This window comes from Gordonia sp. NPDC003585 (assembly GCF_040610755.1).
In the GTDB taxonomy this organism is placed as follows: domain Bacteria; phylum Actinomycetota; class Actinomycetes; order Mycobacteriales; family Mycobacteriaceae; genus Gordonia.
In genome coordinates, this window is sequence record NZ_JBEXMX010000015.1 from 1 (window position 1) to 57,671 (window position 57,671).

Below are 57,671 nucleotides of genomic sequence, written 5' to 3' on the forward strand. Positions count from 1 at the left end.
CATGCCGGTCCAGGTGGCATCTTCGGCGAGTGCACGCGCGTGGGCGGGGTCGATGACCCCGTACCCGGGCACGAACGGCACCATCTCCCCGGTCAGACCCGCCAAAGTGGGGGCGTCGGTGACCACCACCACCGCCGACCGGGTGGGTACGAGTGCGGTCGACGGCTTAGCGGGCGCAGCGTCCGGTTTCGGCGCGACCTCGGCGTCGACATCTGCGTCTGCGTCGTCAGCCGGGTCCGGGTCGGGTTCGGGGTCCGGCTTCTGGTTCGCGCGGGCACCGCAGGTGTCTGACCCGCACTGGCACTCCAACTCGGTACGGCCGCGAGTGATGGCGACCAGCGCATCCGCGCGTTGCTGACCGGGCAGGCGCGGATCGTCGGCGCACAGGTAGTGGTGGATCAGCCCGGTGATCCGGGATTGCAGATAGCGGGCGTCACCCAATCCCAACGTCGCTGAGATGGCGACTTGCCCGTACGGGGCCTTGGCGAAGCGCACGTCTTGGTAGCGCTCGGCGAACTCTTCCCGCACCTCGGCCGCCGCCACGGGGTCCAGCGCGATCACCAGTTCGTCGAGTTTGTCCGACAGCACCGCATTCGTCGACGCATCGGCGGCCAACATGAGGGCGGCCTCCTCGGCAGCCGTACGCTGCTCGGCATCCACGCCGCACACCGCGTGCGCCACCAGCGATGCCCGCGATTCGGACAGGTCCCCGGCGAGGAACGCGGCCCGTACTTGTGGGAGGTCTTGGAGCAGCCCGCCCAGAGTCATCCACCGTCCGGCGGTGGCCGGTGGGACGGCGAAATGCAGGGAGACTTCGCGCAGGGCGGCTTTGTCGGGCATGCGTTTGCGGTAGCGGTCGGAGTCGGCGGACTGGACGCGGTCGAACACTTTGCGGCCCAGATGGTAGGCGGCCAGGACTTTGCGGGCCATCACCTCGAACTCGATACGCGTGAACGCCGAAGCTGCTGTGGCCAGGTCGGTTTCACCCGCGTCGGCCAGTGTGGCCTCGCTGGTGTCCCGCCCCGGTTCGAACATGTGTCCACTATCGCAGAGGGGTACGACAAGAATGGATCCGTGACTTGGTGGTCTGGCTCGCGAACGGTGTGCAGCATCGAATCCATCCACAGGACTTCCTGGGGCCGATCACAGCATTGCGTTGAACACCTCATTGCGAGCGGCGGGGATTAGGGCGTTGGACAAGGACTCTCGTCGAATGGAGAGCGTCATTGCGGAACGAGCTCGGTCGAGGAGCGAGACCATACTTCGTTGAGTCTCGGGACTCGGCAACGGAACACGTATCGCCTCGAAGTTGGTGATCGACAATGTTCGATTGCGGCCGGCGGAACCGGGCGATGCTCGTCTTAGCAGGCCTAATCCCGTCTCCGACACGAGGTAGTAGGAAAGGTACCCAGTGAAGACTTGCGTGACATCTCGAGGTTCCCAGGTCATGAATCTGTGTGATCCAATGAGCCCTCGGTGGGTTGGCTGCGCTACGGCTACTGCGCCCTCCCAGCCGAATACGTTGCTGACCACCAGATCACCGGGCCGCACGTGAAAGACCCGTTTCGAACCAATACTTGCTCCAGACACAGGCGCTTTCACAAAGATGCCCTTGCCAAACGATCGAAGTCCGATCTCTTCATACTCCTCGTCGTCGGTGACGGCGACTTGGTCACGGCGCAATCGAACGATCTCGCCGAGGCGCCGTGTATCCGCGCCGATAGACACCTGGTCTACCAGTCGGTCGACCAGGTGGCGATAGAAAGTCTCAGTAGAGACGCTCGTCGACCTCGCCTGGGCTGTAGTCGCCTCCACTGCGTCGAGGTGATCGGCAATGCGCTGCTGCTCACGCTGGTCGGGAACTGGCACACGCAGGGCCAAGAGTCGGTCGGGCGACAACCTACGCCGGCGCGCGTTGGTTCCGGTGGCAGCTCCGCCGAAGCGTTCGCGGAATCCTTCCCATGACACAAGATGGTGCACGTATCGGGGTGCTGCGTCGTGCACGCGGAACGTCACAAACTCCGGCGATACGAAACGGCCACTGAGAGATTCGGGGACAATGGCGAATGCGCCTTCCCAGGCCATGAGCTTCGGGTAGACGAGCATGTTCTCCGTCACGCATCGAAACCGTGGATACTGCGTCGCGGCGCCGTGCAAATCGGCGGCGGCGAATGCGCCTCGACCAAAGCTGCGGACGCCCATCATCGGGTAGGTAGCGTCGGGTGACACGGTAACGAAGTCGTCGACGGGCTCGAGAACCTCGCGCAGGGGGCGGAGGGTCACGCGGAGAACTCCTTGATCTCCCGTTGCAATTGCTCGAGTACACCGAGCAATTCACGTTCGGTGTCGATTAGTTCGGCCACCAGCTCGGAGGGAGACCGGTGTGTCAGATCGTCCGGCCGATGCGGATTGCGGAGGTCGAGGTTGTACTTGCCGTCGACGATGTCGGTGAGCGGCACCTTCCAGGCCCGCTCATTCTCCACGCGACCCTCGCGATCGCTTCCACCCCACCACTTCTCACAGTCCGCGAACTCTTCGAACTGCAGTGGTTTGGTCTTGGTGTAGTTCTTGCGTCCCTCGGGTATCGGGTGCTCGTAGAACCAGACATGATCCTGTTGCTTGCCGTGCTCGAAGAACAACACGTTGCTCGGAATGATCGTGTACGGCGCGAAGACACCATTGGGCAGGCGAAGCACGGTGTGCAGATTGAACTTGCTCATCAGGTCGGCTTTGATCCGTGCCCCGACGCCTTGATCGAAGAGGACCGAGTTGGGAACAACGATGCCGCAGCGGCCTTTTCGCTTCTCTAGTCGCGCCTTGACCGCTTGTAGGCACAGCCACACCGTCTCCGCGGTCCTCTGATTGGCGGGGAAGTGGGATTGGATACCTTTCTCTTCCTCACCGCCGAACGGAGGGTTGGTCAGAATGACATCGACGCCATCGCGGCGCATGTCGGCGATGGGGTGCATCAACGAATTGGTCTGGACTGTGCGTGCACCGTCCATCTCGTGCAGCAGAAAGTTCATCTGCGCCAACAGATATGGCATCGACTTCTTTTCGAACCCTCTGATCGACGCCTGCACCTTTTCACGCTGGCGTGCGGTCCTCGCGTTCACGATCATGTGCTCGAATGCCTCGACGAGGAAGCCGCCGGTACCCATCGCCGGATCCATGACCTCTTCGCCAACCTGCGGATTGACCATGTCGGTGATGAATCGGACGAGCGGGCGTGGGGTGTAGAACTCGCCGGAATCGCCTGCGGCATCACGCATTTCCTTGAGCATCGATTCGTACAGGTGCGCCATGGTGTGGAGGTCGTCGGCGTTCGCGAAGTCGACCTCGTCGATCTGGTCGACGAGCTCGCGCAGCAGATGGCCGCTGAGCATCCTGTTGTCGATGTTGGCGAAGATGGACGCAAGCGTGTCACGGGTATCGCCGGCCGACTGTGACCCGCGTGTCTCGCGCAGATGGGGTAACAGATCGCCGTTGACGAATTCCAAGAGTGGGTCACCGGTGAGATCGCCGTTCGCCCACGCCGACCAGCGATATGTACCCGTGATCGCCGGCTTGTAGGAGCGGTCGAGTGCTCGACGTTCGTTCTCGACCTCGTCGAAGGCGCGCAGGAACAGCAACCACGCGAGTTGAGGGAGGCGATCCAGTTCACCATTGAGTCCGGCGTCCTTGCGCATGATGTTGCGGGACTCTTTGATGATGGACTGGAGCCGAGCACGGGTGGTTTGCGGTGCTGCCGCCCTCGTCCTGGTTGATGGCGCCTTGCTGCTCATTCGGTGTCTCCTTCGAAAATCGCTGACAGGTAGACCGTCCGTACCTGTGCGAAGCCGTAGCTGATGTCAGTGACGTGGCAGTGCACGTCTGTCATGTGGGTTGTGAACGGCCGCGCCCAATCATGTGGTGGCTGATCGAGATCCGCCGGTGGAGCAGAATCGTCGCGGCTGCGGTACACGACTGCCAGTCGATCGCGGAGCCTGGTGAGGTCTACCAGGAGCCCGGCCTCGACGAGTAGAACGAGGTCGACGAGGTCTTTCACACGGGATGACGGGCGGTCGTGGGCGTAGATCCGCGCGAGTGCATGGAACTTTTCGGCGGCGTGCTGGTAGACGTCGACAGCAGTGACCGACACCGCCTCGATTCCGGGGATCGGTACGGGTGGTGGAACACTCAGTTACTCCGTCGAACCAGCTACCTCATCGATCTGCCCTACCAGATCGACTTTCACGTGTTCGAAAGGTTCGCGGTCGAGATACGCGGTGATCGGAATACGCCACGCGCGTGCATCTTCGGTCTCGTCGCGGAGATGACGCGGGCGGCCGACATCGAATGTGAAGCCGTCGTCGTCGGTATCGACGTCGAGTGCTTCGTCGAGTGTGTCCTGCAGATCCAGGGGGTCATCGGTGATGGCCATGCGTCCAACCAGGTCCATGTCCTTGGTGGCGCGGGCGGTTTCGGGGAGTCGGACCTCCAAGCAGAATCCGCCCTTGAGGACAACACCCCGGATCGCAAGTCGAGCCAGGATTCGCTGGAACACGAGCCCACGTCGAATTCGATTGGCGTCGATGCCGCGCTCCTGTGCGGCAATTCGGATTCGATCGTTGACCGAACGTTGGCGGTTGCTGCGAGTGCTCATCGATCGATCCCGGCAGACAGTGCGCGCTCGAGTCGGAGTGCTGTGCGGTCGTCGCTGTCTGATGCACGACGGACCAGTCGTCGTCTGGTTATCAGCCCGCGATCGAGCGCGTCGGCCACCGCGTCCGTGACGATCTCCTGCGAGGTGTCGCTGCCGGCCACGTCGGCGAGTGTGCGGCCCACTGTTGTCAGCGACCACGATCCTCGGTGCTCGATGTCTGAGTCCGGCAATTCCTGAGCATGATGAATGATCACCGCGTCATCGGTCGCGCGAAATCCGTATGGGACGGTCAGATGCACGCGTGCAGGATTGGAGTCGGACAAGCCGTGGAGCGCGAGTGCCGAGTCATGGGAGATCACCGCCCGGTTGCCGCTCCACAGGACCCACCGCATGTACGTGTCCTCGGGTGCGGCGGGCCACCCGGGAAGCCGAAACAAACCCCTGTCGATTCGTAGCCAATTGCCGTGGTCGGCGTGATACTTCTGTGCCTGGTAGCTGTACCCGATCTCGCGCGCCTGTGCGGCGGTGAAGTATCCGTGCTGGGAGAACGCGACGGACTGCAGTTCGCGTCTGAGGTCCTGACTTGGCCCGGGCACGGGGAGAGCGTAGCACGTAGAACTCAATCATTACTTTAGTTTGACGTGAAGCATCCCCGTCAAGATACAAATTTGTCATAGATCCACGTTTGGACCTCGTCGATCAGGGATGCCAGGTCTTGCTCGTCCCCCAGGGCTCGCGCGATATCGGCGGGTCGTCCGATGTCGGAGATGGGGGGAACCTTCGAAACTTGCGGGGAGGTGATCTCGTCAACGCCGAACTCCGCATAGCTGTCGAGTGGCGCGTTCAGTACGGCTCGTGCGATGTCCGAGCGCGCGTCGAGGTCGCGGTGATGTGCCTCGCGCGCCCGGCGGGCGCGTTCGGCGAGGGTGCGGGTCGGGCGGTTCCACGCGATGCGTACCAATACGTCGAGTGGGTCGAGATCGGCGAAGCCGTCCGGGGCGATCTCGTCGAGCTTCACGCCGAGGTCGTCGAGTGTGGCGAGTACCTCCGCGCGCGAGATGGCCGTCGTCCACCGCTGCGCCAGTTCGTCTGGACTCGAGGCTATTTGGCGTATCTGAGTGGCGATGTACTCGCCGTAGTCGGTCAAGACCAAGTTGCCGGTTGACCGATCGGGGACGAGGACTGCCTCGGCGACCACGCGGAAATTCCCGACATCCACAACGAATCTGGTGCGTGGTTCGGCGTCCGAGTGGTCTCCGGTGGCATCCCCCTCGGGGTTGTGCGCGGTGAAATCCGGTTCAGTCTGTGCCACCGCCGGTTCGCCTGCTGGCTCTGTGTCGATGTCGTCGTCGGCTGGCTCCGATGGTGCAGTGCCGTTGTCGATGATCGTGCGGGTGGGAAAACCATCGAAATCTGGGTCGTCGAAATGATCTGTTGCGCAGACGAAGTCGATGATCTCGAAGGATGTCTTGCCGCGGTCGGGATACAGCCGAGTCCCGCGGCCGACGATCTGTTTGAACTCCACAGCTGACCCGACGGGACGAAAGATGACGACATACTTCAAGTCGGGGATGTCGACGCCGGTGGACAGCAGCCGGGATGTCGTGGCGACCAGGGGTGACGGTGGATCTCGTTCGGGATCAGCGAAATTGTCGAGGAGGCGCGCCTTCTCGGTCTCCGCGCCGACGATCCGTACCACCCACTCGCTGTCGTCGGCGCTGCGCTGCGGGTTGGCATTCAACATCGCTCGACGCATGTCATCCGCGTGCGTCTGGTCGACGCAGAAGATGATCATCTTGCCATCGGGGTCACGCTCAAGAATGCGCGAGAGATATTGCGCGGCAAGGTCGGTGCGCGCCAGCAATCGAACGACTCGTTCGAAATCGCGCGTGGAGTATTGGCCTTCAGGGATTTCGCGACCGTAGCGATCCAGCTGGCCCGGATCCGGCTCCCATCCGTCTGTGTCGGGGCTGAGTCGGACCAGCCGAACGCGGTACGGTGCGAGGAATCCGTCCTCGATACCTTGTCGGAGTGAGTAACTGAATACCGGATCACCGAAGTACGCGTAGGTGTCGACGGTGTCATCCTGCTTCGGCGTGGCAGTCAGGCCGACCTGAACTGCGTCGGAGAAGTGATCGAGAATCCTTCGCCACGAGGAGTTTTCGGAAGCGCTGCCACGGTGGCACTCGTCGACGATCACAACGTCGAAGAAGTCCGGGCGGTACCGGCGAAATAGCTCGTCGGAATCGCCGCGACCGCCTGATAGTGCTTGGTATGTGGCGAAGTAGATCTCGCGCGAGCGATCGTACCTACCGCCGACGCGGCACAGCGGATCGCTTCCGAAGGCGGCGGTGAAATCCTTGCGTTTCGGATCCTCGACGAGAATGTCACGATCGGCGAGATACAGCACCCGGTAGTTGCTCCGGCGATCGGTCTTTCGTGCATGAGTGCGCAACTTGTGGACGAGTTGCATGGCGGTGAACGTCTTACCAGTACCGGTGGCCATCAACAGCAAGACCCGTCGATCACCCCGAGCGATGGCGCGCAGGACGCGGTGGATTGCCACCACCTGATACCAACGTGGCGTGACGACGTCACCAGAAGCGGTTCGCTTGCCGCGATTGAACTCGGAGAAAATGAGTGCGCATCCATCTGCGTCAAGTCTATGTAGCTGCGCGTAACGGTCCGCAGCTTCTGGCGGTGTCACGAACGAGCTCACGTGTCGTTCTCTGCCCGAACGCATATCGCGTTCGATGATCGAGTCGCCGTTCGTCGCGTAGGCGAGTGGAACGTCGAGCTGCTGCGCATAGCGAACCGCTTGTTGTAGGCCGTCCGCCGCGTTCCGGTACTCGCGCTTGGCTTCAACGACAGCGACCGGGACGCCGGGTATCACCTCGAGTACGTAGTCGACCCGTCCGTCGCCAAGGTCTCGAGTTGCGCCGGCTGCGGTCAGGATTCGCTTGGCGGTGACGGGAAATTCCGGCCGGATCTGGTCGTCAGACCAGCCGGCCGCTATGAGTGCGGGCAGCACGTAGTCGCGACAGGTATCCCGCTCCAGCGGACCACGCACCACAGAGATGAACTCTACTCACACGGGTTGGTGGCGTATGGATGCATTGAGCTCACGCTCCCGGTGCGCGCACCACCATCGGGACGCCGGGGAAGTAGGCGGCCATCTCCGAGCGCGACTTGCGCAGGGCCGCGGTTCCGTAGCCGTGCTTGCGGTGCTCGGGGTGGATCCAGATGCGGACGTCGACCTCGCCGTCGGTGAGTTCACCGAAGACGAACCCGACCTTGTCGGCGCCCTCGACCGCGACGAGCCAGACGGCTTCCTCGTTGTCGACGCGGCCGGTGGCCTTGCTGATCTCGTCGTCAAGGTTGCCCGCAGGTGCGCCCGAACCGTCGCCCGCGACACCGAGTTCGTCGGTGCGCACCGCGAACAGGTCGGCGTCGCCGTCGGCGGAGAACGGTCGGAGGTCGAGGGTGTCGCCGCTGCTGGCGGGACGCTCGGCCAGCGTGAAGGTCAGTGCGTTGTTGAGATCGGAGAGTTCGGCCTGATTCTTGCGACGCTGATCCTTGGTCAGGCCGTCGAGCTTCATGTCGAGGATCGCCTGCGCACCCAACTGCGACTTGCCCAGCAGGCTCGCGATCGCGTCGACGGCCTCGTCGTGGTTCTCGGCGTCGACGATCGCGTCGAGAACCTCGTGCCGACGCTCGAGCGCGGTGAGCAGGGCGTCGGTGATGTCGCGGCGGGCGGTGGCCAGGTCAAGATCAGTCATGACAGTGATCCTAGGCCACAGCCGGTGCGCACGCCCGACTGCGTCACAACCTCTGCAACGCACACCGTGTGGCTGAATTGAAACAGGTTCTACTTTCATTGAATTTCGCATATGTGCATGTGAAACCGGATATCGAGCGGATGTGCTTCCCACAAGTTGCAACACGTCCTAGTGTGGACCCATGACCGACGTTCAGCAGACCTCCGACTTCGACCACCTCCGCGGCGGCACCCACATGGGCGACCTGATGGTCGCTGCGCTTCGCCGCCACGCCGACCGCAAGGTACTCGTCCTCGGCGACACCGAGATGACCGGCGGCGAGATGGCCGCCGCGGTCAGCCGCTACATCCAGGCGTTCGAGGCGCTCGGCGCGGGCACCGGCACCGCCGTCGGTCTCCTCGCCCTCAACCGGCCGGAGGTGCTGTTCGTCATCGGGGCCGGCCAGACGCAGGGCTGGCGACGAACCGCGCTGCATCCGCTCGGCTCGCTCGACGACCACGCCTACGTCCTCTCCGACGCCGGCGTCACCACTCTGGTCATCGACCCGGTGCCGACGTTCGTGGAGCGGGCCGTCGCCTTGCTCGAGCGCGTCGACGGCCTCAAGCAGATCCTGACCCTGGGTCCGGTGCCCGAGGCGCTCGCCGGCCAGTGCCGCGACGTGATCGCCGAGGCCGACACCTATCAGCCCAAGCCGCTGGTGTCCGCGCCGCTGCCGCCCGAACATGTCGTGTCGATCACCTACACCGGCGGAACCACCGGAAAACCCAAGGGCGTCATCGGAACTGCCCGCGCGATGGCCACCATGACGCAGATCCAACTGGCCGAATGGGAATGGCCCGAACACCCCCGATTCCTGCTGTGCACCCCGCTCTCACACGCGGGCGCAGCCTTCTTCATCCCCACCCTGATGAAGGGCGGGTCGATGGTGGTGCTGTCGAAGTTCGATCCCGCCGAGGTGCTGCGCACCATCGAAGAACAGAAGATCACCGCGACGATGCTGGTGCCGTCGATGCTGTACGCGCTGATGGATCATCCCGACTCGCGCACGCGGGATCTGTCGTCGCTGGAGACCGTGTATTATGGTGCGTCGCCGATCAATCCGGTCCGGTTGGCCGAGGCGATCGAGCGGTTCGGGCCGATCTTCGCCCAGTACTACGGGCAGTCCGAGGCGCCCATGGTGATCAGCTATCTGCCCAAGGACGCCCATCCCCGCAAGGGCCAGGATCAGCGCCGGCTCAGCAGTTGCGGTCGTCCGTCGGCCTTCCTGCGCACGGCCCTTCTGGGGCCCGACGACAAGCCGGTCGCGCAGGGTGAACCCGGCGAGATCTGCGTCGCGGGACCGCTGTTGGCCGGCGGATATCTCGGTCTGCCCGAACAGACCGCCGACACCTTCCGCGACGGCTGGCTGCGCACCGGCGACGTCGCTCGCGAAGACACGGACGGCTACTGGTACATCGTCGACCGCACCAAGGACATGATCGTCACCGGTGGCTTCAACGTGTTCCCGCGTGAGGTGGAAGACGTTGTCGCCGAACATCCTTCGGTGGGTCAGGTGGGAGTGATCGGGGTGCCCGACGAGAAGTGGGGCGAGGCCGTCACAGCGGTCGTCGTGCTGCGGGCCGACGCGGAGTCCGACGACGCGGCCAAGGCTCGCGTCACCGAGCAGATCCAGGCCGCGGTCAAGGAACGCAAGGGCGCGGTGCAGTCACCCAAGCAGGTCATCTTCGCCGACGCACTGCCGCTGACCGCACTGGGCAAGCCCGACAAGAAGGCGCTGCGCGCCCAGTACTGGGCCGGTAACGACCGCGGCGTCGGATGAGTTGAGTTCATGCCCACTATCGAACTAGAGTTCGATAGTGGGCATGAAGGCGATCGGTGGTGACAACGGCCAGCGGCACGGCCAGGTCTACTACCCGGTGGGCCACCGGGCCGTCCTCATCGACCTGGCCGCTCTGTTCCCGACGCCACCGCACTTCGTGGGGCGCTACCAGCCCGACGGCCTGCAGATCCGCGCCGTGCAGACCGCCGTTCTCACCGCTTGGATGCGGGATGAGTGGGGCTACTTCTTCGGCCGGGTCTCCTACACCGTCAAGGCCAAGGGGCGCGAGGAGAGGGTGACGCACTGGGTGCCGGCGTGGGCGCTGAAGCCGGCGGCCTGAGTCCCCTCCCGCCGGCCTCAGGCGACCGGGCAGCCGTAGCGGACGTCGAGTTCCTTGACGCCGTTGAGCCACCCCGAGCGCACGCGACGCATGTCGCCGATGCGCGAGATGTCGGGCAGTGTGTCGGCAATCGCGTCGAAGATCAGCCGCAACTCGAGGCGGGCGAGGTTGGCGCCGATGCAGAAGTGTGCGCCGTTTCCACCGAAAGCCAGGTGCGGGTTGGGATCTCGGGAGATGTTGAAGGTGAACGGATCGTCGAAGACGTCCTCGTCGTAGTTGGCGGAGCTGTAGAACAGGCCGACCCGTTGGCCTTCGGCGATCTCCACGCCACCGACTGTGGTGTCGGACAGGGCGGTTCGCTGGAAGGCGTGCACCGGGGTGGCCCACCGGAGGATCTCGTCGACGGTGGTCGCGGGCCGTTCGCGTTTGAACAGTTCCCATTGGTCGGGGTGATCGAAGAAGGCGTTCATCCCGTGGGTGGTGGCGTTGCGAGTGGTCTCGTTGCCCGCGGTGATGAGCAGGATGACGAAGAAGCCGAACTCCAACTCGTTCAAGGCTTCACCGTCGATGTCGGCCTGCACGAGGGTCGTGACGATGTCGTCGGTCGGGTTCTTGCGACGTTCTTCGGCCATGTTGTAGGCGTAGCCGAGCAACTCGGCGTTCGCGGTGGCCGGGTCGATGGACTGATCCGGATCGTCGCTGTTGATGATCGCGTCGACGAGCAGGTGAATCCGCGCGCGGTCGGGTTCGGGGACGCCGATCAAGTCCAGGATCGCCTGCAGGGGCAGGTGGATCGCGACGTCGTCGACGAAGTTGCCGTCGGCCTTCGCGGCGGCGTCGGTCACGATGCGCGCCGCCGACTCCTTCAGTCGTTCATGAAGGGCGCCAACTGCTTTGGGGGTGAAGATCCGCGACACGATCTTGCGCAGCCGAGTGTGCTCGGGCGGATCGTGATTGATCAGGAGCGCTTTGGTGAACTCGATCTGGTCCGAGGTGACGTACTCCGGTAGCCGGATGATCGCGCCGTTGGCGTTGGTCGACCACACCTGGCTGTTCTTCGAGATCTCGCGCACGTGAGCGTGTTTGGAGATGACCCAGTACCCACCGTCGTGGAAACCGCCGCCGGTTCCGGGCAACTGCTCGTTCCACCACACGGGTTCGGTGCGGCGCAGTTGGGCGAACTCGGCGATGGGCATCCCGTGCTCGATCAGGTCGGGGTCGGTGAAGTCGAATCCCTTGCGGAACGGACACACCTCGGTCGGTGCGGTCATATGGCTTCCTTCGAGGTCGGAACGCGCGCGTCGTCGTGCTGTGCGCGTTGTCACACCACCATACACCAAGCCTCAATGCGTATGGTCGATCGGACCGCGATGTCTACCGGAGAGTAGGTGTCGTGGTGACGTAGGGTCGTCTGGTGCGTACGCATGGATGGGGCGGCCGTGTTCCCGTCAACGACGAGGAGGCGGTGGCGCGGATCCTGGCCGCCACCCGCCTGACAATCGACCGGCGTGGGGCCGCGACGAGTCTGGCCGACGTTGCCCGTGAACTCGGTGTCACACGTCAGACCGTGTACCGCTACTTCGGCGGGACCGACGAACTTCTCGCGGCCACGGCGGTCGACGCCGTCGAGGGACTGCTCGAACGCATGACGGCCCGCCTGCGCGGGATCTCCGAGCCCGACACCGCGATCGTCGAGGGCATCGCCGGGGTGCTCGAGGAACTCGTCACCGACAACTATGTCGGCCTGCTCCTACGGGCCGACAGGTTGAGCATCCCCGTCGTGGGTGAGTTCACCTCCGACCTCGCTCGTCAGTTCGCGGGTTCGGTGGTGGGGCGGTTCGACGTCGACTGGGCGAGCGCGGGCTATGGCGCGGACGAGCTGGACATCATCACCGAGATCGTGCTGCGCACGCTGCAGTCGATGGTTCTCGATCCGGGAGCTCCGCCCCGATCCGGTCCGGAGTTGCGGACGTTCCTGGATTCCTGGGCGGGCGCCGCGGTCCGGGAGCTGTCCCGCAACCGGCGCTGAGAGCGGTCAGCGCGGTTCGCAGATCACCACCGGGATGATGCGTTTGGTGGGTGCCTGATCGGTCCACGCGGCGTACGTGTCGTAGTCGGCATAGACATTCACCAGTTCGGGCCACAACTCGGCACGTTCGGTGTCGGAGGCGACGCGGGCGCGCAGGTCGAACGTCTTCTTGCCCACTTGAATCGAAACATCGGGATTGTCACGCAGATTCAGATACCACGCCGGGTGGGTGGCGCTGCCGCCCTGCGAGGCGACAACCACGAACGCGTCGCCGCGTCGTAGGTAGATCAGCGGTGCGGTGCGCGGCTTGCCACTCTTGCGGCCGATGGTCGTCAGCAGGCAGACCGGTGCCGGTTTGTGCAGTCCGGCGCCCACCCGCCACGTGCCGCCGAGCCGTCCGCCGGTCGCCTTGTACATCGCCGTGTTGGCCCGCGAGCCCAGCTTGATCAGACGTGAGACAAACGGCGAGTCAAGCTGTTTGGGCCGGCTGTCGGGGTCGAAGGCCGACTTCGCCATGCTCAGATCCGCTCGAGGATGGTGCCGGTTGCCAGTGCGCCGCCCGCGCACATGGTGACCAGGGCGGTCTGCGAGTCGCTGCGTTCGAGCTCGTGCAGGGCCGTGGTGATGAGGCGAGATCCGGTGCTGCCCACCGGATGTCCGAGTGCGATGGCACCGCCGTTGACGTTGACCTTGTCCATGTCGGCGCCGTGGACGCGCGCCCAGCTGAGCACCACGGATGCGAACGCCTCGTTGATCTCGACGATGTCGATGTCGGACAACGACATTCCCGACTTCGCCAGTACCCGCTCGGTGGCCTGCACCGGGCCGTCGAGGTGATAATGCGGTTCGGCGCCGACCAGTGCCTGGGCCTTGATCCGGGCGCGCGGAGTGAGTCCCAGGGCCCGTGCCTTGGCCTCGTCCATGATGAGGACTGCGGCCGCGCCGTCGGAGATCTGCGACGACGTCCCGGCCGTGTGGATGCCGCCTTCGATCACCGGCTTCAGCGCCGCAAGGGATTCCGGCGTCGTGTCGCGGAGTCCCTGGTCGCGGTTGACGTCGATGATGTTGCCGGTGAGTTCGCCCTCGCGGGTGCGTTCGGGCGCCTTGAAGGTGAGCACTTCGCGGTCGAATCGTCCTTCGTCCCATGCGCGACGCGCGCGCTGCTGGCTCCGAACGCCGAGTTCGTCGACGTCGGCGCGGGTGATGCCGCGGCGCTGCGCGATCCGCTCGGCGGCGGTGAACTGGTCGGGCATGTCGACCTGCCAGGATTCGGCGTGATACGGCCCGGCCTGGGTTCCGACGTTGGCGCCGAGTGCGGCCTGCGACATCATCTCGATCCCGCAGGCAATGCCGACATCGATCGCGTCTGTCGCGATGAGTCCGGCGATCAGGTGATTGGCCTGCTGCGCCGATCCGCACTGGCAGTCGATGGTGGTGGCGCCCGTCGTGTCGGGAAGCCCGGCCGAGAGCCACCCCTTGCGGGTCACGTTCCCGGCCTGCGCGCCCGCCTGGGTCACACATCCGCCGATGACCTGTTCGACCAGTGCGGGGTCGATGCCGGCCTTCTCGATGAGCCCGCGTTGCGCGATTCCCAACAGCTCTTCGGCGTGTAGGCCGGACAACCAGCCCGCACGTTTGCCGATCGGCGTCCTGGCAGCTTCGACGATCACCGGTACACCCATGCCCAACACCCCTTTGGCTTATTCCACGTGGATACCTAGAAAGTAGAACATGTTCTCGTTCTCGTCCATGGGCCAGGGTCGGAGATGATGGGCGGACCTACTGGAAGCACGTGAGATCAGTTTCAGTTAGAGTGACGGGGACCATAGACCCAGGTCACATTGACAAAACTAGAACAAGTTCTCATTCGTGTTCGCGCGACGGGAATCTATGTGCTTCAATGAGATTTGTAACAGGTTCTAGTCTCAACGAGATCTCACAGCGAGGTGGTGTGACGTGACCCAGGCCCAGAGCGCCCCGATCGGTAGCGAATCGGTGACCGCGGGTGCGAGTGCTTCGGACAGTGTCGCGAAGTGCCCGTTCATGGAGCAGGAGGGGTGGGATTTCACGAATCCGGACCTGCTCGAAAAGGGTATTCCGGTGCAGGAGTTCGCGCAGCTGCGCAAGACCGCGCCGGTCTGGTGGAATGCGCAGGCGCAAGGCAAGGGCGGCGGCTTCCACGACGGTGGCTACTGGGTGATCTCCAAGCACCAGCACATCCGGGAGATCTCCAAGAACAACGCGGATTGGGCGACCGCCACCAACGGCGTCATCATGCGGTTCGACGACGAGATGACCCAGGATCAGCTCGACGTCACCAAGGCGCTGCTGATCAACCACGATCCGCCGGACCACACCCGTCTGCGCAAGCTGGTGTCCAAGGCGTTCACCCCTCGGGCAGTCCACTCGCTCGAAGAGAAGCTCGACGATGCTGCCCGCACCATCGTGAAGGCCGCCGCGGACAAGGGGACCGGTGACTTCGTCCACGACGTGGCCGTCGACCTGCCGCTCCTGGCCATCGCGGACCTGCTCGGTGTGCCCGAGGAGGATCGGACCAAGCTGTTCGACTGGTCGAACAACATGATGAACTACGACGACCCGGAGTTCGGCGTCGATCCGCAGATGGCGTCGGCCGAGATCTTGGGCTACGGCTACAACATGGCCGAGGAACGCCGGAAGAACCCGGTGGAGGATATCGTCAGTGTCCTCGTCAACGCCGACATCGACGGACAGTCGCTCGACGAGGCGGAGTTCGGCTTCTTCTTCATCCTGCTGACCGTGGCAGGCAACGAGACCACGCGAAATGCCATCAGCCACGGCATGAACGCCTTCCTCGACCACCCCGACCAGTGGGAACTGTTCAAGAAGGAACGCCCCGCGACCGCGGTGGACGAGATCGTCCGCTGGGCGACGCCGGTCAACTGCTTCCAGCGCACCGCCAAGAACGACACCCAGGTCGGCGGCGTCGACATCAAGGCCGGTGAACGCGTCGGAATGTTCTACGGCTCAGCCAATTACGACGAGGACGTGTTCGACGACCCGTTCAGCTTCAACGTCTTGCGCGACCCGAACCCGCACGTCGGATTCGGCGGCAACGGCGCACACTTCTGCGTCGGCGCCAACCTGGCCCGCATGGAGATCAACCTGATGTTCAACGCTCTCGCCGATCTGGTGCCCGACATCACCAAGCTCGAGGCGCCGCGTCGTCTGCGTCACGGCTGGATCAACGGCGTCAAGGAACTCCAGGTCGATTACGGGACCAAGTGAGGATGACGGCAACCAGTGATACTCCCGCATACCTGAACATCGATCGTCAGAACCACCCGGCCGTGGTGGCCGGACGACGCTCGCGCGAGTTTGTCGCCACCCGCGACAAGCAGGCGTGGGTGGAGAACTTCGCCGCCGAGGGGTCGGTGGAGGATCCGGTCGGACCGTCGATGTTCGATCCGGAGGGCAAGGGGTTTCACGGTCACGCCGAGATCGCCGACTTCTGGGACAAGTCGATAGCCACCACGGAGAGCATCGACTTCGTCTTCGACGAGGAGATCATCTGCGGCAACGAGGTCGCCTACATCGGGAAGATCGTCACGCACATCGCCGGCCACGTCTCGCAAGCCCGCGGAGTGTTCACCTACCGTGCTGATGACAACGGCAAACTCGTTGCGCTACGCGCATTTTGGGAGGTTGAGGCGACGATCAACTCGGTTCGCCGCGCCTGAGAGGTCCGGGCACGCTGCTACGGTGGAGTGATGCGTGCACTGGATCGGACTCGTGGCTATGTGAAGGCGTTCAGGTCGGCTCGCCGACACCGGGGTGACCTGGTGGGGTGGCTCGGACGCCGGCCGCAGCTGTTGGTCGGCACCGGTGTCTACGAGTCGGCGCTGTTGTTGAGCAACGCGCTGGACCCCAAGCTCAAGGAGCTCGCCGAGCTCAAGACGGCAGGCCTGGTGAGTTGCGAGTTCTGTCTCGACATCGGCTCTGCTCTCGCGCGCAGTTCAGGCGTCACCGAGCGTCAGATCCGGGACCTACCGGTCTTCCGCGACAGCGACGCCTACTCTGCCGTCGAGAAGCTGGTGCTCGCCTACGCCGAGGCCATGACGATCACACCCGCCGTCGGCGATGATCTCGCCGAGGTGCGTCGCGAACTGTCGCAACATCTTTCGGACAAACAGTTGGCGGAGCTGGCTGCCACGATCGCGTGGGAGAACCAGCGCGCGCGGCTCAACCAGGGGCTCGGCGTCCGTCCGACGGGTATGTCCGACGGGGCTGCGTGCGCACTTCCGGAGGCCCGAAAGAAGTAGGGGAAGAAGTTCTTCCCCTAGTCTTGGTGTCCTCCCCGCCAATTTCGCGCGGACGACTCCAACTCCCGCGGACGAATCTCGGGGAAGAAGGTCAAGCCGGTTGTGCACACCTGTGGATAAGCGTCGCTGGACGGCGCGATTGTGGCGCACGATCGGGCGATGACCAACCCCGAAGAGTTCGACTTCCGCACCACACCCACCGACAACCCACTCGTCTTCCGCCGCGACATCGTTCCCAAGGGGACATCCGACTGGGAGATCCGACAAGCTCTGCGCGACAAGACCATCGAGCGTGTCTGGTGGGGAACTTACGTCCGCGTCACCGAGTCCGACGACGAGGATACGATCACCCGTCGCGAGGAGCGGTACCTCGACATGATCCGCGCGGCACTCCGGACCGGCAGGCCGAACAGGTTTCTCAGCCACCAGTCCGCGGCCGCGATGCTCAAGATTCCGTTGCTCCAACCGGATTTGTCGACTGTACATTTCGTCTCTCGACGCTCAGGTCGCACGTCGCCGAACCTGGCAATTCACCAAACCGATGTTCCGGACGAGCATTTGGTCACGATCGACGGTACGACGATGACATCCATCGGTCGCACGGTGTGCGATGTCGCGATGACCGGCACTCCCCGTCAAGCCTTGTGCGCCTTGGACTCCGGCCTCTATCAGGCGAGCCGACGCAATGAGCACATCGATCTCGACGCGATCGCCTCGACGCTGCGTCGCCAACACGGGATCGCCACGCTGCGTGCGGCACTTCCCTTCGCATCGAAAGGGTCCGAGAGCATCGGTGAATCGTTGAGCAAGTGCGTCATCTGCGAGAACCCCAGCATCCCGGAGCCCGAGCTCCAGGTCGAGGTGACCGTTGCCGACGGGTCGGTGAAGCGCTGCGACTTCGGATGGCGCGACGCCGAGGGCCGCGTGCTCGTCGTCGGCGAGTTCGACGGGAAGTTCAAGTACCACCGCGAGTCGGCGGCAAGTGGGCACCGGCTGTCCGAGGAGGTCATCTACGCCGAAAAGCTCCGCGAGGACGCGATTCGGGACTGCGGCATCATCGTTGTCCGGTGGACCTGGGCCGACCTCAGGGACCCGGTCAAGTTCGCCAAGAAGATCATGCAAGCGCTGCAGCGCGCCGGCCTCGTCGCGTGAGCGGCGTCGCCCGGGATTCATCCCCGAGATTCGTCCGTGGGAGTTGGAGCCCTCCCCGCGGAAATAAGCAGGGAGGACACCAAGGGTAGGGGAGGAACTTCTTCCCCTACTTTCAGTGCAGCGGCTTGTCCGCACCCACGAGCCACATCGAGAAGTATTGAGACCCACCGCCGTACGCGTGCCCGAGGGCTTTCCTCGCGTCGGCGACCTGATGATCGCCCGCTTTGCCCATCACCTGGATCGCGGCCTCGGCGAAGCGGATCATGCCCGACGCGCCGATCGGATTCGACGACAGCACACCGCCGGACGGGTTGAAGGGGATCCGACCGCCGATCTCGGTTTCGCCGGCCTCGGTGAGCTTCCAGCCCTCGCCCTCGGGGGTGAAGCCCAGGTTCTCCAGCCACATCGGCTCGAACCACGAGAACGGCACGTACACTTCGGCGGCGTCGATCTCGTCGAGGGGGTTGCTGATGCCGCCGGCCTTCCAGAGTGCCGCTGCCGCATCGCGACCCGCCTGCGGGCTGACGACGTTGCGGTGGGCGTAGGACAGCGGTTCGGTGCGCATCGCGGTGGCGTGAACCCACGCGACCGGATCGCCCGCGGCGACGGCATCGTCGGCGGCCTGCTCGTCACCGATGACCACTGCGCACGCACCGTCCGACGACGGGCAGGTCTCGTCGTAGCGGATCGGATCCCACAGCATCTGTGAGCTCATCACCTTCTCGACGGTCTGATCCGGCTGATGCAGGTGGGCGAGGGGGTTCAACGCGCCGTTACGGCGATCCTTGGCGGCGACCATCGCGCCGACGTGCTCGGGCGCACCCGACTGGCGGATGTAGGAGCGCACGTGTGGGGCGAAGAAGCCGCCCGCACCGGCACCCACCGGCTTGGTGAAGGGAACGGGAATCGACAACGCCCACATGGCATTCGACTCGGACTGCTTCTCCCAGGCGACGGCCAGCACGCGGCGGTGTACGCCGGCGAACACCAGCGACGCGGCGACATTGGCCGTCGACCCGCCGACCGAGCCTGCCGTATGTACACGGATCAGCCGCTTGCCGACCGCGCCGATCGCCTCGGCCATGGCGAGTTCGGGCATCATGGCGCCCTCGAAAAGGTCGGGGGCCTTGCCGATCACGATGGCGTCGATGTCGTCGATGGAGACCTTGGCGTCGGCGAGCGCGGCGTCGATGGCCTCACGGCACATGCCGGCCATCGTGACGTCGTGGCGTTTGGCGACGTATTTGGTCTGCCCGGTCCCGAGTACCGCTGCGCGATTGTTGTGTGCCATCAGTTTTCGTCTCCTGCGGTCTCGGCAGCGAGGGTGACCACCATGTTCTGTTGCAGCAGCGGGCCGCTCGACGCGTGGGCGAGCGCGGTCTGCGCGTTGCCGGTGAGGATCTCGTGTGCCGCGTAGCCGACGCGCTGCAAGCCGGCCGAGAAGAGCGAGTTGCCGGCCAGCGATCCGCCGGATGGGTTGATACGCACGGTCTCCGGCAATTCGAGCGCGTTGCGCACGATCAGCTCCTGATGCGTGTAGGACGCATTGATCTCGGCCACGTCAACGGCTCGGCTCCGGCCGGCAAACGCCGTGTCGCCGGCCAGCTTGGTCGACGGCGACACGGTGAGGTCGCGTGCGCCGAAGTTGGGTGTGTCGATGCGATGGTCCCAACCGGTCACGAAGGCCGGGTTGGCGACGAGCTCGCGGGCCCGACGTTCGCTGGCGATGACGACCGCCGCCGCGGCGTCGGTGTATGGCGCGATGTCGTGGGCGCGCAACGGATTCGCTACGTAGTCGGACGCGAGAAGCTCGTCGACGGAGGCTCCGGTGGTGCGTGCCGCAACGGCGGCCATGTCGGCCTCGGTCCAGACGCCGGCATCGATCCCGGCGCGGGCCTGCAGGGCGCCGAGCGCGCGGGCATCGGGCCACAGTGGCGCGACGGTGTACGGGTCGGTCTGCAGTGCCAAGGTCTGATCCATGTTGCCCGCGGTCGCCTTGCCGAATCCGTAGGCGAGCGCGAGGTCGACCTCGCCGGTGGCGATCTTCACCCACGCCTCGTAGAGCGCCCAGGCGCCGTCCATCTCCACGTGGGACTCGTTGATCGGCGGCATGGCGCCGATCGAGTCGATCGCCGAGATGAACGAGAAGGCACGTCCGGCAAGGTAATCCGACGAGCCGCTGCACCAGAACTCGATGTCGGTGCGGGCGATGCCGAGTTCGGCGTAGAGCTTGTCGAAGCAGGGGATCAGCATTTCGACGCCGTTGGTGGTGCCATGGGTGCCGGCGACGTTGGGGCTGTGCGCGAAGCCGACGATCGCGATGCGGGGCAGGGTCATCAGAGGTGGTCCCTTATCAGAGGTGGTCACGGTAGGTTTCGTAGTCGGCGTCGTCCTCGCCGGTGGGTGCGAAGTGGCTGATGTTGCCGATCGAGTACTCCCACTCCTCTTCGGGCGCCCACACGGCCTTGACGCGCATGCCCATTCGGACGTCGGACGCCTCGCAGTCGAGGATGAGGTGCAGGAAGGGGATGTCGGAGCCGTCGAGCAAGACGTAGGCGGCGACGTAGGGCGGCTTGATCCGCTGGCCCTGGAACGGCACGTTGACGATGCAGAACGTGGTGACGATGCCGGTGTCGGCGAGTTCGACCCGTTCGACGCTGCGCGCGCCGTCGGCGGGACTGACCCCGCGCGGCGGGAAGTAGACGCGGCCCGCGTCGACGCCGGAACCGATCCGGCTGCCGATCAGCTTGCCCGCCTTGAGTCCTTCGAGGTAGACCGACTCTTCTTCGTTGGCGGAGTGGATGATCTCGGTGGTGATCGGCGTCGTGATGACCACGTTGGTGTCGCCCGAGTCCAACGCCCCGTCGCTGCGCTCGCCCGAGTCCAACGCCCCGTCGCTGCGCTCGCCCGAGTCCAACGCCCCGTCGCTGCGCTCGCCCGAGTCCCCTTCGGTGTTGGCCGGCGCCGTTTCGGTGGCATCGCCGGCAGCGAAGTGTGCGATGTCGTCGATGCGGCCGGTTCGGGCGGAACGCCACACCGCGTGTACCCGCATGCCGGTGGACATCTCGTCGGCGGAGTCGACGGCCACGGCGTGCAGCAGTCCGGTGTCGGCGCCGTCGAGCTTGATCAGGGCCCACGCGAAGGGACGATCGAGGGGCTGGGCGGCGGTGGGTTCCGATTGCCACGTCCACGTGGTCACCGTGCCGACGCTTGCCACATCGACGAGCTCCGACGTCCGCGATCCGGTGGTGGGGTCGAACTCGACGGGCGGTACCGACACGGTGCCGTCGCTGTTCGCCGACCCGACGATCCGCCCGTCCCGCAGGGCCAGCGCGAACTGGCTCAAGACCGGACCGAGGGAACGGGTGTACCCGAAGGAATTCGACAGCGGAGCCGTCAGGATCGGCGATTTCGGTTCTTCGACAACGGCCACAGGCGACGCATGGCCAGGCGAGGTGGTTGCGCTGATGCTCACACCAACGAGTAGAACACGTTCTAGTATTGGGCACAAGGTGCACGTCACGGACTCGCCCCGCGGTGTCGGCGAGCAGGATGAACTGGAGAACTGTGAAGCTCGGACTACAGCTCGGATACTGGGGCGCCGACCCCATTCCCAACGCCCCGGAGCTCATCGCGGCCGCCGAACAGAGCGGCTTCGAGGCCGTGTTCACGGCCGAATCGTGGGGCTCGGACGCCTACACCCCGTTGGCATGGTGGGGTGCCGCGACAACGCGGGTGCGCCTCGGCACGGCGGTGGCCCAGCTGTCCGCACGTCCGCCCACGTCCCTCGCGATGGCCGCGTTGACGCTCGACCATCTGTCCGGCGGCCGCCACATCATCGGGCTGGGCGTGTCGGGTCCGCAGGTGGTCGAAGGCTGGTACGGCCAGCCGTTCGGCAAGCCGTTGGCCCGGACTCGCGACTACGTCCAGGTGGTTCGCGACGTCCTCGCCCGCGAGCAGCGAGTGACCAATCCGGGCGACCACTATCCGTTGCCCTATCCGCCCGATGCGCCCGGATCGACCGGACTGGGCAAGCCGCTCAAGCCGATCACCCACCCGTTGCGCGCCGACATCCCGATCTGGCTGGGCGCCGAAGGGCCGAAGAACGTCGCGCAGACCGCGGAGATCGCCGACGGGTGGCTGGCCATCTTCTTCAGCCTCGGCCTCGCCGATCAATACAACGCCTGGCTCGACGAGGGTTTCGCGCGACCGGGGGCCCGACGCAGCCGGCAGGACTTCGAGGTGGCGGCCACCGCACAGGTCGTCGTCACCGACGACGTCGGATCGGTACTCGACGCCTACCGTCCGTCCACTGCGCTGTATGTGGGCGGAATGGGCGCGAAGGAGAAGAACTTTCACGCCGAACTGTATCGGCGGATGGGGTATGGCGATCAGGTCGACGAGATCGTCGAGCTGTTCCTGGCGGACCGCAAGGCGGAGGCCATCGCCGCGGTACCCGACGAGATGGTGCGCGAGACGATGATCGTGGGCACCGAAGACGAAGTGCGCCACCAGATCAAGCAGTGGGAGGCTGCGGGCGTCACGATGCTCATGGTCACCGCACGCGACCCCGCGATGATTCGGCAGTTGGCGACGTTGGTGTGAGTTTGAACCTGACACCTCCGTTCGCTCCCTGGGGTCCACCACTGCCGACTTCCGCTGCCTGAGGTGCCTCCGCACCTGGGCTACCCCCGCTGCCTGAGGTGCGACGAGCGCTAGCGAGGAGCCTCGAAGGCCCGGTGAGACAAGGAAATTCGGCGACCAAGAGGTGAGGTCACCAGGCCTTCGAGGCTCTCGGCTAGCGCCTCGAGCACCTCAGGCAGCGGAGGTGGGCAGCGGGGTAATCCAGGCAGCGGAGGTGGGCAGCGGGGTAATCCAGGCAGCGGAGGTGGGCAGCGGGGTAATCCAGGCCGCGGAGGTGGGCAGTGGAAGGCGGGTCGGGCAGCGGAAGGGCGCCTCGGGAGCGGTCGGCTATCCGGAATGGGTTGCGTGGCTGCGTGACTCGATCGACGAGGATGGGTACGCGCGTCGGCGGCGAAGGGTCACGTGAAAGTTTCTGGGCACCATGGTGAGTCGTTCGGTGACGTCGAGTTCGTAGTCGGCGTCGGGGGTGAGGTCGTACCGGTGTACGAGTCGGGCGAGGACGAGAACCGACTCGTGGAGCGCGAATTGCCGTCCGATGCAGGCGCGCATGCCGGTGCCGAAGGGTTTGTAGCTGTGCGCCGGCCGCTTCTTGATCTCTTCGGGAAGGAAGCGGTCGGGGTCGAAGCGTTCGGGTTCGTCCCACACCGCGGGATCGCGGTGTACCTGCCCGAGCATGATCAGTGCCCAGTCGTCGGTGCGCATGGGGTACCGTCCGCCGAGTACGGTGTCGGACAACGGGGTTCGGGAGAACGCCGGCACCGTCGGCCAGATGCGCAGCGACTCGTCGAGGCACCGCCGGATATGACGGAACTTCGACACCTGATCGAAGGTCGGTTCCGCGTCGGGGTCGTCGCCGAGGATCGCGTCGGCTTCCTCCTGTGCGCGGCGAAGGCAGTCCGGGTTGGTGGCCAGGAAGTAGAGGGTGAACGACAGTGCGCCCGAGGTCGTCTCGTGGCCGGCGACGAGAAAGGTCAGGATCTGGTAGCGAATGTTGATCGGGGACAGCCGTTCCCCGGTCTCCGGATGGGCGACGTTGAGCATGATGCCCAACAGATCGTGTTGGGATCGGTCATCGGCCCGGGCGGCGATCAGGTCGTCGAGCAGTTCGTCGGCCCATTCCTGGTCCTTGGCCATCTTGTGACTGAGGAACTTCCCGGCCAGTTTCCCGCCGGGTGCGGTGCGGATACCGCCTTTGCGTCGCGCGGTGGCCAGACCGCGGATCATTGCGCCGACGAACGGATGGGGAGTCGGGCTGGTGAACGACCCGAAATCACGGCTGAAGGCCGACCGGCTGAGGGTTTCCATGGTCAGCTTCGTCATGTCGCGCGTGACGTCGACACGCGAGGTCGGCAGTCCGTCCCAGTACTCGAACAGTTCGCGAGTCACCGCCAGCATGATCTCGTGATACGACCGCATCGACGCCTTGGTGAACGCGGGCATCAAGAGGTCGTGGGCCAGCTGCCAGTTCGGCTCGTCGTTGTACGCCGTGAACAGACCGTCTCCGCCGAACTCGCGTAGCGCGTCGATCGCGGGCGGCAAGGTCTTCTGGAATCGGGTCTCGTCGCACAGTTCGGCGACGAGTTCCGCGGTGGCGACGAAGACGAACTTCTGCCGGAAGATCTTCAGTTCATAGATCTCGCCGAGTTCCTTGCCCAGCGTGAGGACGCTGAGGATCGGGTTGCGCGGATCGGAAACCTCAAGGTCACCGACGATCGGCCGGCGCTTGCCCGGATGGGGGAACTCTTGACCGGACCAGCTGTTACGAAGCCAGTGTGTCCGCGCGGCCTGCGCCAACCTACCTGCCACCGTCGCGCCCCCGTGTCGTCCGCGGCCCCGATACCTTGTCGAGACCGGGCCCTATTATGCCGGACGTTTGCCCCACTTGTATCCGCTGGTGGCGGACAGATTAGCCGTGAAACGAGGCGCTGACCTCGGCGAGGCACTCGTCGGCCATCGGGAACGGTTGATAGAGGGCCACCCGATCGGCGATTCCTGCAGCTCGCGCGGCGATGGTCGCGGCGACCTCGGCGGGCGTTCCGCGAGCGACGATGGTGTCCAGCAGGCCGTCGTCGACGAGGTCGGCCATCTCGGCCCACCGGCCCTGCTTCGACAACAGGTTGAGCTCGGGCTGCAGGTCGCCGTAGCCGTGGAGATCCAGCACGGGCCGATACGCCGGCGTCGAACCGTAGAAGGAAAGCAGTCGGCGTGCGGCGGCCACGGCCACGTCGTGTTCGGCTTCGTCGCGGCCGGTTGCGACGATGATCTCGGGGACCACGTCGAACTGTGATCGGGCCCGCCCGGAATCCGCCAGGCCGGCGTCGACGAGGGGCATGACGGACTCTCGGACAAATCGATCGCTGGTGAACGGCATGATCAGCAGTCCGTCGCAGTGCGTGGCGACCGCCCGGGTCAGTCGCGGCCCGAGCGCGCCGACGTAGATCGGTGGCGGGCCGTACGGATTGGGGCCCGGGTTGAACGCCGGGGTCATCAGGCGGTGCCGGTAGAAACGACCATCGACGTCGAGGCGCGAACCGGTGCCCCAGCAGTCGAAGATGGCCCGCAGTGCTGCGACGAATTCGACCATCCGGTCGACGGGGTGGTCGAACTCGGCGCCGAACCGCTTCTCGATCTGCGGACGAATCTGGGTGCCGAGACCCAGCGTGAAGCGCCCGCCGGAGATGAGTTGCAGGTCGTTGGCCTGGTGCGCGACGTGAATCGGGTTGCGCGGGAACGCGATCGCCACGTTGGTGAGGAGGCTGACCGGTGCCGCGCCGGCGGCCAGGATCAAGGGCGTGAAGACGTCGTGCGGTCCTTCGAACGTGAACACACCGTCGATGCCTGCACTGTGGAGTGCGGCGGTGCGTTCGGCGGCGTCCTGCGGGCCGAACAGTGCCGTCAGAAGTCGCACGACGCGGTGCTCACTCGCCGGTGAAGACCGGCTTTTCCTTGTTGGCGAAGGCGCGCGGCCCCACCTTGGCGTCCTTGCTCTTGAACACTGCGATGCCGAGCTTGGATTCGATCTCGAAGGCGTCGAGCTCGTGCAGACCCTCGGTGTCGCGCATGGTCTTGAGGATGGCCTGGACCGCCAGTGGCCCGTTGCCCGCGATCGTCTCCGCGATGTCGAGTGCGGTGTCGAGGGCGGTGCCATCGGGGACGACGTAGCCGATCAGGCCGTACTCCTTGGCCTCGGCCGCGGTGATGTGGCGTCCGGTGAGCAACAGGTCGGCGGCGATGGTGTACGGGATCTGCCGAGGGAGCCGAACGGCGCTGCCGCCCAACGGGAACAGACCCCACCGTGCCTCCGCGACACCGAATTTTGCGGTCTCGCCGGCAACGCGGATGTCGGTGCCCTGCAGGATCTCGGTACCACCGGCGATGGCGGGGCCCTCGACCGCCGCGATCAACGGCTTGGTGAGCCGACGACCCTTGAGCAGGGCCGGCAGCGCTGCCGGATTCCAGGTGCCCTGATCGACGGTGTCACCTGGCGCGTTCTTCGACATGGCCTTCAGGTCCATGCCCGCGCAGAAAGCGCCGCCGGCTCCGGTGAGGATCGCGACCCGGATGTCCGGGTCGTTGTCGACGCGATCCCAGGCCTGGACCATGATGCTCATCATCTCGGCCGACAGCGCGTTGCGCGCCTCGGGCCGGTTCATGGTGACGATCAAGATATGACCGCGCTTCTCGACCAGGCAGTGCGGGGCGTGGTCGGTGTCGGCGGTGGAGTCGGTGAGTGCGGTCATCGTCGTCTCCTGGAAATCGCGTGAATCAGCAGCTTGCCGAAAACGATAACACGTTCTAATTTTGTTGCCATGGCCTATACGATTGCCGATCTCATCGAGCACGCCGTCGACCTGATGCCCGAGCGCGTCGCACTGGAATCCGACGGTACGTCGCGTACCTACTCCGAACTCGAGCGCCGGTCCAACGCGCTGGCGCACAAGCTCCGCGAAGTGGGGGTGAAACCCGGCGATCGAGTGGGTCTGTACAGCCGAAACACGATCGAATCGGTCGAGGCGATGGTCGCCATCTTCAAGGCTCGTGCGGTGATGGTGAACGTCAACTACCGCTACGTGGAGTCCGAACTCGAGCACATCTTCACCGACTCGGGGATGTCGGTGCTCATCCACGAGCGGCAGTACTGCGAACGCGTCTGCAACACGTTGCCGAAAGCGCCCGATCTGCGGCACCGGATCGTCATAGACGACGGCACCGAGACCGATCTGCGGTGCGCGGGGTACTCGGATGCGATTCGGTTCGAGGACGCCATCGCCGAATCGCCGGGCGAGCGTGACTTCGAGGAACGCTCCTCCGACGACCTCTACATGCTCTACACCGGCGGCACCACGGGACGGCCCAAGGGTGTGGTGTGGCGCCAGGAGGACATCTGGCGCGTGCTCGGCGGGGGCATTGACTGGTTCAACAGCGAGCCGGTGACCGACGAGTGGAAGCTGGCCCGCGACGGTGCCGACGGCGGTCAGTTGGTGCGGTTCCCGATTCCTCCGTTCATCCACGGCGGGTCGCAATGGGCGATCTTCCAGTCGCTGTTCGGGGGTGGCAAAGCGGTCGTCTATCCCGAGTTCAGTGGTTCTGCTGCGTGGGAGATCGTTGCCCGCCACGGCGTCAACGTCATCTTCATCACCGGAGATGCCATGGGACGCCCGATGATCGAGGCCCTTGCCGAGAATCCCGACCTCGATCTCAGCTCGGTCGTCACGGTTGCCTCGTCGGCCGCGTTGTTCTCGCCGAGCGTGAAAGAGCAGTTCCTCGACCGCTTCCCGAATGCGATCGTCATCGACGCGATCGGGTCGTCGGAGACCGGGTTCGGCGGACTCGGCGTGGTGGCGAAGGGTGCGCCGCACACCGGTGGCCCACGGGTCAAGGCCGACAGCGAAACCCACGTCCTGCGCGACGACGGCACCCGGGTCGAACCGGGCAGCGGTGAGGTCGGCATGCTGGCGCGGACGGGCCACATTCCGCTGCGCTACCACAACGATCCGGAGAAGTCGGCGAAGACATTCAAGGAGTTCGACGGCGTACGGTATTCGCTACCAGGCGATTTCGCGCAGCTCGAGGCCGACGGCACCATCACGATGCTCGGCCGTGGTTCGGTGTCGATCAACACCGGTGGCGAGAAGGTATTCCCCGAAGAGGTCGAGGGAGCACTCAAGGCGCATCCGGATGTCTTCGACACCGTGGTCGTCGGGATCGCCGACGATCGATGGGGACAACGGGTGGCCGCAGTCATCGCGACTCGTGACGGCGCACGCCCAACGCTCGACGAACTCAACGACGTCGTCCGCAAGGAACTCGCCGGCTACAAGTGCCCGCGCAGTGTGTGGTTCGTCGACGAGATCAAGAGATCACCGGCCGGGAAACCCGACTATCGGTGGGGCGCATCGATCACCGCGGAACGGCCCGCCGACGAGGCGCACGCTCCATCCGGAAGGCACTGACATGCGTACAGAATTGGCCGACCGGTTCGGCATCGACTACCCGATCTTCGGCTTCACCCCGAGCCAGCACGTCGCCGCGGCGATCAGCCGCGCCGGCGGCCTGGGTGTCCTCGGTTGCGTGCGGTTCAACGAGGCAGACGAGCTCGACGAGGTCCTCGAGTGGATGCACGAGAACACCGACGGCAAACCGTTCGGTGTCGACATCGTGATGCCGGCCAAGATCCCCACGGAGGGAAGCAAGGTCGATCTCGACTCGATGATCCCGCCCGAGCATCGGGCCTTCGTCGAACGGACGCTCGACGACCTCGGTGTGCCGCCGCTGCCGAGTGGTGATCGGGTGGATGCCGGGGTGCTGGGCTGGTTGCACTCGGTCGCCCGTTCCCATGTCGACGTCGCGATGGAGCATGCGCGAAAGTACGGCCAGATCAAGCTCATTGCCAATGCGCTGGGATCGCCGCCGGCCGATGTCATCCAGACGTCGCATGACCACGGTGTGCTCGTTGCGGCCCTCGCGGGTGCGAAAGATCATGCGCTGCATCACGTCGAGGCGGGCGTGGACATCGTCATCGCGCAGGGCTACGAGGGTGGCGGCCACACCGGTGAGGTCACGTCGATGATCCTGTGGCCCGAACTCGTGGACGCCGTGGGTGATTCGGCTCCGGTGCTGGCCGCCGGTGGAGTCGGCAGCGGGCGTCAGATCGCCGCCGCGATCGCGCTTGGCGCACAAGGGGTGTGGATGGGCACCTACTGGCTCACCGCGGCCGAATACCGACTGGGCATTGCCGACGGGGCGCAGGGGCCGTCGACGGTTCAGAAGGCACTGCTGTCGGCGACATCCCGCGACACCGTGCGTCGACGCATCTACTCCGGCAAACCGGCGCGCCTGCTCAAGACCAAATGGACCGACGCCTGGGATACCGCCGGGGCACCCGAGCCGTTGCCGATGCCGCTGCAGAACCTCCTCGTCGCCGAGGCCCACGCGCGTATCTCGCAGGCCGACGACCCCGGGGTGGTCGCGATGCCCGCCGGGCAGATTGTCGGACGCTGCAACGACATCGTCCCGGTCGCCGACATGATCGCCGGGATGGTCGCCGAATACGACGAGGCGGTCAAGCGGTTGGATTCGACGCTGGGTTAGACAGCCGCTCCGTTCCGCACTCGGGACGCCATCGCGGTCGCTGAGGTGTCCCACGTCCGCTCCCTGAGCCCCCTCCGCTCCTGAGTTCTGTTCCGCTCCCTGAGGTGCGAGGAGCGCAAGCGACGAGCCTCGAAGGGCCTGGTGAGCTGACGTCACCAGGCCTTCGAGGCTCCTCGCAAGGGCTCGTCGCACCTCAGGCAGCGTAGGTTGGCTCCGTTCCACGGATTCATGCTCAGGCAGTGGTTGGAGCGGATCGGGCCTCTTCGAATCGGGCAGCGGTAACGGATTGTGCTGGTCGCTGCTCAACCAGCAGTGGGGGCGTGATACGTCCGGCCGGTGCGCACCCAAGTCGGCGGTGTGCGCTCGGCGGCGAGTTCGCGTTTGAGGGTCTTGAACGTCGCGGTGGTCGGTAGTGCGTCGACCACCCGAACGCGATGCGGCCACTGCTTGGGGCCGAGATCGGTTTGTTCGGACAGGAATTGACCGAAATCGGCGGGGTCGAGATCATCGGTGACCAACACGGCCTCGATCTCGTCGCCGACTTCCACCGGTACTCCGTACACCGCGGCCTGAGCGATCCGTGGGTGACGCAGCAGGATTCGTTCGATGGGACCGGTGCCGAGGTTCTCGCCGTCGACGCGCATCCAGTCACCGAGCCGACCGGCGAAGTGGAGGTAGCCGGCGTCGTCGACCCAGGCGAGGTCGCCGGTGTGGTAGATCCCGCCGCGCATCCGGTCGGCGGTCGAATTCTCGTCGCGGTAGTACCCCGAGAAGAGGCCCGAACCAGCGGAGTTGACGATCTCACCGACCTCCCCGACGGCCACCGGGAGACCCGAGTCGGGATCGACGACGGCGGTCGGCGCGCGGAGCGGACCGAGGGCGTCGGCCGGGGTGTCGGGTGTGCGGGTGATGGCAACACCGCCCTCGGTGGACCCGAAGCCGTCGATCACTCGGCAATCGAATCGGGTGGCGAAGCGGTCGCGATCGGATGCGGTGGCCTCGTTGCCGTACATGATCCGCAACGTGTTGTCGGCATCGTCGGGCGCTTCGGGCGTGCTGAGGATGTAATGCAGCGGCTTGCCGACGTAGTTGGCGAAGGTGACGCCGTATCGGCGCACATCGGGCAGGAACCCCGATGCGGAGAATCGTTGGCGGACAGCGACACCCGCACCGCCGGACAGTGCGACCGACCATCCGGCGATCACCGCGTTGGAGTGGAACATCGGCATCGACAGGTAGACCACGTCGTCGGCGCCGATGTCGAAACGTTCGGCGAGCATCTGCCCGCTCACGGCGAACGTGCGTTGGGTGCACCGGACGGCCTTCGGATCGCCGGTTGTTCCGGAGGTGAAGATCAGCATCATCAGATCGTCTGGAGTCACGACGCCGAAGTCGGAGGAAACGCTCGAACCGACCAACGTCTGCCACTCCGGCTCGTCGACGTCGATCACCCGAACTGCGTCCAACGCAAGATCATCGAGCAGGTGACGGGTAGCGGCGTGGACGAGCACGATCTGACAGTCCGCGCGGGCGATGTCGGCGGCGAGCGCTTCGCCGCGTCGTGTCGTGTTCAGCCCGACCAGGACGAACGCACCGAGTCCGGCCGCGCCGAGCAGCAGGCTGAATTCGACGGAGTTCTCCATCAGAACCCCGACGTGCGGTGGCCGATCCGGGCTCAACACACGGCGCAGCGCGGCTCCCCGGGTACGGGAGGCACCGAGATGCTCTCGCCACGAGATGAACTGATCGCCACAGCGAACGCCCCTGTTGTCGACGTCGCCGATCCCGTGCAGGAGTCCTGCGATTGTGTCCACTCAGACGGGAGCGGCCGCGAGTGCGGTGCCGATGGTGCGCAGCGAGGCCGGTACGTTGCCGGCGGTGAATTCGTTCTGCTTGGCGCGCAGGAAGTATCGATGCACGGGATGGCTGGTGTCGAGGCCGACGCCGCCGTGGATGTGGACCGTGGTGTGCGCCACCCGATGCCCGGTCTCGGCGGCCCAGAATTTGGCGGTGGCGATCGCCGTGCGCAGGTCGGCGTCGGACACTCCGTGGGTGTCGTCGTCGGCGTTGGCCAACAGCCATGCCGCCTGCGTGGTGGTCAGTGACAGACCCTGAACGTCGATGTAGCCGTCGGCGAGTCGCTGTGCGACGGCTTGGAAGGAGCCGATCGCCCGGCCGAACTGCTCGCGCTCGCGTGCGTACTCGGCGGTGAGTTCGAGTGCGCGCGAAACGATTCCGGTTTGCTCGGCGCACACAGCCAGTGCCAGACGATTCGCGATGTCGGTGACCGCGTCGACCCCGCCGGCCAGCACGGCATCGGAAGTGACTGCGACGTCGGCGAACTCGACCTCCGCGATCGGGAGAAGTCCGGTGGAGACGGCCGTGGTGACGCGGACACCGGGATCGTCGGCGGGAACCGCCACAGCGACAGCGCCGTCGGGTCCGATCGCATTGACCACGAAGAGATCGGCGGCCTCGGCGTAGGGGACGTTGACCTTGACCCCGCTCAGCCGTCCGTCGGCCGACAGGGTCGCGGTCGGCGTGGTGGCGTCGGGCCCGAGGTCCTCTTCGAACGCCACGGTCAGCACGGTGGTGCCGGCAGCTGCGGCGGCCAGAATGCGTTCGCGCAACGACTCATCGGCCCGGGCGGCGAGCACGGGCAGCGCGGCAATGGCGTGCGGACCGAACGGTACCCGCGCCAGCGTCCGGCCGAGTTCCTCGGCGGCAACACAGTTCTCGACGGCGGACAGGTCGCCGCCCGACTCGCCGACGAGCGTCGACGGGATCTCGAGACCGAGCAAGCCTGCCGTCCCGAGTTCGCGCCAGAGGTCGGCGTCGATGGGTGCGGCTGCGGCCTCGAGTTCGGCGGCACGCTCCGGTGTGCTCAGGGTGGTGGCGATGTCGCGCACCAGTCCCTGCACATCGGTGGCGGACTCGGGGAGCGTGAAATCCATGGGTGATCCTTCGACTCAGATGGGGTCAGCGGCGCTGGTGCGGGAGGCCGAGGGCGAGCATGGCGATGATGTCGCGCTGGATCTCGTTGGTGCCGCCACCGAAGGTGAGAATGAGCGACGTCCGCGCGAACCGCTCCAGCCGACCGTGCAGGTGCGCGCCGGGACTGTTCGCGCGCAGGGTGGCGGACGGCCCGACGACCTCCATGAGCAAGCGGTAGGCCTCGGTGGCGAACTCGGTGCCGAACACCTTTGTCGCGGAGGCGTCGGCGGGACTGGGTGCCTCGCCGGATGCCGCGATCGACGCGATCTTCCAGTTGATCAGTTTGAGAAACTCCACCTTGGCGTGCACGCGGGCGAGGTTGGTCTGCACCCACGGTGCGTCGATGACCCGCTGGCCGTCGCCGGTCTTGGTGTGCTGTGCCCATTCGATGGTTTCGCGAAGAGCGGTCTGGATGGGTGCGGCGCTGCACAGGGCAACCCGCTCGTTGTTGAGCTGGTTGGTGACCAGCGCCCACCCGCGCCCTTCCTCGCCGACGAGTGCCGATGCGGGAACGCGGACGTCCTGGTAGTAGGTGGCGCTGGTGTCGACGCCCGACATCGTGTGGACGGGCGTGTAGCCGAACCCTTCCGACGTGGTCGGCACGATGAGCACCGAGATCCCACGGTGCTTCTTGGCGCCGGGTTCCAGGGTCGACGGATCGGTCCGGCAGGCGAGCCAGATGTAGTCGGCGTAGGCGACCAGCGACGTCCACATCTTCTGGCCGTTGACCACGTAGTCGTCACCGTCGCGCACGGCCGTCGTGCGCAGGGCGGCGAGGTCGGTGCCCGCTCCGGGCTCCGAGTAGCCGATCGAGAAGTGCAGTTCGCCTGCCGCGATCTTGGGCAGGAAGAACGCCTTCTGCTCGTCGGTGCCGTAGTTCATGATCGTCGGCGCCACCGAGTTGATCGTCAGGAACGGGACCGGGGCGCCGGCGATCGCGGCCTCGTCGGTGAAGATCAGCTGATCCATCATCGAGCGGTTCTGCCCGCCGAACTCGGTGGGCCAGCCGAGCGCCAGCCATCCGTCGCGCCCCATCTGGCGGACGACGTCACGGTAGGCGTCACCCTGGCCGAGTTCGCCATCACCGCTCGTCAGCGCCGCGCGACGCTCGTCGGTCATCAGCGCGGAGAAGTACGTTCGGAGCTCACGGCGGAGTTCGGCTTGCTGTTCGGTGTAGGCGATGCGCATCGGTACTCCGTCGGTAGACATTTGTTGATCTGGTGGGCCGCAACCCGGCCCGGTATCGTCAACTTCTGAAACACGTTCTAACCTGTTGAGCTACAGCCCGTCAACCGGTCGTGAGTCGATGAGGAGATGGTTGCCATGCGTATCAAGGCTGATTTCGACCTATGCGAGTCCAATGCGATCTGTGTCGGGATGGCACCCGACATCTTTGACCTCGACGACGACGATTACCTGGTGATTCTCAAAGACGAAGTCCCCGAGGGGCGCGAAGAGGAACTGCGTCAGGTGGTCGCCAACTGTCCCAAGTCTGCGTTGTCGATCGAGGAGGACTGAACCTGGGACATTTGTCCATTCGGTTCCATCTCGGGAGCGAACATGCTAGAACAGGTTCTAGTTTTCAGCTCAGGGAGGAACAGCGGTGGGACAAACACTCCAGGGACGGGTCGCGGTCGTGACCGGTGCGGGTGCGGGCCTTGGCCGAGCCGAGGCCATCGGCCTCGCCGGCGAGGGAGCGTCGGTTGTCGTCAACGACCTGCCCGCCGCGCTCGAGAGCAGTGATGTGCTCGACGAGATCAGCGCGGCCGGCGGTCGGGCGATCGCGGTCGGCGGCGACATCGGCGACTCGGCGACCGCGACCGCCATCATGGCCGCGGCCACCGAACAGCTCGGCGGGCTCGACATCGTCGTCAACAATGCGGGCGTCGTCCGCGACAAGATGCTGTTCAACATGACCGACGACGACTGGGATCTCGTGATCCATGTCCATCTGCGCGGTCACTTCCTGCTGAACCGCAACGCGGCCGCGTACTGGCGGTCGGCGTCCAAGCAGGCGGGTGGCCCGGTCTACGGGCGGCTGATCAACACCTCGTCGGAGGCCGGCCTGCTCGGACCTGCCGGGCAGGCGAACTACGGTGCCGCCAAAGCGGGAATCACCGCGCTGACGATCTCGGCGTCGCGTGCGCTGCAGTCCTACGGGGTGCGCGCCAACGCCATCTGTCCGCGCGCGCGGACCGCGATGACCGCAGCGACCTTTGGCGACGCGCCCGACGACGGCGTCGATCCGCTCGCGCCGGAACACGTGGTGCGGTTGGTCAACTATCTGGCCGGGCCGGATTCGGATGGCGTGACCGGACAGGTGTTTGTGGTCTACGGTCCTCAGGTGACGCTGATGGCTGCACCGACCGTCGACGAGGTCTTTGCCGCCGACGGTGACGCGTGGGATGCCGATGATCTGTCGAAAACGCTGACCAGCTACTTCGCGGGCCGTGACCCGGGGCGCGGCTTCTCGGCCAGCGCCTTGGTCAACTGACCAAACCGGCGGGTATCTGCGTGATATTTCGCGGTGGTCGTCTGGGCGAGCGAAGCGACGGGGTACTTGCAACGAGCGAGCGAAGCGACGGGGCGGTTCCTACGGCGACGGTGAGGAGTGCTGGTGTTAGGGAAGCTGGCGACGCCACTCGGGGGGATCGGAGATTTCGTTGCTCTCGGTGTCGAGTCGGCCCGTGAGCTCTTCCATCGCCCCTTCCAGTGGCGCGAGACGGTGGAGCAGTCGTGGGCGATCGCCCGGGTGTCGATGGTGCCGACCCTGCTCGTCGCGATTCCGTTCACCGTGCTGGTGAGCTTCACCCTCAACATCCTTCTTCGTGAGATCGGCGCACAGGATCTCTCGGGAGCGGGTGCGGCGCTCGGCACCATCACCCAGATCGGACCGATCGTCACGGTGCTGATCGTCGCGGGTGCCGGCGCGACCGCGATCTGCGCAGACCTCGGTGCACGCACCATTCGCGAGGAGATCGACGCGATGAAGGTGCTCGGTATCAATCCGATCCACCGCCTGGTGGTCCCGCGGATCATCGCCTCCACCGGGGTGGCCCTCCTGCTGAACAGCCTCGTCTGCACCATCGGCATCGGCGGCGGCTTCGTCTTCTCGGTGTACCTGCAGGACGTCAACCCCGGCGCGTTCGTCGCCAACCTGACCTTGCTGACGGGGTTCGGTGAGCTGATGATCTCGATGGTCAAGGCCGCTCTGTTCGGGCTCTTCGCCGGGATGGTCGGCTGCTATCAGGGACTCAACGTGAAGGGCGGCGCGAAGGGCGTCGGCGACGCGGTGAACGAAACGGTGGTCTACTCCTTCATGGCGCTGTTCGTGGTCAACGTCGTCGTGACCGCTGTCGGTTTGAAGGCGACGGCGGGCTGACATGGTCCTTCCCTTCACCACCCGATTCCACACGGCCCGTGTGGCCATCAAACGTGCCGGCGAGGACTGGGATCAGATCGGCGATCAGGCGCTGTTCTACTGGGACTCCATTGTCGCCATCCCGCGTGCACTGCGGCTCTACAAGAAGGAGACGCTGCGGCTGATCGCGGAGATCTCCATGGGTACCGGCGCGCTGGCGATGATCGGCGGCACCGTGGTGGTCGTCGGCTTCCTCACCCTGTTCACCGGCGGAACCATCGCGGTCCAGGGCTACAGCTCGCTGGCCAACATCGGTGTCGAAGCGCTCACCGGGTTCTTTTCCGCGTTCATCAACGTGCGCATCGCCGTGCCGGTGATCTCCGGTATCGCGCTGGCAGCGACGATCGGCGCAGGTGCGACCGCCCAGTTGGGTGCCATGCGGGTGAGCGAGGAGATCGACGCGCTCGAGACGATGGCGATCTCGTCGATCCCGTACCTGGTCAGCACACGGATCGTGGCCGGTCTCGTGGCGATCATCCCGCTCTATGCGCTGGCGTCACTCGCCTCGTTCCTGGCCAGTCGCTTCGCGACCGTCTTCATCTACGGCCAGTCGCCGGGCGTCTACGACCACTACTTCGACACCTTCCTCATACCGTCGGACATCCTGTGGTCGTTCGTGCAGGCGATCTGCATGGCGGTCGCGGTGATGCTGATCCACACGTACTACGGCTACAACGCCTCGGGCGGCCCGGTGGGCGTCGGTGTGGCGGTCGGGAACGCGGTGCGGGCATCGCTCGTTGTTGTGGTCGTGATCACACTTTTGACCTCGCTCGCCATCTACGGCGCCGACGGCAAGTTCAACCTGGCGGGGTAGGGGATGACACGTAGGCAGGAGCGCTCCCGCGGGGTGCGGCGGACGGCAGCAGTGGTGATGGTCGGTGTGATCGTCGCCCTGGTGGTCGGTGCGACGGCGCAGTTCCTCGGATGGTTCTCGGGCACGCAGCAGGTCACCCTGGTGGCGCCGCGTGCCGGTTTGGTGATGAATCCCGACGCCAAGGTGAAGCTGCGCGGCGTCGAGGTGGGGCGTGTCGACACCATCACCGAGACCGATGGCCAGGCGGTCCTCACCCTGAACATCGACGACTCGCAGATGGCCCACATCCCCGGCAACGTCACCGCGGACATCAAGTCCAACACGATCTTCGGTGCCAAGGCGGTGAACCTCAGCATCCCGCCGGAAGGGGCGCAGGGGCATCTGACCGCCGGGGCCGAGATCTCCGCCGATCGGGTCGTCGTCGAACTCAACACCGTCTACCAGCAGCTCGTCGCGGTACTCGCGGACCTGCAGCCGGAGAAGCTCAACGCCACGCTCGGCGCCATCAACACCGCGCTCGCCGGCCAGGGGGCCGAGATCGGGGTCGCGCTCGATCAGCTGTCGGGTCTGCTCGGCAAGACCAATCCGCATCTGCCCGAACTGAATCGGCTGTTCCGCGATGGCGCCACCGTGACCAACGTGTACGCCGACAGCATGCCGAACCTGCTGCGTACCGTCGACAACTTCACCTCGATCGGCAACAACCTCGTCGACAACAGCAGCAACCTCGACGCGCTGCTGATCAACACCACCGGAATGGCCAACACGATCGACGGGGTCGTCGCACCCACCAAACCCACGCTGATCTCGGCGCTCACCGACATCGGTCCGGTGGCCCGGCTGCTCGGCTACAACGCACCCGGCATCAAGTGCTTCATCACGTCGACGGCGTCGGCCGCACAGATCGCCGCGCCGTACATGGGCGGAAAGAACGGCAACCTGATGCTCGACGCCAGTATCCTGCCCGGCAAGGACCCCTACCAGTACCCGTACGACTTGCCGCAGGTGCGCGGCGCGGGCCCCCCGACGTGCGAGACCGGGCTGAGCAACCCGTCGTCCACCGAGCACACGAAGTTCTACGTCACCGACAACGCCAACTACCCCTATCAGCCGAGGACCACGCCAAAGGTGAACTCCCAGAAGCTGTTCCAACTCATCTTCGGCGAGCCGGCCCGTGGATAACCGTGCCCGCGCGTTTCGCGCGACCGTCATCAAACTCGGGGCGTTCACCATCGTGATGGTGCTGGTCTTCGTCGCTCTCGTCGTCGTGTTCAGCCGGTACCGGTCGGGGTCGTCCAACGACTACACCGCCGTGTTCACCAGCGCGTCGGCCATCAAGGCGGGCAGCAAGGTGAAGATTGCCGGCGTCGAGGTGGGGTCGGTGGGAGACGTCTCGCTCAACCGCGACAACCAGGCGGAGATCGAGTTCACCGTCGACCAGAAGTACCCGGTGCCCAAGTCGGTGCGGGTGCTGGTCCGCTACGAGAACCTGACCGGCGACCGCTACCTCGAACTGCAGCAGGGCACCGGCAACGTCAACGAGTTCCTCGACGACGGTGCGGTGATCCCGGTCGCCCAGACCGAGCCCGCGCTCGACCTCGACAAGCTCGTCGGCGGGTTCAAACCGCTGTTCCGGACGCTCAACCCCGACGAGGCCAACGACCTCACCGCGTCGATCATCAAGGTGTTCCAGGGCGACGACCAAGGCCTCGCGCTGACCCAGTTGCTGACCAACACGAATCAGTTCACCAATGCGATCGCAGACCGCGACAAGCTCATCGGGCAGGTCATCGACAACCTGAACACCACCCTGGGCACCATCGACGGCGACCGCCAGGGCCTCGACACCAGTCTCGATCTCCTGCAGCAACTCGTCACCGGACTCAACGAGCAGCGCGGCACGATCGGTGCTGCGATCACCCAGACATCGCAGGTCACAACCGGACTTGCCAGTCTGTTGGGTTCCACGCGCGCGGACCTGACCCGCACGATCGCAGCGACCGGCAAGACCTCCGACGAACTACTCGTCGCCGAACCGTATATCCGGCAGCTCATCTCGCGACTGCCCGACGACTACAAGAAGCTGTCCAACCTGGGTAGTTACGGAGCATGGCTGCAGATCTACTTCTGCCGCATTCGGATTCTGCTGGGCGGACCGGGGGGTCAGCAGGTGTACTTCACCTCGAATGACGTGATGGGCAACAAGACCCGCGCCGGGGGGAGGTGTGCGCAGCAATGAGTCTGCCGTTCGGCGGCATGTTCTCCAGCCGCAGAAGCGCCTCCGACGAGGCCGACGTCGCCCGCGAGAAGAAACGCGGTGGCCGTGGCCGCGTCCAGATCGGCGTGATCGGTCTGGTCGTCACCGCGCTGGTCGTGATCACCGCGATGCAGATGGACAAGCTGCCGTTCCTCTCGCCGATCAGCACCTACAGCGCCTACTTCGACGACGCCGGCGGGCTCGTGAAGGGCGACATCGTCTCGGTGTCGGGCGTGCAGGTGGGTACGGTCGAGTCGATCGCGCTCGCCAAGACCGATCAGGGCACCAAGGTGCGGGTGTCGTTCCGCATGAACGACACCGTCGAACTCGGTGACACCTCACAGGCGGCCATCAAGACCGAAACGGTGTTGGGCCGACGCAACCTCACGGTGATCCCGCATCCGGGTGATCGGATCAAGCCGGGCGGCTCGATCCCGGTGACGCAGACGATCTCCCCGTACTCGCTGCAGGATGCGCTGGAGGGCGCCACCTCGACCCTGTCGGAGACCGATACCGACCAGCTGAACCTGGCGTTGCGGACCCTGACGGTGACCTTCCAGAACACGCCACCGCAGGTGCAGGGCGCGGTCAACGGCGTCGCACGCCTGTCGACGACCATCGCCGAACGGGACAACGCGCTGCGCGCACTTCTGTCCAAGGCCAACCAGGTCAGCAGGGTCCTCGGCGATCGCAACCAGCAGATCAATCAGCTTCTGGTGGACGCCAATTCGCTGCTCGGTGAGGTGCAGACGCGCCGCTGGGCGCTCGGTCAGCTCATCGTCGGACTCCGGGATGTGACGCGACAACTGAACGCCTTCATCGCGGAGAACAATCAGCAGCTCAAGCCGTCGCTGGACAAGCTCAACCGGGTGATGAAGATTCTCACCGACAAGGAAGCCGACCTGAAGAAGACCATCGACCGCCTCGGGCCGTATGCCAACACATTGGGCGAGGCCGTGGCGTCCGGACCGAACTTCGATTCGCTGGTCGGCGTCAGCACGTTCGGTGACTACACCGCGGCGTTCATGTCGGCGCTGCGTGGGAAGTATCCGCAGCTGTGGAAGGCGATCATGTACTCCGGCTTCCCGTTGCTGCCCAACGCGTGGAGCGCAGCGCCGCCCGCCGGCACCGACCCGCCGCGGCCGCCGGCACCGAAACCGACCTATCCGACGCTCACTCCGACACCGAGACCAGGGGGCTGACCATGACCATGGGACGTCGCGTGATCCTGGCCGGGCTGGCGGCACTGCTGGCCGTCGCCGTGGTGGTGGTCGGATTCACTGTGTTCACCCGCGCCACCACCAATACCTTCACGGCCTATTTCCCGTCGGTGACCAGCCTCTACAGCGGCGACCCGGTGCGTGTGCTCGGCGTCAACGTCGGCAAGGTCACCGAGATCACCCCGCGTCGGGGTGACGTCAAGGTTGTCCTGCAGGTCGACAAGAACGTCGACATCCCGAACGATGCCAAAGCCGTGATCGTCGCGCAGAGCCTGGTGTCGGGACGGTTCGTGCAGCTGACGCCGGTCTACTCCCAGGGCGCCGCGATGTCCGATGGCGCGACCATTCCGATGGAGCGCACCGCGGTGCCGATGGAATGGGACGACATCAAGAAGCAGCTGACCCGACTCACCGAGGCGGTCGGCCCGGAGGCCGACAACAACGGCACGGCGGCCGACGCCATCAACACCTTCGAGGCCAACCTCAACGGCAACGGTGCGGCGATCAACACGTCGATCACCCAGATGTCGGAGGTGATGGGGACGCTCGCGGCCGGCCGCGGCGACCTGTTCGCGACCATCAAGAACCTGCAGAAGCTCACGGACGCGCTGTCGCAGAGTCATGAGCAGCTCGTGCAATTCAATGGCCGGATCGCCTCGGTCAGTTCGGTTCTTGCGGAGAACACCACCGAACTGAATGGCGCACTCCACGGCCTGTCCACGGCGATGACCGAGGTGAAGACCTTCATCGACCGCAACGGCGCTTCGATCACCGCGTCGTCGCAGGGGTTGGCGAACTCGCTGCGGATCGTCGCCGACAAGGACGAACAGCTGCGTGGTCTGCTGCACTCGGCACCCAACCAGCTCGCGAACTTCTTCAACATCTACAACCCGTTGTCCGGCGCATTGTCGGGCGTGTTCGGCCTCGGGATGGGCACCAACCTGATCACGCTGCTGTGCGGGACGATGGACGCGAACAACCGGCCCGGATTCTCCGGCGCCGACGTCGACCATTGCGTCGAAGTGCTCGCCCCGATTCTCACCACGATCTCGATGAACTATCCGCCGTTCCTCGCGAACCCGGTGTCGGGCAAGAACGCCAACCGCGATCAGATCACCTACCAGAACGCGAGTGTGCGGGCGCGTGCACAACAGAACGAGCAACGCATCGACAACGAGACCCGGCGCGACAACCAGAAGTCCGGACTTCGAGGGCTGTTGATTCCATGGGAGACCGGACGATGAGGGGCGGGGCGTCGGGGCGCCGCTGGCTGGTCGTGATGTCGGTCGTGGTCGCGACGATTCTTGCGGGATGCTCCTTCGACGGCCCGAACTCGCTGCCCGTGCCGGGTGCACAGGGCACCGGCGACGGTGACTACGAGATCACCGCGGTCATCCCGACCGCCGCCGGGCTGGTCAACAACGCGCCGATCCTGATGGACGACGCGACCGTCGGCAGCGTCGGCGACATCGAGGTCAAGAACTGGAACGCTCAGGTCACGATGCGCTTGAGCAAGGGCACGATGGTGCCTGTCGGTTCGCACGTGATGGTCGGGATGACCAGCGCGCTCGGGTCGATGCATCTGCAGATCGTGCAGCCGGAGAAGCCGACCGGGGCGATGATGCAGGCCGGCGACGAGATCCCGCTCACCAAATGCCCGGAGCAGTCGAACATCGTCACCGACCCGAATGTGCCCGCGGTCCCGGACGTGAACTCCGCTCAGCAGGTCGCACTGTGCACCTACCCGACCACCGAGCAGGTGCTGAGTTCGCTGTCGGTGGTGCTCAACGGCGGTGGCCTGAGCCAGTTCGGCGACATCGTGCACGAGATGGATCAGGTGTTCTCCGGTCACCAGGACGCCATCCGGGCGCTGATCCCACGCCTCAACACGCTCGTCGGGGACCTGAATGTTCAGAAGGCCAACATCATCAAGGCCACCGAGGGACTCGACCGACTCTCGGCGACGATGAACCAGCAGAGCCCGACGATCGAGAAGGCGCTGGCCGACGGCCCACGTATCCTCCGGTTGCTCGTCGACCAGCGGGTGCATCTCACCGACATGCTGGCCGCCGTGACGAAGGTGTCGCGGACGACCAACGACGTCCTGAAGGCCAATACCGACGACATCCAGACCTTTGTCCGAGGACTGCGTCCGGCCCTGGAGCAGTTGGCGGCCACCGGTCCGGCCCTGTCGCAGTCGTTGAACATCCTGCTGACCTTCCCGTTCTACGAACCCATGATCCCGACGATCGTGAAGGGCGACTACGTCAACTCCGACCTCGTCCTTGACCTGACCCCAGCCCGGTTGAGCAAGAGCATGTTCGCCAGCATCGGACTCACGGGTCCGGAGGGCGTGCTGGGGCGTCGGGCGGGGGCCGCGGCGCGTGGCCTCAATCCGTTCACCGGTCCGCTGCAACCCGGCGGTGAGCGGCCGCGCGACACCAATGAGCCGGTGCCCGCGCCCGGAATGGTGCCGCCCGGAGGTGGTCATCGATGAAGATCAGCAAGTTCGTCCGCATCCAGCTGATCATCTTCGCGGTCGTGACCGTGGTCGCGATGGTGGCGGTGGGTGTCTACTACATCCGCGTGCCGTCGATGTTCGGGGTGGGCAGCTATCGCGTCGACCTCAACCTGCCGAGCAGCGGTGGGCTCTATGAGAATGCCAATGTCAGCTTCCGCGGCGTCAACGTCGGCAAGGTGGAGGCGGTGCGGCTCACCGACAACGGGGTCACCGCCGAGCTGACCATCCACAACGGTGCCGAGATCCCCGCGTCGTCGCAGGCGTCGGTGCGCAGCGTGTCGGCGATCGGTGAGCAGTACGTGGAGTTCACCCCTCCGCCGAATCCATCCGGCGGCAACCTCTCCGAGGGTTCACAGGTGTCGAGTACCGATGTGCCGGTGGAGATCTCGACGATGCTCGACCAGGCCGACGCGTTACTGCAGAAGGTCGGCGACACCAAGTTGCGGTCGCTGATGGACGAGGCGTTCGTCGCGTTCAACGGCACCGGCGAAGCGCTGCAACGACTTCTGGACTCGATGGCGCTGTTCGTCGACGAGGCCAACAGGAACACCGACACCACGATCTCGCTGGTCGATCAGGGGGGTGCGCTCCTCGCGACCCAGTCGCGGACCGCCGACGACATTCGCGCCTGGACGCGGGACGTCACCACCTTCACCGACCAGTTGCGGGCCAACCGGCCGGAGATCACCGACATCCTCACCAAGGGGCCGTCGACGGTGTCGACGAGCGAAGATCTGTTCGCGTCGATGAACCAGTCGTGGCCGCTACTGGTCTCCAACCTCGGCGTGGTGGCCAAGACGCACGCCGTCTACCTGCCGAACATGCGGCAGATCCTGGTCATCTACCCGCGGCTGATCGCGGCGCTGATCACCGCACTGAACACGGGCAGCGTCAGGTACGGACCGAACGTGAACTTCTCGCTCGGTTTCCAGGACCGCCCACCCTGCAACATCGGGTTCCTGCCGAAGGAGCAGTGGCGCTTCCCGTCGGAGCAGACCGCACGCGAACTGCCCGCCGGCATGCTGTGCCGGGTGCCGCAGGACTCGAACCTCGCGGTGCGCGGTGCGCGCAACTACCCGTGCGTCGAGTACCCGGGACGACGTGCGCCGACGCCCGCGGAATGCCGGACCGGCTACAAGCCGAAGCCGGGAACCGTGGATCCATTCCAACGGGGGCTGCCGTTCGGGCTGAAATGGGAGGCGCAGCGGTCCGGTAACGTGACGCCGGGCACCCCGTCGAGCTACAACCCGGCCCCGGCGGTGTACGCAACCACATACGATCCGGCTTCCGGCGACTTCATCGGCCCGGACGGCAAGACCTACAACGCCGGTACCGGAAACAATGCGCAAGGCGGTACATGGCAGTCCCTGATCACGAAGACGGTGGGCAAATGACACCCGAATCCGACGTACACGAGAAGACCCCGACGACCCGACGCACACGACCCGTTCGCACGTCGCCGATGGGGCGGGCGAAGAAGAAGCCGAAGCCGGCGCCGGTCGAGACAACAGCCTCACCCGACGAGGCGACCTCCCCGCTGATCGAGCCGGCACCGAGCCGCAAGGCGAGGAGCCGTGTCGAGATCACTGCCGACTCCACCACCGAAATCGAACGCGATCCGAGTGAAATCGAGCGCACCGTCAGCTATCGGGAGCGACGGCAGGCGCGGATGTCGTCGGGTACCGACCGCAGCACCGTGCCGAAGGTCCGCTACCGCGGTTCGTCGTCGGGCTCGCGTCGAGACCTCGCGCTCGCGATCGTCGCCGGGGTTCTCATCCTCGCTTTCGTGGCCGCGTCTGTGGTCTTCGCCGTGGGAATCAACCGGCAGAAGGATCTCGACGCGTTGCGCGCCGAGTACTCGTCGTTCGCGTCGCAGTTCATCATCAACCTGACCAGCATGAATCCGTCGAACGTCGACCAGGTCCTCAAGACGGTGCAGGAAGACTCGAGCGGCAAGGTGAAGCAGCAGCTGCAGGATTCGTCGCAGCAGGCGGTCGGGCTGGTTCGCGACACCAATGTGGAGACCAAGACGACGATCCTCAGCGAGGCGGTCACCAAGGCCGAACCCGACGAGGGGTCGGTGATCATGGTGTTCGGCTGGCAGCAGCGTTCGCTGGACGGCAAGCTGCCGATGCAGGTGCAGACGTTCCGGTGGCGGGTCGACATGACGCGCATCAACGGCGACCTGAAGGTCACCAACTATGAGTGGGTGGCGTGATGAAGATCAGCCGGAAGCAACTGGTCGGGGCGGTGCTGGCAGTGCTGCTGGTGGCGTCCGCTACCGCCGCGGTGTTCCTGGGGATGCGCTTCTGGGACGGACGCGCGACGGAGAAATCTCGCGAGACGTCACTCGAGGCGGCCAAGCAGTACGCGGTGACGATGTTCGGCTACAACGCCGGCAACATCACCGACCACATCGATCAGTCGATGTCGATCCTGACCGGTGGGGCGAAGCCGGAATACGTCAAGACCATCACCGAGGCGAGTCTGGCAGCCGAGGTGCGCAAGCAGGATGTGGTCTCCGAGGTCACCATCCAGGATGCGGGTGTGGTGACGAACACCCGCGACACCTCGACCGTCCTTCTCTTCATCAACCAGTCGGTCACCCGCAAGGGCAACAAGGAACTGGTCAGCATCAACCCGAGCCGCCTGACGTACACGATGCAGAAAGACGGCGACCGCTGGCTGGTGAACGCGATCGACGTGATCACCGACGACTCGTTCCGCGGCAAGGTCGACGTCGTGTCGTCCGTCCCGCCCGGCGCGAAGCCGGTCCCCGGTCTCAAACCCCCGGTGTCGGCGCCGCCGAGCGGTGCGCCGTCGACCACCGTGCCGGGTGCGATTCCGGTGCCGACGCCGTAGCAGTCACCCGCTCCCTGGCTCGACGAGTTAGGTGACCGACCGCGATGACCTGCGGAAATGCGCCAGCGTCGTGCCCGCAAAATTTAGGGGAAGAGTTTCTTCCCCGGGGTTCGTAGTCGTCCGCGAGAAATTTCTGGGGGAGGACACCAAGGGTCGGGGAAGAAAACTCCTCCCCTATTTCTTGTGGGCGCAGGTGCCTGGCATCGCGTTCGGCGGAGTGCGACGCCCGACGACTGGTGACTGAGCACGGGCCCGTCAGCGTCCGCTTCCGGGACATACCCGAAAGACCACCGCCAGGGGCTCGATCCTGGCCACCGGCCCCGACGCACCTTCCCGACTCAACTCGAGTTCTCGAGGATGCCCGAAAAACCCTTTGCGGCACCGCGAAAGCGGGCGTAGGTTCGCGTGTACACAAGGAAGGAGGTGGTCTGGAATTGATTGACATACGGACACGTGAGGTGACCATCCGCTAGCGCTGACCGTGTGGCATTCTTATGTCGCACGAGGCGAATCCGTCTCGGCGCCGGCGAATACCCGATGGTCACCCGGCCCCCGCACCCCGACCCGTCCGGTCGGATACGCCCGTACTCGGGTGGTGCGGGGGCCGCTTCGTGTCGCCGCCCCCGCACCCCGACCCGTCCGGTCGGATACGCCCGTACTCGGGTGGTGCGGGGGCCGCTTCGTGTCGGGGCGCGGGCATATTCGCGTAGTGGACTACTCGTGAGTCCGACGCCGGAACCGGGTGGAATTAGCACTGTCAGCCCGATCTATCGAGGAGACAGCGATGACCACCACAGCGACGCAAGCGGCCCACGCCCCCCGCGACGTGTCGTCGATCGGCGGTGCGGCAACGGGTTTCGCGGGCCGGTTCTGGGGTCCGGGTGATGTGGACTTCGGATGTTCGGACACACCGGATTTCGTCTTCGACGACCCGCACGCGGCCGGCATCTTCCACCATCTCGAGGATGGGGTCACCAGCATCCACAACCGCGGCGACGAGGTTGTCGGTGTATTGGTGCTCGGCGTCGACGGACTGCTCGAACGGGTGGTCCTGTCTCCCGGTGAGGTGACGCCGCTGCCGGCACAGGATCTGCTCTGCTATGTGCAGGGGACCCGCACCGACGGAATGCCCCGACTGTTCGGCGCGCTCTGGATGCAGGGTGGTCGGGTGATGGGCGCCACGTTGCCGATCCCCACTCGACGTGAGTTTCTCGATCAGCATTATCTGACCCCGTGGAGCGCCGACTGGAACGGTGGCTACACCCATCAGGACCATCTCGATGCCGAGGGCGACGGGCTCTCGTTCCAGTACCGCACCGGTGGGTCGTCGATCACCGTGCGCAACACCGGCGAGAAGTGGATGGCGGTGCTGCACAACGGGGGTCATGTCCGTGCGGTGACCGAGATCCCGCCGGGTGCGATGGCGACCTTCCCGGTGGACCCCGAGGCGAAGACCGGGCAGGTCTTCTCCGTGGTCGGTCGGCGCGTCGGGGGTGGCGCCGGTCGTGCGCCGTACATGTCGGCGTCGGGCACGATCCACCCGGGCTGGCCCGGCCGGCCGGGGACGGCCACGAGCTACGGGTCGGTGGTGATCATGCTGGGCGCGGTGGTCTACAGCGCCTTGCCGAAGCGGAATCTGTACCTGGCGTGGTCGGATCGCCGCAGGCTGCGGCACGGGTGCCGGAGTCGACGCCAGGCGTGAGTGACCGCGCTCAGCCGACGTGGCGTCGTAGTTTCGCCGACAACCGGGGGGTGAGGTCGCCGTCGGCGTCGACGCGTTCCTCGACGTAGGCGAAGTCACCGTCCTCGACGAGGCCGTAGAGGCGTTTGGCGCCACCGGCGTGGCTTCCGGTCTCGGATCGGATCACCACGTCGGTGGTCAGGTTCCACGAGGTCTGATTGAGCGGACGGCCGTAGAACAGCTCGATCCAGCCCTCCGCATGCGCCAGCAGGAACTCGATGCTGTCGTCTTCGGTGATGCGCCAGAATCCGGATTCGCGAAGATCGGGCCGGACGAAGTTCGCGTCCTCGTCGATCACCCAGGAGCGTGACTCCCAGCTCAGGAAGTTCTGGCCATCGTGGGAGACGACGATCTGCTGGGCGAAGTGATAGTCCTCGCCGGTGTGCGGATTGTGCCCCTCGCCTTCGCCGCGCCACACCCCGACCATCGGCAGCAGCGCGAGCAACCCGGGGTGCAGGTCGGCGCCGAGCCGGAGGTTGGCGGTGTCGGCGGGCAGCGGGAGGTCGTCCCAGGTGGGGACGTTGCGTTCACGGCTGCCTGATTCGACGGCACGTGCTTCCGCTTGGTTGATCGCCTCGTCGCCGGAGCGACGCGGGTCGCCACCGGAAGCGTCGGTGCTCACGACTCGTCGGTGACCAGTCGGTAGAGCACGTAGACGGCGAACCAGGTGATCAGCAATGCCGCGAGCACCAGGAGAATCTCGAAGAAGATGACCACGGGTCGATTCTACCTTCCGGGGTTGGCGCGCTCTCGGTCAGCTACCGAACAGGCCGCCGAGGCTGCCGAAGTCGGGACCGGCGGGGCCCGAGCTCAGGGTGCAGCCGGGGCCGTACAGCATGCGGTAGACCGCGCACTTGGCGTTGCGATCGTCGAGGCGGATGACGGTGCCGTGCCGGGTGCGGCCGGGTCCGCCGATGGTGGTGATCGGTGTGGGACCCGACCACGGGCCATTGGGGGAGGGTGCCGTCGAGTAGTAGATCTTGCGGTCGCCGTAGATCTTGTCGGTGTACAGGAAGTAGGTGCCGCCGACGCGCGTCATGCTCGGCCCCTCCTGCACCCGCGCCGCGCAGTTCACGGTGCGCTGCCACGGCCCGTTGAACGACCCCGACCGCCAGACCTCGTTGCAGTTGCCGTCGCGCTTGATGTTCAGGTACTTGGTGTTGCCCTGCTGGAACAGCGAAGCGTCGATACGGTCGCGGGCGCCGGGGTTCAGATTGATGCGGTTGGCGGGTCCGGCGTTGAAGATGATGCTTCGTCCGCTCGGGACCGCACGACCGCGTCCGGCCGCGGTGATGTCGAGCTGGTTGACCCGCACCATGTACGGCGTCATCCGGTCGGCGCCGACCTGGCCGCGGTGATGTCCGAAGTAGCCCGCGGTCAGCACGATCCAGATGCTGCCGTCGGCGGCCTTGTACCAATCGGGGGCGACGATGTCGCTGCCGCGCGGCGCCGGATTCAGCGAGATGCCTGCGTAGGCACCGTTGTTGAACTGTCGCCCTTCCGGTCTCGACCAGTTCTTGCCGTCTCGGGACACGCCGATCATCGGCCAGAACCGCCCGTTCTTGCGTGGCCAGTTCGACAGCATCCAGAAGTATCCGTTGTGGTAGATGACCGACGGATCGCTGAACGGATTCTGGCCCCGACGGTACGGCGTCGACAGGTACTTGAACGTCTTGCCGTTGGACGAGTAGTACATCGTGTCGGTCAGGTCGCCGTCACCCGAGAAGAACGTCCCGACCAGGACGTTGGATCGTGCGAACTGCTCGAATGACGGTGCCGCGTGCGCGGGCGCGACGACATGTGCCGATGCGGCTCCGAACAGGGCCAGCATCGTGATGGCCAATCGGAGGCGGAGGGATGGGCGGCGTCGTGATGCGCAGCCAGACTGCGTGACCGTCGTGGACATGCGTCAGAAATATCATGTGTCCGATTGCACGGACGTACCGAAATGCGTTCGGCGCCAACATTTCGTCCGTTCGGAGGAACGGGACCGCGAGAAACGCGAACGGCCCGGTCACCTCCGAAGAGGTGACCGGGCCGCGTCGTTGGGGACTACGCGATCACTTGCTGACGGTGATGTCGTGCTCGTGCACGCCCGGGCCGTCGGGGTTGATCGTCTGCTCGCCGTTGCCGACCGACGACAGCGCACGAATCGTCCAGGTGCCGGGAGCGGCGAAGAACCGGAAGTCACCGGTCGGGCTCGCGACGACCTCGGCGGTGAACTCACCGGTCGAGTCGAGCAGACGGACGAACGCGCCTGCCACGGCACTACCCGAGGCGTCGGTGACCTGTCCGGTCAGGACGGTCTCCTTCTCCACGTCGACGCCTGCGGGCAGTTTCTGTCCCTGTTTGGGTGCAGCACACATGATTTCTTACTTTCCTTCTCCGAGTTCGATCGGGACGCCGATCAGCGAGCCGTACTCGGTCCAGCTGCCGTCGTAGTTCTTGACGTTCTGCTGGCCGAGGAGTTCCTTGAGGACGAACCAGGTGTGGCTCGACCGCTCGCCGATGCGGCAGTAGGCGATGGTGTCCTTCGAGCCGTCGAGGCCGGCCTCACCGTAGAGCTCCTTGAGGTCCTCGTCGCTCTTGAAGGTGCCGTCCTCGTTGGCGGCCTTGCTCCACGGCACGTTGATGGCGCCGGGGATGTGGCCGGGACGCTGGCTCTGCTCCTGCGGGAGGTGAGCCGGCGCAAGGATCTTGCCGGAGAACTCGTCGGGGCTGCGCACGTCGACCAGGTTCTTGACGCCGATGTCGGCGACGACCTCGTCGCGGAACGCGCGGATGGTGTTGTCGGGCTCGCCGGCCTTGTAGGTGGTGGCCGGACGGCTCACGGCGTCGGTCGACAGCGGACGGCCGTCGAGTTCCCACTTCTTGCGGCCGCCGTCGAGGAGCTTGACGTCGTTGTGGCCGTACAGCTTGAAGTACCAGTAGGCGTAGGCCGCGAACCAGTTGTTGTTGCCGCCGTAGAGGACCACGGTGTCGTCGTTGGCGATACCGCGCTCGGAGAGCAGCTTGGAGAACTGGTCGGCGTCGACGAAGTCGCGACGGACCGGATCCTGCAGATCGGTCTTCCAGTCGAGCTTGACGGCGCCTTCGATGTGGCCGCCGTCGTAGGCCGAGGTGTCCTCGTCGACCTCGACGAAGACGATGCCGTCGGTGTTGAGATTCTGCTCAGCCCATTCGGCGCTGACCAGGACATCGGAACGTGCCATGGTTGGGGTCCTTCCCAGAGATGTGTGGATGGGGTTGTGACAGGGGTGTGTTCTGACAGGGGCAACGACCAAGACGTCGGCACAGGAGTCGTCAGGCGCACGACGAACCGGTCGTCATCGACGGGTGGACGGGCCGAGGCAGGAATAGAGCCTCGATGACCGTCAGTGCTGCGGGCGACAGCAACAGTTGGCGACTCGACAGAAGTCGATCGCCCGGCGTCGGGTGAGCAAGAACTCACGGCGCTGTTGCATGCCCACGAGGGTACAACAGGGCATCGGGCAGCCAGAAAACGCGGGGTCGTCTTCAGAATGCATCGAGGCGCAGGTCGGCCGGGCCGGCCTGCGCGTGCAGCAGGATGTCGCCGCCCAGGCTGGCCGCCCACTGCGGTGTGAGGCCCCAGGGCAGCGGAATCAACGGCAGAATCGTGGTGAACCGATCGAGCACGGCTGCCCGCCTGTCGTCGGGGACGTCGGCGTCGACGTGGCGTTCGGGGCCCGTGTAGAAGTCGGTCGCCCGGATCGCAAGACGCCCATCCTGCACGCTCAGGTCCACCGAGACGCTGACCCTCACCTTGGGTCCGTCGAACGTCGACGCCGACGGCGGGTTGTCGGGGTCGTCGCCCGCGGACGGGGGAAGGGCGACGGTGCCGGTGAGGACAACGCCCGACTGCCTGCTGGGGGCGCCGTCCTGCGGTCCGCCGCCGCCCACCTTGCCGTCGGGTGCGGGGGTGCTCACCGTCAGATCGACGATCCCCAGGTAACGGGCCATGGTGACGGCATCGAGCTTGGTGTGGGCAGAGACGGACTCCGTGCGTACAACGTCATCGGCCGTGATGTCCCACGCGTCATCGATGTGCCACGGCCCCAGCGTCGCGCCGAGTTCACCGCGACAGCCGCCTCGACCCTCGCAGCCGGGCAGGGTGACGTCACGCGCTGCGATGACGGCACCGTTGAACCGGCCTGCACGCACGTGCGTGAGGAAAGGGAATCCGCTCAGCGTCACCTCGGGGTCGAAGGACACCCGCGGTGAGGCGGCGATCGCCCGGGACATCTGATACTCCGTGCGGATCGCCAGGCCGACGTCGGCGAGAACCGCCAGCAGTCCTGTGATCACGATCACAATGAGGGCGAAGGCGACGTACCGACGGCCGGGAACCCGCCGATCGGAACCCGTGCCATGATCGCCCCGTCGATCGGGTTCGCTCACCCCTGGCCTGCCTTGTTAACAGCGAATCGCGCCATTGGCGCTATTCTGTCACCTATCGCGCACACGTTGGTAAGGCAGAGTAAACAATGGCCAGGTGCGGCGCGTAGAGGGGCCGTACGCCCGGCGGCGCATTCACAAGGAAGATCGGAGTGTCGATGGATCTCCTGCTGTTGACCGCCGACCCCAATCCCGAGGCGGTTCTGCCGTCGCTGTCGCTGCTGGCGCACACCGTTCGGGTGGCGCCCACCGAGGTCTCGTCGCTGATGGAGGCAGGTAACTCCGACGTCGCCATCGTCGACGCCCGCACCGACCTCGCAGCGGCCCGTGGACTGTGCCGCCTGCTCGGCAGCACGGGATCGGCCGTCCCGGTGGCCGCAGTGCTCACCGAGGGCGGGCTCGTGGCGGTGAACGCCGATTGGGGTATCGACGAGTTCCTGCTGCCCGGAACGGGACCCGCGGAACTCGACGCCCGACTGCGGCTGCTGGTGGTCCGTACGCGCGGGGTGACCTCCGAAGAGGCGTCGGGCAAGGTGACTTTGGGTGAACTGATCATCGACGAGGGCACCTACACCGCGCGGTTGCGCGGCCGTCCGCTCGATCTCACCTACAAGGAGTTCGAACTCCTGAAGTACCTCGCGCAGAACGCCGGCCGGGTGTTCACCAGAGCGCAACTACTCCAAGAGGTCTGGGGCTACGACTTCTTCGGCGGCACGCGGACGGTCGACGTCCACGTGCGGCGTCTGCGGGCCAAACTCGGCAGCGAACACGAATCGCTCATCGGCACGGTGCGCAACGTCGGGTACAAGGCGGTTCGCCCGAGCCGGGGTCGTTCGTCGGGTTCGGATGCGGCACTGGACGGTTCACAGGCGGAAGTCGACTCCGACGACCTCGACCTCGACGACGCCCCGCTCGGTGGCGAGGATCCGTTCGACGAGGAATTGCGCACCAGCGCCAATGGCAACTGACGGTATCGCGGTCCGCACGCGTCTCGACGACGACGAGGCTGCGCGGGCGCTCGCATTTGTACGGGAAGCGACTGCGGCAGACGGAGTTTCGCCGTTGTCGGAGCAGGCGGTCGCGGCCATCGAGACCGCCGACGGTGCCGCTGTGCACGTGCTCTCGACGGCCGGCTACGCCAACATCATTGCCGGACGGCCGGGGGAGTCCGCGATGATCGAGGCGGTCGTCGACCCCGCGCTCCGACGCCGCGGGCATGGTCGGGCGTTGCTGGACAAGGCATTCGAGGCCGCCGCGGATCTGCGATCGGAGTCCGACCCGGCGCCGCGCGTCTGGGCACACGGTGACCTGCCGGAGGCGGTGGCGTTGGCCGCCGCGATGGGTCTGCAGCGTCGCCGGGAGCTCCTGCAACTGCGCAGGTCGTTGGTCTCGGGCCCGCAGCTGCCCGACCTCGTCGTCGACGACTCGATCGTATTGCGCACCTACGCAGGCGAATCCGATGACGCCGAGATCTTGCGTGTCAACAATGCGGCCTTCGACTGGCATCCCGAGCAGGGCGGCTGGAGCCTGGCGCAGATCACCGAACGCACGTCGGCGCCGTGGTTCGACCCGCAGGGACTGTTCCTGGCATTCGACGCGGCAGCGCCGGACACCCTGCTCGGATTCCACTGGACCAAGCAGCACGACGCGGAGCTCGGTGAGGTCTACATCGTCGGCGTCGATCCGGCCGCCCAAGGGCGCGGGCTCGGTCGGCTGCTGACCCTGGCCGGACTGCATCACCTGGCCGAGGTGGGAATGCGTGAGGTGAATCTGTACGTGGAGGGCGACAACACCGCCGCGCTGCACACGTACCATCGGTTGGGATTCGACCGCTACGCGATCGACGTCGCTTACGGGAACTGAACCGAGAAGAAAGAACGTGTCCGACAACACCATCGGGGGGTGGAGTGTTGCGTTACATTGCTGCGGTGACCGGCTGGCTGCTGGTCGCCCTCGGCGTGGCCGGGGTGATCGCGCACTTCTCGGGATGGGCGAACACCGTGTGGGCCCGGGCGGCGGCGTTCACGCCGCTGATGATCCTCGGTGCGGTGGTCGGGCTGATCCTGCTCGGGCTTGCGCGGTTCGTCTGGTCGGCGGTGGTGGCGCTCGTTGTCGTCGTTGTCGGACTGGCGACTCAGGTGCCGCTGTTCGTCGGCGCCGACGAGCACGTCGCAGAGTCGGACCTGCGGGTCATGCAGGCCAATATCTATCTCGGACAAGCCGATACGACGGCTCTGGCACGGCTTGCCGACGACCGCGACATCGATGTCCTCACCGTGGTGGAGCTGACGCCCGACGCGGCCCGACGCATCGAAACGACGAGTCTGCGGGCGCGACTGCCCTTCGCCTACCTCGATCCTCGTGAGGGCGGCAGTGGTTCGGGGATCTATTCGCGCTACCCGCTCTCCGACACTCGAGAGCTCACCGGTCTGACGCACGCCAATCTCCGTGCGGTCGTGACCATTCCGGGGGTCGGACGCCGCGCGCTCTATGCGCTGCACCCGATTCCGCCCTATCCCGAACCCGCCTGGAAGTGGCAACTCGAACTGCGACGCCTCGGCGAGCAACTGCGTGCTGAGCCGTTGCCCTTGATCATCGGGACCGACGTCAACTCCACCTACGACCATCGCCCGTTCCGTGACCTGCTCGCCGGATCGGATGCGCCGTACTCGCCCGGTCTCACCGACGCGGCGGACCACCTGGGCGCGGGGATCGTCGCGACCTACCCGGCGAATCGGGCGTTCCCGCCGATGCTTGCCCTCGATCGTGTGCTGACCCGTGGCGGACCCGTTCCCACCGGGTTCGAGGCGGTCGACCTGCCCGGTTCGGACCATCGAGGTGTGGTTGCCACGGTCCGGCCGTGACGGCAGCGCATCACCGGGCTGGTGGAATGAGCCGCGGTGCCACTGTACGTAGGTCGGCATAGGTGACAATGCCAGGCTGGGCCGCGCACACCGCCGGTATGGCGTTGACGAGCGGCGCGGCGGTGATGCGGAGTCCGATCCCCCGCATCCGTGCCGGGGTGAGATCGGCCAGGTCTGCTGCTGTCGGGATGAGGCCGATACGCACATGCACGGCGGGATCGCCGACGACGTCGAGAAGGTAGCCGTGTTCGACGGTCCATGCCGGTTCCAAGGCGGTGGTCGCCACCCATCTCTGGTTCACGGCCACGACTTCGAGTGTGGTTCGGGTCCCCCTTGGGGCGGCCCCGTCCGACGCCGGCGAAGTTCGCGTCGCCCACGAACTGTGAGACGTCCACCGATTCCGTCATCGACACGTGGCTGACACTGGTGGACAGGCCACCGGCCACTGCTGCCGCCAGCTGTGCGAAGCCGGGGTTCATGCCACTGCCGAAAAGCGAGGCTCCTCCGGCGGCGGCTGCCGCTTCCAACGATGCGCGGTCCGACGGCGACAGATTCGACCCGGTGACGAACTCGGCGCTGGTGACGACATTGATTCCGGCCCTCAGCAGCAATGCGACTTCGTTGACGTCGAAACGAAGCGGACTGTAGACGGCGCAGTCCGGATCGAGAGCGAGCAGCGAGTCGACGTCGTCGGTCGCGAGAACTCCCAGCTCGCTCCCGAGTCCGCAGAGCTCGCCGAGATCCACACCTACCTTTGCCGGCGAGTACGCAAATGCCCCGACCAACTCGAGGTCGGGCCGAGCGGCAACCGCCCGGACCGCCTCCTTCGCGACGTTCCCTGTCGTCCACTGAATCACCCGCAGAGGCATGAGTTCTCCATTCGCTGATTCCCGACCGAATGGCCTTCTTCCATGCCGGCTTCCGAACGCGCAGGCATGAGCATGACTCCGACGACCAGGCTCGACGCGAACAGCGCCAGGGCGGCCCACGGCCACCAGGTGAGGACCACCGAATCGGCGTCGAGGTCCACCGACCGTCCAATCGCGTCGATGCGGAGGGCATCATCGACGATGAACCACAAGACCGCGGCGATACCGATGGCGGACACCACGATCGCGAGGTAGGCCGCTGCCGACGAATGGTAGGACGGGCTCGTTCGCCACAGTGCGACCACGGCCAGCACGCACGCGGCGGCCAACAGCACTGCGCCGGTTGTCGTACTGATTCCAGTGCACTGGAGACTCTGTGTGGCTCCCGGCTGTTGGATCTGCGCCGACGACAACTGCGCGGCCTGAGGAATCGGAGCACCCCGACCGCGCACCCACGGCATGAACACGGCGACTACCGCGGCCGCGCTGAGCGCGAACAGTGTCACCGACCAACAGAACTCGCGATCGGTGCGTCGCGACTTCACGGAGTCGGCGTCGCAGGCGTCGTTGCTGTCGGTGAGTTGTTCGGGGAGGCAGCGTCGTTGGGGGCAAGGTTTGGTGTCCCCGCACCGTTGGAACCGTCCTGTGCCACGCCCGCGATCCCCGCGACGTCGGTGATGAGCCAGTTGTCGTCTCGATCGAGGGTGATGGTGTAGGGAGTCACCGTGTTCAGACCGTTGGGGTTCTGGGTGCTGGTCATGTGCGTGGAGACGAACACCTGCACCACGAATTGTCGATCGGCTCGGACGTCGATGGTCTTCGCGGCGATCAGCTTGGCGGTCTGGCTCCACTGAACCTGTTGGATCAACGGGGTCAGGGTCTTGACGGCAACGTCGAAGCGGGAGGCCAGTTCGGGTGCCGTTCCCTTCTTCAGGGCCGCCGACCACGGAGCCAGGTCCTTGAAGTCGAAGGTCGCGGCTCCGACCGCGTAGTCGCCGGCTACGCGCTCGGCCGACTGTTTGTCCGCGGTGAGGTTCTCGGCAGCCGTCAGGTCTTTGGAACTCCGGTATGCGAGAACGCCGAAGACGGCCGCAGCCACCAGCGCGGCCAGACACAGCACCGTCATCCCGACGATCACCGGGTGCCGACGGGGGTTGAGGTTCTCGCTCAGTTGTTCGCGCACCGAGGGTTTGGTCACCGAGGGTTTGGCCGGTTCGGCAACCTTGGCTGTGGTCTTGGTTTCAGCAGCAACCACTTCGGTCTTGCCGACGTCAGAATCCGGCTCGGGATCGGTGTCCTGCAACTCGGCGAGGGCCTGGTGGACGTCGATGCTCATGGGCTGTTCCTCATCTCACTTGGGTATGGTCACGTTGAGTCGCAGACTGTTGCCCGGCATCATCTGCATGACCCGGTCTAGGAGCGTTGCGATGTCGAGATTGGCGAGCGTGGCACCCGAACGTTGCGCCGCGGGAAGCAATGTGGACGCCAACGTTCCGATCGGCGGCGCGATCTTGGCCACGAGGGGTGCCGACCTGTTCAGGACCGGCTTCCACCGCTCGCCGATCAACTCTCCGCCACGGGTGAAGTCCGCGAAGGGTTTGACGCTGTTGATCACGCGTCGCAGGCTCTCGCCCGCGTACAGCAACTCAGGTCGGGTAGGCCGCAGAGCCGGCCCAATCCACTGGCCGCGCTGCAACATCGAGGTCGCGTTGCCGATGATGGTCACCAAAGCGGGCTGCGAATAGATCATCGTCGCGGCCAGCACCTGAGCGGCCGGCGTCAGCCGGGCGACGGCATCCTGAGTCCCTTCCAGCGCTGTCGAGAGCGTGGTGACAAGCCGATCGACCAACCCGGGATCGACCTGGTCGAGCAACTGCTGGGTGGAGCCGAGCAATTCGGGCACCGAGGCGGGCACGTCGACGACGTTGGCCGCCAACGTCTGACCATCCGCGATGACATCGTCGCCGCCGTACAGCGGCGGCACGACCGACACGCTCGACTCACCGAGCATCGACTGGGCCGCGATCTCGATCTGGCTGTCGACCGGGATCTCGTAGCGGGAGTCGTAGGCGATCGAGACCTCGACGGTCTTCCCGGCGTAGGCGACCGAGGTGACCTCGCCGATCGGCACACCCCGCAGCAGGACCGCAGATCCGGTGTGCAGCCCGTTGGAGGCGGGCACCGTCAACCACACGGTCGTCTTGTCGGTGAAGGGTTGCTGCGCAAGAACTCCGAAGGACAGGTACGCAGCCGATGCAACGAACACGGCGAGCGTTGCCAGGATGGAGACGAAGTACCGGATCGTCATCGCAGCGCCCCGATCATCCGCAACACCGACGACACCGCGGTCGTCACGTCCTTGTCGTCGACCGACAACTTGTCGACGGAGATC

General features: G+C 65.5%; 53 protein-coding genes and 3 pseudogenes (1 of these 56 running past the window's edge). 26 read left to right on the top strand and 30 right to left on the bottom strand.

All coding sequences use genetic code 11. From position 1 onward, the window contains the following. From ABZW74_RS05835 to ABZW74_RS05865, 7 genes and pseudogenes are all read right to left on the bottom strand, one after another. Window positions 1–1,035: pseudogene (locus ABZW74_RS05835) on the bottom strand (HNH endonuclease); the annotation flags it as partial. Window positions 1,036–1,143: 108 nt separating this feature from the next. After that, entirely contained in the window at window positions 1,144–2,283 is a 1,140-nt protein-coding gene (locus tag ABZW74_RS05840; RefSeq protein WP_355274812.1) for a hypothetical protein, read from the bottom strand. After that, entirely contained in the window at window positions 2,280–3,785 is a 1,506-nt protein-coding gene (locus tag ABZW74_RS05845; RefSeq protein WP_355274815.1) for a class I SAM-dependent DNA methyltransferase, read from the bottom strand. The genes ABZW74_RS05840 and ABZW74_RS05845 overlap by 4 nt, the downstream gene beginning before the upstream one ends. Further along, a pseudogene (locus tag ABZW74_RS05850) lies at window positions 3,782–4,645 on the bottom strand (nucleotidyl transferase AbiEii/AbiGii toxin family protein). Before ABZW74_RS05850 ends, ABZW74_RS05845 begins: the two are co-directional and overlap by 4 nt. Next, on the bottom strand, window positions 4,642–5,241 hold the full coding sequence (locus tag ABZW74_RS05855) for a type IV toxin-antitoxin system AbiEi family antitoxin domain-containing protein (RefSeq protein ID WP_355274818.1): 600 nt from the start codon (window positions 5,239–5,241) through the stop codon (window positions 4,642–4,644). Before ABZW74_RS05855 ends, ABZW74_RS05850 begins: the two are co-directional and overlap by 4 nt. Window positions 5,242–5,300: 59 nt before the next feature. Next, window positions 5,301–7,715: an EcoAI/FtnUII family type I restriction enzme subunit R gene (gene hsdR / locus ABZW74_RS05860; protein WP_355274821.1), complete on the bottom strand. Its 2,415-nt coding sequence runs from the start codon at window positions 7,713–7,715 to the stop codon at window positions 5,301–5,303. 52 nt (window positions 7,716–7,767) lie between these two features. After that, window positions 7,768–8,424: a GNAT family N-acetyltransferase gene (locus tag ABZW74_RS05865; protein WP_240861189.1), complete on the bottom strand. Its 657-nt coding sequence runs from the start codon at window positions 8,422–8,424 to the stop codon at window positions 7,768–7,770. A 181-nt stretch (window positions 8,425–8,605) separates the two neighbouring features. On the opposite strand from ABZW74_RS05865, the gene fadD8 reads away from it, so the two are divergent. Both fadD8 and ABZW74_RS05875 read left to right on the top strand, forming a co-directional pair. Then, window positions 8,606–10,243, top strand: a complete 1,638-nt coding sequence (fadD8, locus tag ABZW74_RS05870; protein ID WP_355274825.1) for a fatty-acid--CoA ligase FadD8 — start codon at window positions 8,606–8,608, stop codon at window positions 10,241–10,243. A 43-nt stretch (window positions 10,244–10,286) separates the two neighbouring features. Then, the gene (locus ABZW74_RS05875; RefSeq protein WP_355274926.1) at window positions 10,287–10,583 is read left to right on the top strand and encodes a hypothetical protein; all 297 of its coding nucleotides are present in this window, start codon (window positions 10,287–10,289) and stop codon (window positions 10,581–10,583) included. 17 nt (window positions 10,584–10,600) lie between these two features. Here ABZW74_RS05875 and ABZW74_RS05880 read toward each other — a convergent pair whose 3' ends face one another. Further along, window positions 10,601–11,854: a cytochrome P450 gene (locus ABZW74_RS05880; RefSeq protein WP_240861193.1), complete on the bottom strand. Its 1,254-nt coding sequence runs from the start codon at window positions 11,852–11,854 to the stop codon at window positions 10,601–10,603. A gap of 143 nt (window positions 11,855–11,997) precedes the next feature. On the opposite strand from ABZW74_RS05880, the gene ABZW74_RS05885 reads away from it, so the two are divergent. Then, complete coding sequence (locus ABZW74_RS05885) at window positions 11,998–12,612, top strand: TetR/AcrR family transcriptional regulator (protein ID WP_240861195.1); 615 nt, start codon at window positions 11,998–12,000, stop codon at window positions 12,610–12,612. A 6-nt stretch (window positions 12,613–12,618) separates the two neighbouring features. On the opposite strand, the gene ABZW74_RS05890 is transcribed toward ABZW74_RS05885, so the two are convergent. After that, a complete protein-coding gene (locus tag ABZW74_RS05890) occupies window positions 12,619–13,128 on the bottom strand; it encodes a nitroreductase family deazaflavin-dependent oxidoreductase (RefSeq protein ID WP_240861197.1) in 510 nt (169 codons plus the stop codon). 2 nt (window positions 13,129–13,130) lie between these two features. After that, a complete protein-coding gene (locus tag ABZW74_RS05895; RefSeq protein WP_355274832.1) occupies window positions 13,131–14,294 on the bottom strand; it encodes a steroid 3-ketoacyl-CoA thiolase in 1,164 nt (387 codons plus the stop codon). Window positions 14,295–14,568: 274 nt separating this feature from the next. Here ABZW74_RS05895 and ABZW74_RS05900 point away from each other — a divergent pair, with 274 nt between their 5' ends. The 4 genes from ABZW74_RS05900 to ABZW74_RS05915 all read left to right on the top strand — a co-directional run bounded on the left by ABZW74_RS05900 (window position 14,569) and on the right by ABZW74_RS05915 (window position 18,065). After that, on the top strand, window positions 14,569–15,879 hold the full coding sequence (locus tag ABZW74_RS05900; RefSeq protein ID WP_308221075.1) for a cytochrome P450: 1,311 nt from the start codon (window positions 14,569–14,571) through the stop codon (window positions 15,877–15,879). A gap of 2 nt (window positions 15,880–15,881) precedes the next feature. Then, window positions 15,882–16,331, top strand: coding sequence for a nuclear transport factor 2 family protein (locus ABZW74_RS05905; protein ID WP_240861200.1), 450 nt, complete (start codon window positions 15,882–15,884; stop codon window positions 16,329–16,331). 30 nt (window positions 16,332–16,361) lie between these two features. After that, window positions 16,362–16,913: a carboxymuconolactone decarboxylase family protein gene (locus ABZW74_RS05910; protein ID WP_240861202.1), complete on the top strand. Its 552-nt coding sequence runs from the start codon at window positions 16,362–16,364 to the stop codon at window positions 16,911–16,913. Window positions 16,914–17,072: 159 nt separating this feature from the next. Beyond that, window positions 17,073–18,065 carry a hypothetical protein gene (locus ABZW74_RS05915; RefSeq protein ID WP_240861204.1) on the top strand — a complete coding sequence of 331 codons (993 nt, stop codon included), beginning with the start codon at window positions 17,073–17,075 and terminating at the stop codon, window positions 18,063–18,065. Between the two features lie 112 nt (window positions 18,066–18,177). On the opposite strand, the gene ABZW74_RS05920 is transcribed toward ABZW74_RS05915, so the two are convergent. The 3 genes from ABZW74_RS05920 to ABZW74_RS05930 are packed head-to-tail and all read right to left on the bottom strand — an operon-like array spanning window position 18,178 to window position 21,498. Further along, a complete protein-coding gene (locus ABZW74_RS05920) occupies window positions 18,178–19,356 on the bottom strand; it encodes a thiolase domain-containing protein (protein ID WP_240861206.1) in 1,179 nt (392 codons plus the stop codon). Beyond that, entirely contained in the window at window positions 19,356–20,402 is a 1,047-nt protein-coding gene (locus ABZW74_RS05925) for a thiolase domain-containing protein (protein ID WP_240861257.1), read from the bottom strand. Before ABZW74_RS05925 ends, ABZW74_RS05920 begins: the two co-directional genes overlap by 1 nt. Window positions 20,403–20,418: 16 nt before the next feature. Then, on the bottom strand, window positions 20,419–21,498 hold the full coding sequence (locus ABZW74_RS05930) for an OB-fold domain-containing protein (RefSeq protein ID WP_355274929.1): 1,080 nt from the start codon (window positions 21,496–21,498) through the stop codon (window positions 20,419–20,421). Window positions 21,499–21,632: 134 nt separating this feature from the next. Here ABZW74_RS05930 and ABZW74_RS05935 point away from each other — a divergent pair, with 134 nt between their 5' ends. Then, complete coding sequence (locus tag ABZW74_RS05935) at window positions 21,633–22,670, top strand: LLM class F420-dependent oxidoreductase (protein WP_355274931.1); 1,038 nt, start codon at window positions 21,633–21,635, stop codon at window positions 22,668–22,670. Between the two features lie 366 nt (window positions 22,671–23,036). On the opposite strand, the gene ABZW74_RS05940 is transcribed toward ABZW74_RS05935, so the two are convergent. The 3 genes from ABZW74_RS05940 to ABZW74_RS05950 form a co-directional block, all read right to left on the bottom strand. After that, window positions 23,037–24,515, bottom strand: coding sequence for a cytochrome P450 (locus ABZW74_RS05940; RefSeq protein WP_355274839.1), 1,479 nt, complete (start codon window positions 24,513–24,515; stop codon window positions 23,037–23,039). Between the two features lie 100 nt (window positions 24,516–24,615). After that, a complete protein-coding gene (locus ABZW74_RS05945; RefSeq protein WP_355274842.1) occupies window positions 24,616–25,617 on the bottom strand; it encodes a TIGR03617 family F420-dependent LLM class oxidoreductase in 1,002 nt (333 codons plus the stop codon). Between the two features lie 10 nt (window positions 25,618–25,627). After that, entirely contained in the window at window positions 25,628–26,449 is an 822-nt protein-coding gene (locus tag ABZW74_RS05950; protein ID WP_355274845.1) for a crotonase/enoyl-CoA hydratase family protein, read from the bottom strand. 69 nt (window positions 26,450–26,518) lie between these two features. Between ABZW74_RS05950 and ABZW74_RS05955 the strand changes: the two genes are divergently transcribed. Beyond that, complete coding sequence (locus ABZW74_RS05955; RefSeq protein WP_355274848.1) at window positions 26,519–28,162, top strand: acyl-CoA synthetase; 1,644 nt, start codon at window positions 26,519–26,521, stop codon at window positions 28,160–28,162. 1 nt (window position 28,163) lies between these two features. Further along, entirely contained in the window at window positions 28,164–29,300 is a 1,137-nt protein-coding gene (locus ABZW74_RS05960) for a nitronate monooxygenase family protein (protein ID WP_355274851.1), read from the top strand. A gap of 302 nt (window positions 29,301–29,602) precedes the next feature. Here ABZW74_RS05960 and ABZW74_RS05965 read toward each other — a convergent pair whose 3' ends face one another. From ABZW74_RS05965 to ABZW74_RS05975, 3 genes are read right to left on the bottom strand one after another with little or no spacing between them, the layout of a single operon-like run. Next, on the bottom strand, window positions 29,603–31,114 hold the full coding sequence (locus ABZW74_RS05965) for a long-chain-fatty-acid--CoA ligase (RefSeq protein ID WP_355274853.1): 1,512 nt from the start codon (window positions 31,112–31,114) through the stop codon (window positions 29,603–29,605). Next, window positions 31,115–32,254: an acyl-CoA dehydrogenase family protein gene (locus tag ABZW74_RS05970; protein WP_355274856.1), complete on the bottom strand. Its 1,140-nt coding sequence runs from the start codon at window positions 32,252–32,254 to the stop codon at window positions 31,115–31,117. A gap of 25 nt (window positions 32,255–32,279) precedes the next feature. After that, the gene (locus ABZW74_RS05975) at window positions 32,280–33,482 is read right to left on the bottom strand and encodes an acyl-CoA dehydrogenase family protein (protein WP_240861222.1); all 1,203 of its coding nucleotides are present in this window, start codon (window positions 33,480–33,482) and stop codon (window positions 32,280–32,282) included. A 135-nt stretch (window positions 33,483–33,617) separates the two neighbouring features. Here ABZW74_RS05975 and ABZW74_RS05980 point away from each other — a divergent pair, with 135 nt between their 5' ends. The 13 genes from ABZW74_RS05980 (at window position 33,618) to ABZW74_RS06040 (ending at window position 47,091) form a co-directional block, all read left to right on the top strand. After that, on the top strand, window positions 33,618–33,812 hold the full coding sequence (locus ABZW74_RS05980; protein WP_240861224.1) for a ferredoxin: 195 nt from the start codon (window positions 33,618–33,620) through the stop codon (window positions 33,810–33,812). A gap of 85 nt (window positions 33,813–33,897) precedes the next feature. Beyond that, complete coding sequence (locus ABZW74_RS05985) at window positions 33,898–34,788, top strand: 3-oxoacyl-ACP reductase (protein ID WP_355274861.1); 891 nt, start codon at window positions 33,898–33,900, stop codon at window positions 34,786–34,788. A gap of 123 nt (window positions 34,789–34,911) precedes the next feature. After that, window positions 34,912–35,676: an ABC transporter permease gene (locus ABZW74_RS05990; RefSeq protein ID WP_240861228.1), complete on the top strand. Its 765-nt coding sequence runs from the start codon at window positions 34,912–34,914 to the stop codon at window positions 35,674–35,676. Window position 35,677: 1 nt separating this feature from the next. Next, the gene (locus ABZW74_RS05995) at window positions 35,678–36,529 is read left to right on the top strand and encodes an ABC transporter permease (RefSeq protein ID WP_240861230.1); all 852 of its coding nucleotides are present in this window, start codon (window positions 35,678–35,680) and stop codon (window positions 36,527–36,529) included. A gap of 3 nt (window positions 36,530–36,532) precedes the next feature. After that, window positions 36,533–37,711, top strand: coding sequence for an MCE family protein (locus ABZW74_RS06000; RefSeq protein WP_355274865.1), 1,179 nt, complete (start codon window positions 36,533–36,535; stop codon window positions 37,709–37,711). Beyond that, window positions 37,704–38,768, top strand: a complete 1,065-nt coding sequence (locus tag ABZW74_RS06005; RefSeq protein ID WP_355274868.1) for an MCE family protein — start codon at window positions 37,704–37,706, stop codon at window positions 38,766–38,768. The genes ABZW74_RS06000 and ABZW74_RS06005 overlap by 8 nt, the downstream gene beginning before the upstream one ends. Next, on the top strand, window positions 38,765–39,988 hold the full coding sequence (locus ABZW74_RS06010; protein ID WP_240861237.1) for an MCE family protein: 1,224 nt from the start codon (window positions 38,765–38,767) through the stop codon (window positions 39,986–39,988). The genes ABZW74_RS06005 and ABZW74_RS06010 overlap by 4 nt, the downstream gene beginning before the upstream one ends. A gap of 2 nt (window positions 39,989–39,990) precedes the next feature. After that, a complete protein-coding gene (locus tag ABZW74_RS06015; protein WP_355274871.1) occupies window positions 39,991–41,250 on the top strand; it encodes an MCE family protein in 1,260 nt (419 codons plus the stop codon). 35 nt (window positions 41,251–41,285) lie between these two features. After that, window positions 41,286–42,503, top strand: coding sequence for an MCE family protein (locus tag ABZW74_RS06020; RefSeq protein WP_240861265.1), 1,218 nt, complete (start codon window positions 41,286–41,288; stop codon window positions 42,501–42,503). Next, complete coding sequence (locus ABZW74_RS06025) at window positions 42,500–43,921, top strand: MlaD family protein (protein ID WP_355274874.1); 1,422 nt, start codon at window positions 42,500–42,502, stop codon at window positions 43,919–43,921. The genes ABZW74_RS06020 and ABZW74_RS06025 overlap by 4 nt, the downstream gene beginning before the upstream one ends. Beyond that, window positions 43,918–44,745, top strand: a complete 828-nt coding sequence (locus tag ABZW74_RS06030; protein WP_240861244.1) for a hypothetical protein — start codon at window positions 43,918–43,920, stop codon at window positions 44,743–44,745. The genes ABZW74_RS06025 and ABZW74_RS06030 overlap by 4 nt, the downstream gene beginning before the upstream one ends. Then, the gene (locus ABZW74_RS06035; RefSeq protein ID WP_355274877.1) at window positions 44,745–45,389 is read left to right on the top strand and encodes a hypothetical protein; all 645 of its coding nucleotides are present in this window, start codon (window positions 44,745–44,747) and stop codon (window positions 45,387–45,389) included. The genes ABZW74_RS06030 and ABZW74_RS06035 overlap by 1 nt, the downstream gene beginning before the upstream one ends. Before the next feature lie 784 nt (window positions 45,390–46,173). Then, a complete protein-coding gene (locus ABZW74_RS06040; protein ID WP_355274880.1) occupies window positions 46,174–47,091 on the top strand; it encodes a hypothetical protein in 918 nt (305 codons plus the stop codon). A gap of 10 nt (window positions 47,092–47,101) precedes the next feature. Here the strand turns inward: ABZW74_RS06040 and ABZW74_RS06045 are convergent, their stop codons facing one another. From ABZW74_RS06045 to ABZW74_RS06065, 5 genes are all read right to left on the bottom strand, one after another. Next, a complete protein-coding gene (locus tag ABZW74_RS06045) occupies window positions 47,102–47,752 on the bottom strand; it encodes an FABP family protein (protein ID WP_240861398.1) in 651 nt (216 codons plus the stop codon). Between the two features lie 132 nt (window positions 47,753–47,884). Beyond that, complete coding sequence (locus ABZW74_RS06050) at window positions 47,885–49,036, bottom strand: hypothetical protein (RefSeq protein WP_240861394.1); 1,152 nt, start codon at window positions 49,034–49,036, stop codon at window positions 47,885–47,887. Between the two features lie 154 nt (window positions 49,037–49,190). Next, entirely contained in the window at window positions 49,191–49,496 is a 306-nt protein-coding gene (locus ABZW74_RS06055; protein ID WP_240861393.1) for a DUF1416 domain-containing protein, read from the bottom strand. Window positions 49,497–49,502: 6 nt separating this feature from the next. Further along, window positions 49,503–50,342 (bottom strand): sulfurtransferase, encoded by an 840-nt coding sequence (locus tag ABZW74_RS06060; protein WP_240861392.1) that lies wholly within the window; start codon window positions 50,340–50,342, stop codon window positions 49,503–49,505. A gap of 304 nt (window positions 50,343–50,646) precedes the next feature. Beyond that, complete coding sequence (locus ABZW74_RS06065; RefSeq protein WP_355274885.1) at window positions 50,647–51,549, bottom strand: DUF2993 domain-containing protein; 903 nt, start codon at window positions 51,547–51,549, stop codon at window positions 50,647–50,649. Window positions 51,550–51,704: 155 nt separating this feature from the next. On the opposite strand from ABZW74_RS06065, the gene ABZW74_RS06070 reads away from it, so the two are divergent. From ABZW74_RS06070 to ABZW74_RS06080, 3 genes are all read left to right on the top strand, one after another. Beyond that, window positions 51,705–52,514 (top strand): response regulator transcription factor, encoded by an 810-nt coding sequence (locus tag ABZW74_RS06070; protein WP_240861408.1) that lies wholly within the window; start codon window positions 51,705–51,707, stop codon window positions 52,512–52,514. Continuing rightward, window positions 52,504–53,409 carry a mycothiol synthase gene (gene mshD / locus ABZW74_RS06075; protein ID WP_355274887.1) on the top strand — a complete coding sequence of 302 codons (906 nt, stop codon included), beginning with the start codon at window positions 52,504–52,506 and terminating at the stop codon, window positions 53,407–53,409. Before ABZW74_RS06070 ends, mshD begins: the two co-directional genes overlap by 11 nt. Before the next feature lie 65 nt (window positions 53,410–53,474). Further along, window positions 53,475–54,410, top strand: coding sequence for an endonuclease/exonuclease/phosphatase family protein (locus ABZW74_RS06080; RefSeq protein WP_355274891.1), 936 nt, complete (start codon window positions 53,475–53,477; stop codon window positions 54,408–54,410). A 10-nt stretch (window positions 54,411–54,420) separates the two neighbouring features. Here ABZW74_RS06080 and ABZW74_RS06085 read toward each other — a convergent pair whose 3' ends face one another. From ABZW74_RS06085 to ABZW74_RS06110, 6 genes and pseudogenes are all read right to left on the bottom strand, one after another. After that, entirely contained in the window at window positions 54,421–54,717 is a 297-nt protein-coding gene (locus ABZW74_RS06085) for a hypothetical protein (protein ID WP_240861384.1), read from the bottom strand. 286 nt (window positions 54,718–55,003) lie between these two features. After that, window positions 55,004–55,279 (bottom strand): annotated as a pseudogene (locus ABZW74_RS06090) (dihydrodipicolinate reductase); the annotation flags it as partial. Beyond that, window positions 55,264–55,824: a hypothetical protein gene (locus ABZW74_RS06095; RefSeq protein WP_355274894.1), complete on the bottom strand. Its 561-nt coding sequence runs from the start codon at window positions 55,822–55,824 to the stop codon at window positions 55,264–55,266. The gene ABZW74_RS06095 and the pseudogene ABZW74_RS06090, both read right to left, overlap by 16 nt. Further along, window positions 55,821–56,615 (bottom strand): serine/threonine protein kinase, encoded by a 795-nt coding sequence (locus ABZW74_RS06100; RefSeq protein ID WP_355274897.1) that lies wholly within the window; start codon window positions 56,613–56,615, stop codon window positions 55,821–55,823. The genes ABZW74_RS06095 and ABZW74_RS06100 overlap by 4 nt, the downstream gene beginning before the upstream one ends. 15 nt (window positions 56,616–56,630) lie before the next feature. Then, on the bottom strand, window positions 56,631–57,587 hold the full coding sequence (locus ABZW74_RS06105; RefSeq protein ID WP_355274900.1) for an MlaD family protein: 957 nt from the start codon (window positions 57,585–57,587) through the stop codon (window positions 56,631–56,633). Next, a protein-coding gene (locus ABZW74_RS06110; RefSeq protein WP_355274902.1) for an MlaD family protein crosses the window boundary here: on the bottom strand, window positions 57,584–57,671 show its final stretch. The gene runs 965 nt beyond the window's last position; only the last 88 of its 1,053 coding nucleotides appear in the window; its start codon lies beyond the right edge, outside the window; its stop codon occupies window positions 57,584–57,586. Before ABZW74_RS06110 ends, ABZW74_RS06105 begins: the two co-directional genes overlap by 4 nt.

Coding starts and splice junctions, on each gene's coding strand:
- ABZW74_RS05845 (WP_355274815.1), bottom strand. CDS start 3,785: ATGAGCAGCAAGGCGCCATCAACCAGGACGAGGGCGGCAGCACCGCAA.
- ABZW74_RS05865 (WP_240861189.1), bottom strand. CDS start 8,424: ATGACTGATCTTGACCTGGCCACCGCCCGCCGCGACATCACCGACGCC.
- fadD8 (WP_355274825.1), top strand. CDS start 8,606: ATGACCGACGTTCAGCAGACCTCCGACTTCGACCACCTCCGCGGCGGC.
- ABZW74_RS05875 (WP_355274926.1), top strand. CDS start 10,287: ATGAAGGCGATCGGTGGTGACAACGGCCAGCGGCACGGCCAGGTCTAC.
- ABZW74_RS05880 (WP_240861193.1), bottom strand. CDS start 11,854: ATGACCGCACCGACCGAGGTGTGTCCGTTCCGCAAGGGATTCGACTTC.
- ABZW74_RS05890 (WP_240861197.1), bottom strand. CDS start 13,128: ATGGCGAAGTCGGCCTTCGACCCCGACAGCCGGCCCAAACAGCTTGAC.
- ABZW74_RS05895 (WP_355274832.1), bottom strand. CDS start 14,294: ATGGGTGTACCGGTGATCGTCGAAGCTGCCAGGACGCCGATCGGCAAA.
- ABZW74_RS05905 (WP_240861200.1), top strand. CDS start 15,882: ATGACGGCAACCAGTGATACTCCCGCATACCTGAACATCGATCGTCAG.
- ABZW74_RS05910 (WP_240861202.1), top strand. CDS start 16,362: ATGCGTGCACTGGATCGGACTCGTGGCTATGTGAAGGCGTTCAGGTCG.
- ABZW74_RS05915 (WP_240861204.1), top strand. CDS start 17,073: ATGACCAACCCCGAAGAGTTCGACTTCCGCACCACACCCACCGACAAC.
- ABZW74_RS05920 (WP_240861206.1), bottom strand. CDS start 19,356: ATGGCACACAACAATCGCGCAGCGGTACTCGGGACCGGGCAGACCAAA.
- ABZW74_RS05925 (WP_240861257.1), bottom strand. CDS start 20,402: ATGACCCTGCCCCGCATCGCGATCGTCGGCTTCGCGCACAGCCCCAAC.
- ABZW74_RS05950 (WP_355274845.1), bottom strand. CDS start 26,449: ATGACCGCACTCACCGACTCCACCGCCGACACCGACCACGCCCCGCAC.
- ABZW74_RS05955 (WP_355274848.1), top strand. CDS start 26,519: ATGGCCTATACGATTGCCGATCTCATCGAGCACGCCGTCGACCTGATG.
- ABZW74_RS05960 (WP_355274851.1), top strand. CDS start 28,164: ATGCGTACAGAATTGGCCGACCGGTTCGGCATCGACTACCCGATCTTC.
- ABZW74_RS05970 (WP_355274856.1), bottom strand. CDS start 32,254: ATGGATTTCACGCTCCCCGAGTCCGCCACCGATGTGCAGGGACTGGTG.
- ABZW74_RS05975 (WP_240861222.1), bottom strand. CDS start 33,482: ATGCGCATCGCCTACACCGAACAGCAAGCCGAACTCCGCCGTGAGCTC.
- ABZW74_RS05980 (WP_240861224.1), top strand. CDS start 33,618: ATGCGTATCAAGGCTGATTTCGACCTATGCGAGTCCAATGCGATCTGT.
- ABZW74_RS05995 (WP_240861230.1), top strand. CDS start 35,678: ATGGTCCTTCCCTTCACCACCCGATTCCACACGGCCCGTGTGGCCATC.
- ABZW74_RS06000 (WP_355274865.1), top strand. CDS start 36,533: ATGACACGTAGGCAGGAGCGCTCCCGCGGGGTGCGGCGGACGGCAGCA.
- ABZW74_RS06010 (WP_240861237.1), top strand. CDS start 38,765: ATGAGTCTGCCGTTCGGCGGCATGTTCTCCAGCCGCAGAAGCGCCTCC.
- ABZW74_RS06015 (WP_355274871.1), top strand. CDS start 39,991: ATGACCATGGGACGTCGCGTGATCCTGGCCGGGCTGGCGGCACTGCTG.
- ABZW74_RS06020 (WP_240861265.1), top strand. CDS start 41,286: ATGTCGGTCGTGGTCGCGACGATTCTTGCGGGATGCTCCTTCGACGGC.
- ABZW74_RS06025 (WP_355274874.1), top strand. CDS start 42,500: ATGAAGATCAGCAAGTTCGTCCGCATCCAGCTGATCATCTTCGCGGTC.
- ABZW74_RS06030 (WP_240861244.1), top strand. CDS start 43,918: ATGACACCCGAATCCGACGTACACGAGAAGACCCCGACGACCCGACGC.
- ABZW74_RS06035 (WP_355274877.1), top strand. CDS start 44,745: ATGAAGATCAGCCGGAAGCAACTGGTCGGGGCGGTGCTGGCAGTGCTG.
- ABZW74_RS06040 (WP_355274880.1), top strand. CDS start 46,174: ATGACCACCACAGCGACGCAAGCGGCCCACGCCCCCCGCGACGTGTCG.
- ABZW74_RS06050 (WP_240861394.1), bottom strand. CDS start 49,036: ATGTCCACGACGGTCACGCAGTCTGGCTGCGCATCACGACGCCGCCCA.
- ABZW74_RS06055 (WP_240861393.1), bottom strand. CDS start 49,496: ATGTGTGCTGCACCCAAACAGGGACAGAAACTGCCCGCAGGCGTCGAC.
- ABZW74_RS06060 (WP_240861392.1), bottom strand. CDS start 50,342: ATGGCACGTTCCGATGTCCTGGTCAGCGCCGAATGGGCTGAGCAGAAT.
- ABZW74_RS06070 (WP_240861408.1), top strand. CDS start 51,705: ATGGATCTCCTGCTGTTGACCGCCGACCCCAATCCCGAGGCGGTTCTG.
- mshD (WP_355274887.1), top strand. CDS start 52,504: ATGGCAACTGACGGTATCGCGGTCCGCACGCGTCTCGACGACGACGAG.
- ABZW74_RS06100 (WP_355274897.1), bottom strand. CDS start 56,615: ATGAGCATCGACGTCCACCAGGCCCTCGCCGAGTTGCAGGACACCGAT.
- ABZW74_RS06105 (WP_355274900.1), bottom strand. CDS start 57,587: ATGACGATCCGGTACTTCGTCTCCATCCTGGCAACGCTCGCCGTGTTC.